Origin of the sequence: Streptomyces sp. NPDC000075 (genome assembly GCF_040301925.1) — a bacterium.
Lineage (GTDB): Bacteria > Actinomycetota > Actinomycetes > Streptomycetales > Streptomycetaceae > Streptomyces > Streptomyces polychromogenes.
The window spans coordinates 108398-151445 of sequence record NZ_JBEPFL010000021.1 but is presented as its reverse complement, the minus strand read 5'-3'; the positions used below and the strand labels follow the sequence as shown (position 1 = coordinate 151445).

Sequence of the window (43048 nt, the reverse complement as noted above, 5' to 3'; positions counted from 1 at the left end):
TCCCCGGAGGGGTCGTAGGCGGGGGTCGCGGTCTGCTCGATGTCGTCCCACGCGGTGGCCGCCTCGGCGGACCATTCCAGCTCGCCCGCGGGCCCCCCCCCCGCTGCTTCTGGCGGCCGTCTCGTTCGACCACCCCCTCTTCGCCTACCGCTACCTGCTGTTCGTGCTGCTGGCGGCCGTCCCCCTCGCCTCGTCCCATCTGGCGATACGGCAAGAGGACAGCCGCCCGTGGGACACCCGCGCCGTCGTCAGAACCCTGAGGATCCACGACGCGCCCGGTACGGGCTGATCTCCGGCGCATTCAAAGAGGCCTTCATGAACCGCCCGGACCTGGGCAAGGGCCAGGCGGCCGCCACGCTCGGCGCACTCGACGACCTGCCCGCCGACCCGGCGCTCCTGCGACAGCGCCTGGCCCACACGTCCCGCGTCTGGCGCGTCGCATGCACCCACCTCTCCGGCGGCGCCCGCCAGGCCACGGCCCGCACCACCGCGGCCCAGGAGGAGGCCCTCTCCCGCACCGGCTTCTCCCCGGCCTATCACCGCGCCATCCGTGGCGTGGACATCACCCTCGAACAGCGCTCCCCCACCAGGTGAACACCCCGACCCTCACGACCCCACGGCGGGCCCTAGCGTCGCAGCCCGCCGGGACCCCTCTCTCTTCGCGAACTGCGGCCGTCGTGCCGTGGGCTTGACCCTGACCCACGGGTCAGGGGTTAGCGTCCCGGCACCCCTCGCGCCCACGTCCAGGAGGCCTGCCGTGCCGACCACCGTCCTGCCCCGCACCGCCAGCGAAGTCCGCCTCGTCGCCCGTCCCGACGGCCTGCCGGAACCCCACCACTTCACCGTCGCCCGGACCCCGCTGCCCGAGCCGGGGCCCGACCGGGTCCTCGTGCGCAACGATCACTTCCTCGTCTTCCCCGGCCTGCGCACCCTGATCGGCGGCGAGACGGCCTGCCCCTGCCCCTGCTACAGCCCGGGGACGCCCTCTTCGGCCCCGCCGTGGGCGAGGTGCTCGCCGCCCCCACCGACGGCCCACTGCGCCCCGGCGACCGGGTGATCCACCTGGCGGGCTGGCGTGACCACGCCCTGCTGCCGGTCACCGAGGTGTCCCCGCTCGACCCGGCCCTGCCCACAGCGGTCGCACACCTCGCCCAAGGCTCCGCCGCGTACGGTGCCCTGACCCGGCTGGCCCCGGTCCGGACCGGCGACGTCGTCCTGGTCACCGGCGCGGCCGGCGCGGTCGGCACCCTGGCCGGGCAGATCGCCCGGCTCCTGGGTGCCGCGCGTGTCCTCGGCAGCACCGGTTCGCCCCACAAGGCCGTCCGGCTCGTACGGGAACTGGGCTACGACGAGGTCCTGTTGCGGGGTCCGGAACAGCCGCCCTTCGCCGACCGGCTGCGGGCCGCCGCCCCGGACGGCATCGACGTGGTCCTCGACACCGTGGGCGGCGAGCAGCTCGCGGCCGCGCTGGCGGTGGCCCGGCAGGGTGCGCGCGTGGCCGTCGTCGGCGCGCTGGCCGGTCAGATGGCCGCGGAACGGGGCGGTGGCTCCGCGCCCGTGGAGATCGACACCTTCCGGCTGGTGGTCCGGGGCCTCTCGCTACGCGGCTACGCGGGCACCGATCACCCGGGCGTGGAGGCCGAATGGCGCGAGCGGTTCGGCGGCTGGCTGCGGTCCGGCGCGATCCGTTTCCCCTACTCGACGGTCGAGGGAATCGACGGGGCCGTGCGGGCGTTGCCCGAATTGATCGCCGGACGCCACTTCGGTGCGGTGGTCGTGCGGTTGTAGCCGTACGCCACCCCCACGGGCGCGGGCGCACGGCAGCGGACCGGGACGGGGTGGGGTGGGCCGGGGTGGGGCGGATGCGCATCGGTGACGCGGCGGCAGCGGCGGGGACCACGGCCCGGGCCCTGCGCCTCTACGAACAGCGGGGCCTGCTGCCCCCGCCCGCCCGCACCGCATCCGGACAGCGGGAGTACGGCCCCGAGGACATCGCCCTGGTCCGGGTGATCAGGGAACTGCTGGCGCTGGGCCTGACCATCGGCGACCTACGCATCCGCGCAGACCGCCTCCCGCTGCTCACCCGAGACCCGGCTCCGGCCTGTGGGTCCGGGACCGGCGACGGCGGCTTCGCACACGTCGTCGACCGCCGCATCGCCGCCCTGGACGCCGAGCTGGCCAGACTCGGCCGACAGCGCGAGGAACTCGCCCGGCGAACCGGCCGCCCGCCCCGCCGACGGGCCGACTGACACCCGCTCAGCGCGCCGCCGCTCCTCTGCGAGGGCTGGTGCCGGAGGATCGTTTCGTCTGGCTCCTCCTGCCACTGGCCGATGATCGACTTCAGTCGGGGCAGCATCGCGGCGCAGTCGGTGGTCGAGAGCTCGTCCCCACCGACATCCGGGTGATCGAGGAGCGGCTCCAGAGGGGTGGAGACGTCGTTCCACGGCCGGTGGCCCCCGAAGCCCCACATCTCAGAGAGGACGAACCCCTCGGCTTGTGCGAGCCGTTCCCGGAAGCGGTTGAAGCGGACGCAGGACCAGGTGACGTCCGGGCTGCGGTTGTCACCGTCTCCTGGGAACAGCGTCAAGCCCACGTGTTCCTCCTCGCTTGGGTAGTGGACAGGATCGGCCGGAACAAGCGGCATCGGCAACTGAGACGATCGCCGGGTGGCTGGCATGTCACGGCGTCCGGACAGCGGTCCGGCAACGCATCATCAGCCGGGTCTTGGGTGCTGCGTCAGAGCGCCGAGATGGAAGCCGGTGCGCGTTCGCTGCGGCTCAGTGCGCGCAGGACGTTGGTGGCGCCGTGCCGGCGTAGGGCGATCCGGGACAGCAAGTCCACGACGGTCTCGACGGCAGGGGCCGGGAACTCCGGGGTCGGCAACCCGACGCTGTGCGCGAGGTCGTCGGAGTGGACGGTCAGCTCCAGCATCCGGCTGGCGATGAAGTCGTCGAGAGCGATCGACCACGGCCCCCAGGTGGGCCGGCGAATCGGGCGGTCCGGCGTGGTGGGCAGGATGCCGCGCAGTTCCTCGACGCACGCGGCGACTCTCGCGGCCAGTGCGGCCGGGCCGTCAGCCGCCTCTTCCTCGCCGCCGGATCGAATGCCCTGGTTGAACGGAGTGTCCAGGTCCGAGCCGATCCAGCTGACCCGCGCGTAGTACTCGTGGATCGAGATGGCGGGCTCGGTGGGTACCGGCTCTGCCAGCACCGTGGGGATGAAGAAGACCTGCCCGGCCAGGTGACCCGCCAGTCCCTGGACGCTGAGCTTCGCCAGTGCGGAGGGCTGGTGCCAGTCGGCTGCGACCTCCGGTGTGGCCAACAGCTTCGCCGCCGTGTCCGCCACACTCAGGTAAAGCTCCCTCACGTGTGTCACCTTGCTGTTCCCCTGTCGCCGTCGGTGGGTGTCTGCCCGGTCAACCTCGCGGCAGGGACGCCGCATTCCCGCCGAGCCCGAAGCGGGGCGTCGGTCTGCTCCCTCACCCGGCCCGGGCCGGGTGCGCTCGACGATCTCCACCTCACTGCCCGGACGAAATTCGGGTGCCAGGCGATGGATCCGACAGCGTCCGCACCTGGTCTTGGGATGATCGTCTTCTCTGACGGCGTGCCACAATTCCTGCTGGTGTCTGACGCAAGGAGCCGGAAGAGGATGCTGACGGAGTCGGGCGGTACGGCCCAGGACCTCGCTGTCGAGCTGGCGGGCCTGCGTGGTCTGGACTGGGCCTCCGTGTGGGAGGGCCCGCCGCAGGGCGGTTCGTCCGAGTGCGTCAGGTGGTGCGCGCGTAACGGCTGGGAGCCGCAGACGGCGGATCGCAACCTCGTCGTACACAGCGGCGCCGGAGGCAGATGGACGCTCGAGGCGAACGGGAACTGGCACCCGGTCGAGAGTCTCACCCACTGGGCGTGGCACCTGGATGCGACCGAACCGGCGGACAACCCGGAGGTCCTCGCGCACGCCGCACGAATGTGGCCGGAGTTCCTCACGGCAGCCGAAGGGGTACTGGGGCCGGCGGCCTGGAGCGGGCCCTGGGACGCGCAGGACTTCCCGGAGCCGCCGGCGCCCGGTTTCTGGCCGAGCCGGGACTATCGCCTCAAGACGCGCACCCCGTATCGCATGGCGTTCTGGGAGCCTACGGGTGATCACCCCGGCGAGCCGTGGTTCGTGCTGGTCCAGTCGGTGTCGTTCGCGGCGTGGACCTCTGACGCACCCGGCGGCTCACGCCTTCGACTCAGCGTGAACGCCCCTGAGGGGACAGGGGGGCAGCTGTGAATCGATCACCATCAGGGCGGCGGCGACTACGCTCCGGCCAGTGCCCTCCGCCGGACCGGGAGGGCGCGGTCGCCGACGGAGTGGCTCGCTGACGCCTCATCATTTCCGTCAGCGGCCTGCCGGGGGCGCACGAGGTGACGGTGCGCCCCCGGCAGGCGGGGATCAGTCGGCGCTGCCCGCGACGTGGCCGCGGCGCAGGGGGGTGCGGGCGGTGGCCATCACCGGTACCCGCGCCCACCGCCCGCGTCGGGGGCGGCGCGGCGGCGGGCCGTAGGGGGACTGCCAGGCCGGCCGGTCGGCGGCGCGGTGGCCGCCGGCGTTCCGGGGCCGTCCGGCCGGGCGGAGGTGGTGGTGGAAGGCGGGTACGACGACCCGGGGCATGGACACAGAGATGCACCGTTTCCAGTGAGAGGACCGCAGCGGAAAGGAGCACGCCGCACGGGTGCGGCGCGCGATGGATCAGCGCTCGGGGTGTCTCACTTGGTGTACAACGGCTCGTCCTTGCCGGAGGGGCTGCGGGCAGGAGCACCTTAAGGGTGCCGAGGAGGGCGGTTCCACCGGTTTTCGGCGGGCCCCCGGGCTCATGATGTCGATCTTCGCGGGTTACGATCCCGGGCACGTTGTGGGGCGGGGAACGACAGGGGGGGACATGGGCGAGGACATCGACGCCGCGAACAAGGGCGTCCGCGCGTGGGGGCAGGCGGGCGCGGCCCTGGTGCTGGTGCCGGGGCTGGCGCTGGGCCTGTGGTGGTGGGGGCAGGGTGCGGGGAATTACGACCGGCGCAAGCCGCCCACGTGCGCGGACGCCGACACCGCGAAGACGCCCGGGCACGCGTCCGGCCGGGACCTGTGCGAGGCCCTGCACCGCCCGGGACTCGACGCCCTGCTGGGCATACCGGGCCGTGAGGTGCGGACGGTGAGCGGCGGCAGCAGGTCGTTCCGGCCCGGCGGCACGGGCGAGGCGATCGTCACGCCGACCGCCAAGGTGGAGTTCGAGGGGTACACGGTGACGCTGGACGCCGGCTACGGCGGTCTGCCGGTGGGCCGCACCGCCCGGCTGATGGGAGACACCGTGCCGGGCCGCACCGTACTCGGCCACCCGGCGGCCCTCTACTCGGACCGGACCCTGCAGATCCGGTTCCGCCTCGACGGAGGCGACTCCTCCAGCGGGCCGGGCGTGCCGGCGCGGGTCCTGTCGGTGGCCACGGACGGGAAGGACCAGGGCGATTCGTTCGAACTGAGCGTCTGGCGGACCGACGGCGGCTTCCTGGACGATGCGGCGCTGCTGCGCGTCGCGGAGACGGTCCTGCCGGCCGTCCCGGGGTGGTCCCCGGCCGGCTGACGCGCCAGGGCCGGCCGGCCGGCTGACGCGCCACGGCCGGCCGGGCGGCGCCGCCGCTCTCAGCGGCCGGTGTACCGAGGCGGCCTGGGTCCTGCGCCCGATTCGGCCATCTCGGTCGTACCCCTGTTGAACCGATCCCTCCTATTGGATACTGCCGCTATCCAAATGACGATGCTTCTCCCAGGGGGACTCGTGAGGCGAACCGTCCTTCGCACACCCAGACACCTCAGCGCCGTCTGTGCCGCCGCCGTGGCGACGGTCCTGGCCACCTCTACGTCCGCGGCGGCGGAGACCGGGCCCGAGCAGGACGATTTCCTTCCCGCCATGGTCCATTCCATCCTCCACCTGGACATCGATCCGCCCGGTGCCAACGACTGGAACTGCCGTCCCGGCGCCGCCCACCCGCGTCCGGTCGTCCTGGTCCACGGGACCTACGAGAACCGCTACAACAACTGGGCGCGGCTGTCCCCCGAGTTGAAGGCCCAGGGCTACTGCGTCTACGCTCTCGATTTCGGTGACACCGACGACGCCGGGGTGGCCGTCGCTCCCACCGTCAAGGGTTACGGAGACATCAGGAAGTCCTCGAAGGAGCTGGCCGCCTTCGTGGACAAGGTGCTCGCCGCCAGCGGCTCCGGCCAGGTGGACCTGGTCGGCCACTCCCAGGGCGGGACCCTGGCCCGCTGGTATCTCAAGGCCGACGGAGGCGCGAACCCGGCCGACCCGTCGAAGAACAAGGTCAAGAAGATCGTTCAGCTCGGCGCGACGAACCACGGCACCACCATGAGCGGCATCGAGACCCTCGCCGACAAGCTCCACCTGCAGGAGCTCGGGGAGAAGACCCTCGGGGTGGCAGGCGTCCAGCAGTACGAGAAGTCCGAGTTCATCAGGGAGCTCAACGCCGACGGCGACACCGTGCCCGGGATCGACTACACCGTGATCGCCACCAAGTACGACGAGATCACCACCCCCTGGCAGAGCACGTTCATGACGGCGGGCCCCGGGGCAACGGTGCACAACGTCACCTTGCAGGAGGGCTGCTTCGTCGATCTCTCCGCCCATCTGAGCATGTCGTACAGCCCACGCGCGGTCGGACTGGTCAAACGCGCTCTGGACCCCTCCGCGCCGGCGGCTCCCTGTGTGCCGAGGCTGCCCGGCTTCTGATTCCGGCCCGCAGGCCCCGGGGACCTCCGGGACGGCGCCGAAGGCGGTCACGGCAGGGGGACCGTTCGGGACGGGCGTACGCTCGGTCCGGTCGGTGGAGGGATCTCCAGGAGTCCCTTGTCCGCGGAAGCGGCCGGGGTGTCGCCGCCGACCGGGGTGGTCGTCATCGGGCGGGCGGCGGCGCAGCGCTGTTTCTCGGCCTCCGCCATGGGTCCGGTGCGCTGGTAGATGCGGTCGGGTACGGCCCGGGAGGGGGCGTCGACGACGGTGTGGAGGCGGTAGTCGTCCTTGCCGCTGACGAACCAGCCCTCGACGCGCTCTCTGCTGGGCTGGATCTCCACCCAGCTGACCTCGCCGGGCTGGATGCGTTCCACGACGGTGCGCTGGTCGCTGCTGAACCACTGGAAGGGGCGCTGCCAGGCGATCTCGTAGGCGAGGGCGAACTGGGCGGCCATGGGGCGGTCCTTGAGGCGTTTCCTGTCCTCCGTGCGGTCTCCGGTGGTGGGCAGCCGGGCCACTTCGTCGAGGCGGATGTTCGCGGCGGCGTAGGTCTGGGAGAGGGTGTCGTGGGCGCGCTCGGTGTAGGAGAGCGTGCGGCTGTGGTCGAGGGGGTTGCGGGTGCAGTTGACGAAGGCCTCTCCGATGACCCGGGCCGTGTCGTAGTAGCGGAAGGAGCCGCGCCGGTCGGGCTGGAAGGTGCAGGCGTTGTCCCCGTTGCACGCGGCGGCGGCGTTGTGCAGCCAGGCCTCCTTCTCGTTGTCCCGGTACGCCTCGGCGGTGCCGAGGGCGTACTTGTCGATCGTCTTGTCGACGGGGAGCGGTACCTCGACGGCCCGCACCCGGGTGATCATGGGCGAGCAGGGAACCTGGGTGCGGGTGTCGGTGACCTTCGAGGTGAAGGCGAGCACCGGCTCGTTCTCGTCGGCGGTGAACTCGTAGGTCCTCGGCGTCCAGTGTCCGGTTCCCGGTTTGCCCTTCGTGCGGCCGGGGTCGGGGGCGGTCGTCATGGCCTGGACGGCTCCGCCGCTGCCGTGCACGGTGTACGGCTGTCCGTCGGCGACGTCCTGCGGGGCGCACTCCTTGGACACGGCGGGGCTGTCCTCGAAGGTGACGGTGACCTTCGAGCCGGTGCGTACGCCGCGCAGTCGCTGCCAGAGGGTGTTGTCGGCCTTGGAGAGGCCGACGCCGTTCGCGCCGTCCGTGCGGCCCGAAGCCGGTGCGGAGAAGCGCTGGTTGAGCCCGGTCCAGTGGCTGAGGCCGACGGTGGACTGCTCGCCCTTGATGGCGGGTTCGGTGAAGTCCCCGTTCAGGACGGGGACGTCGTTGCTGGCGGCGGCCGAGGAGGCCGCGGCAGCGCCGTGGGCCGTCGCGGGGGCGGCCGCGAGCAGTGGGGGGAGCAGGAGTCCGGCTGCGGCCAGGGTGCGCAGGGCGGGGCGCGGGGGTCGGGGCATGGCGGTGCACTCCTCAGCGGGCCGGGTGCCTGCCGTCGGCGGCAAGGGCGTTGTCCTCGTCGGCGGCGGTGTCGCCGCCGGGGCGCTTGCGTCCGCACAGGCCGTCGGGGACGGCGTACGTCTGGGCGACGAAGCGGCTCGCGTTGACCATGGAGGGGCTTTCCACCGCCACATCGGTGAGCTTCTTGCCCTGGTCGGTGACGAGGTTCCCGACGACCCGCCGCATCGCGGCGCTGGCGCCGAAGACGAGCATGTCGTAGGGCTTGACGGTGGTGCGGTAGGTGGTGGTCTCCGTGTTCTCGGTGGTCCAGGCGCGTGCGTAGGTCGACTTGTAGGCCGTCTCGAAGGCCTGCTTGACGCTGGTGGAGCCGGATTCCCTCGATCCGCCGGAGACGGTGTTCCTGGTGCTGTTCTCCGAGGTGGGGCCGGTGTTGAGGTAGGGGGTCTTGTGGCCGTTGGAGGATTCGTCGGCGACGTTGGCGGTGACCTCGCCGGTCGCGGTGACGGTGCCTTCGGCCGTGGCCCTTCCGGAGATCTCGCCGCCGATGTTGTCGGAGCTGCCGGTGCGCAGGGTGACGGTCCGGTCGACGGTCATCGGGTCGGTGGTGCAGTTGACGACCGCGTTGCCCAGGGAGGTGATGGCGGTGGCGTACTCGCGGGTGCGGGCCGGGTCGATGCGGAAGGTGCAGGCACCGTGCCGGGTCCCGCAGTACTCCACGATCTCCTCGATCCGCGCCTCGTGGTCGTCGGCGGTGAGTCCCCTGGCCACGGGCACGGTTCCGGGGCCGGGCCGGGCACCGGCGTCGGCGGCGGCCGGGTCGGCGGGCGGTACCGCGAGGGTGAGGGCGAGCAGGGGCAGGAGCAGGCGGGGGCGGCGAAGGGCCGGGTGTCTCATGGTGCGTTCCCCTTCCGCGGGGCTGTGGATGCCGCTTCGGATCCGAGGAGCGAGCAGACCTGGGAGGCGGGGAAGGGAGCCTGGCCCTGCTCGGCGGCGCCGCCCGGAAGGGAGGCGGGGTGGTTCCTGCACACGGTGGAGGAGGCGTCGGCGGCGTTGTCGGAGGGCTCGGGACGGAAGGAGGTGATCGTCTCGGCCATCCCCTTGATCCCGTTCTCCTCGCGCTCGCCCTTGCCGGAGAGCTTCTCCATGCAGGTGGCGGAGCCCGGTGGACACTGCGCGATCCTGTCCCCGACGGCTTTGATCCCCTTGGTTGCTCCTTCCGCGGCGGCCCGGTTCTTCTCCTGGCGTTCGGCGATCTGCCTGGCCGCCTCCGCGTTGATCTCGACGTCGCTCTTGCCCTTGGCGCCGGTGCGGTCGCACACCGAGGCGGGTACGGGGAAGGTGTCCGCCATGAAGGTGCTGTTGTTGACGGTGGACGGGCCGTCGACGACGATGCCGCCGGCCTTGAGGCCGGTGCCGGTGGTGAGGGTTCCGGCGATGCGCTGCATGGCGGCGCTGGCTCCGAAGGCGAGGGCCTCGCCGGGCCGGACGGTGGTGTTGTACGTCGTCGTCTCGGTCTGCTCGGTGACCCACGTGCGCTGGTAGGTGCGTTTGAACGCCGCTTCGAAGGCTCCCTTGACCCCGACGGAGCCGCCCACCTTTCCGCTGCCGTTGACCCCGGCTTCGGCGCCGACCGTGGCGGTGGGGCCCTGCTGCTTGTTCGGGGTGGTGAATTCCCCGCTGCCCTTCGCGGTCACGCCCGCCGTGACCTCGCCCGAGGCGGTGATCTGGCCTTCGACGGCGATCTTTCCGGTGATCTCGCCGCCGAGGTTGTCGGAGCTGCTGGTGCGCAGTGCGATCTGGCGCGTGACCGTGACCGGGTCGCGGGTGCAGTTGACCACGGCGTTGCCGAAGGATTTGACGGCGGTGTAGTAGCTCCCGGAGGCGAGGGGGTCGATGGTGAAGCGGCAGCCTCCGGGGTGGGCGGCGCAGTAGGCGCGGACCCGGTCCGCCGAAGGCAGCGGCTCGTCACCGTCGAAGGCCTTGACGGCCGGGACGGCCGGGGCTTGTGGCAAGGGCTCGGCGGCGGCCCGGGAGAGCAGACACAGGGGCAGTGCCAGGCCCAGGACGGCCCCGAGGGCGGCCGCCCCCGGCAGGCCGGGGCGGCGGGCGGGAATCCGGGTGGGGGTCACGCGTTCATCAGCTCGCAGACTCCGGGCCCGGCGAACGGGCCGCCGGGAGAGGTCAGAACGGCAGGCAGCTCGGCGGCGAACGCCGGGCAGGCCCCGCGTACCGCGCCACCGGCGTTGTCGGCGGGGGCGGGTGTGTAGGCGTCCATCTCCTGGCGGGTCTTGTCCGCGTCCTTCCGCGTCCGGTCCAGGTCCTTGCGGTCGCCTTCCCCGGATGCCATGAGGCCGCTCATGCAGTCCGTCGACGACGTGGGCGGGCATGCGCCGGCCTGCTTCCTGGCGTCCTTGATGTCGTCCTTGGCCTTGCCGACGTCGTCGTTGACGTGCTTGCGGTCGTCGTCGACGGTGGTGCGCTCGCCCGGTGACGCACCGCACGGTTTGGGTTCGCCGTTGGGGCAGGGTTCCTCGTCGTCGCCGGGCGCCGGACGGATGTGGGACGTGGATGCCGGGGCCGTGTACGCCGTGACCGCAGACGCCGTGACCGCGGACGCCGTGGGTGCCGGGCCGCAGAGGGCGGCCGCGGCGAGAACGGACGCGAAGGCGAGGAGGGGACGAGACCGACGAACGCGCGGGGACATGACCGCTCCAGGGGGATGGCGAATGGGGGGTGTGGCACCGACCGGGGTGCGCATTCAAAGTAACGACTTGTCACATTCCGTGCCATGCGCCGAGCGGGGCGCGATACCGCCTCACCTCATCGGCGCATCCTGTCCGCAGCCCGCGACGGCCGCTGGATCCACAGCCGTTCGGGGATCGGCGACACCCGGGCACCACCCGGTCGCCCGCCGTAAACCTCGACGCGCGGGACCCGTTCGATGCGTCGCGGATCACCGGCACCCCGGCCGGACGCCGCCGGCCGACCCCGGTGGACGCGGCCAACCGGCCGGGACTTCGCGACGCGCGACCCAACGCGCCGCACGCGTCCCGGGTTCACCGCGATGGCGCAGGACCGGCGCGGGCGGCCACAACCCGTACGGAGGGCGGGCGCACGGGTGGGCTCGGCGGTCTCCGCTCACGCTCCGGAATCATTCGGACAATCTGTTGGTATCCCTGACTCGGGCGCCGGTGTCTCTCCGGCAGCCCCCGGGCGCCGACACCCGCAACCCGGGCGCCCAGGCCGGCGACCCTTCCACGGCCTTCGCGCACACCGGAACCCGCTGCGCCCCGGACCCGGCGCACCAGGGCCCGTTGCCGCCCCCGCCCCCGGGCCGTCCTGCCCCCCACTCTCGTCGAGGAGACTCCATGTACCGTCCTGCGGGCCGCACCCTGGCCCCTCGTACACTCGCCACCGCCGCCGTGGCCGCCGTGGCACTGGCCGCCGTCCCGGCAGCCACTCCGCCCGCCGCCGCCAACGAGGGGAATCCGACCGTCCTCGCCTGGGGCGCCGGCCGGACAGGGCAACTCGGCAACGGCTCCACGGCCGACAGCCTCTCCCCCGCCTCGGTGACCAGCCTCTTCCGGGGCGACGTGGACAAGATGTCGGCGGGAGGCAGCTCCTCCTCCGACTCCTTCGTCCTCGCCCTGACGGACAAGACCGTCAAGGCGTGGGGGCACAACTCCTCCGGCCAGCTGGGCAACGGCGGGCGCGCCAGCCAGGCCGTACCCGCCACGGTCCCGCGCCTGAACGGCATCAAGGACATCGCCGCCGGAGGCTCACACGCCCTCGCCCTCGACGACCGGGGCCAGGTGTACTCCTGGGGCAACAACGCCTACGGCCAGCTCGGCAACAACCGTACCGGCGAAAGCCGCACCGTTCCCGACCGCGTCCAGCTCCCGCCCCGGGTATCGCAGATCTCGGCGGGCTGCGACTTCAGCCTGGCCCTCCTGGAGAACGGCACCGTCTACGCCTGGGGCCGCGGCGTCCACGGCCAGCTCGGCAACGGCAGCCGCGCGCTGAGCTCCGTACCCGTCCGGGTCAAAGGGCTGGACGACATCGTGGAGGTCGACGCCGGCTGCCACCACGCCCTCGCCAGGACCTCCGGCAACACCGTGAAGTCCTGGGGCTACAACCTCTACGGCCAGCTCGGCGATTCGAGCACCACCTCCTCCAGCGTGCCCGTGGACGTCGACTGGCTGGAGGGCGTCGTCGAGATCGACGCCGGCGCCGACCACAACTACGTCCGCACCAACGACAGCCGGGTCTGGGGCTGGGGCAGCAACCAGTACGGCCAACTCCTCGAAACGGACGAGGACTTCGCCAACGGGACCCTCCGCACCAACCGCACCGCCCCCATCGAGATCCGCCGCCTCGAAGGCGTCCAGCACATGGCGGCCGGAGCACGCCACGGCATCGCCGTCACCGCCGACAAGGTCTTCACCTGGGGCGACAACAGCGAGGGCCAGCTCGGCAACGGCACCACCACCCCCCGCTACAGCCCGGTCGACATCCTCGACCAAGGCTCCGCGATCAAGGACGTCACGGCCTCGCTCGGCGGCAACACCTCCTACGCGTACTGACGTGGACGCCGCCCCGACCGCACCCGGCATCCCCACCCCGTCGAAAGGCCCAGGCATGCCCCTCACCCGCACCAGCACCGTCACCCGCACCACCACTGTCACCCTCACCACCGCGTTCACGCTCACCGCACTCACCGCGTCCACGCTCACCGCACGCGCGGACAGCAGCGACCCCTGGGCCCGCAGCTGGGGCAACAACGCCAGCGGGCAGCTCGGCAACGGCAACGCCACCCTCCAGCTCACGCCGACGAACGTTCAGGGCATCGCCCGGCAGGACCTCCAGGAACTGGCGGCCGGCGGAGCCGAAAGCAGCGGCACCGGCACCGCCACCACGCCCGCCACCTCCTTCGCCGTCGCCCTGCTGAAGGACGGCACCGTGATGTCCTGGGGCGCCAACGGCTCGGGACAGATCGGCAACGGCACCACGAACACCCAGGTGGCCCCGGGCGCGGTCGCCGGACTCTCGGGCGTCAGCCACGTCGCCGCGGGCTCCAACCACGCCCTCGCCGTCCGCAACGGCCGCGTCCTGTCCTGGGGCAGCAACGCCAGCGGCCAGCTCGGCAACGGCGTGACGGCCGCCGACCCCGGCGGGGCGCAGAAGACCCCCGTGCCGGTGCAGAGCCTGGACAGGGTCGTCGACGTCGGAGCCGGCTGCGAGTTCAGCGTCGCCCTGCGCGACAACGGCACGGTCTGGGCCTGGGGGGCGGCCGCCGACGGGCGCCTCGGAAACGACGACGAGAGGACCAACAGCAACACCCCCAAGCAGGTGAAGGCCCTCACGGACGTCGTGGCCATCTCGGTCGGATGCGCCCACGTCCTGGCCCTGGCGGCGGACGGCACCGTCAAGTCCTGGGGGCGCAACAGCGACGGACAACTGGGCAACGACAGCACGGTGCGCAGCACGGTACCCGTCACCGTCCAGTACCTGGACTCCGTCGCGAAGGTGGCGGCGACCACGAACGGCAGCTTCGCCGTCCTCGACGACGGCAGCCTGAGAGCCTGGGGGGACAACGGCTCCGGTCAGCTCGGAGACGGATACACCGACGACCGCACCACCGCGGTTCCCATCGACGCCGTCCAGGGCGTGAAGGAGGTCGCCGGCGGCCCTGAACACACCCTCGCCGCACTCGACAACGGCTCCGTGATCGCGTGGGGTGCGAACACCAACGGCCAGCTCGGCAGCGGCAGCACCGCGGCTTCGAGCACCCCCGTCGTCGCCCTCCCCGCAGGAAGCGACATCAGCCACGTCGCGGCCTCCACGAACGGCCGCTCCAGCTACGCCTACTGACCGACGGGCACTGCGGGCGATCCCTCCCCGGCGGCTTGAGGATCCCCGCGGCGGGGGCGCCGCGAGCCACGAGGCACCGCCGCGCCGCCCCCGCTGACCCGCTCACAGCCGGGCAGGGCCCGCGCTGGGCCGAACCGGGGATCCGGGGGGCGCCGCCGTGTCGGGGCGGGTGCGCCGGGGAACCCATGGGGGGTCTTCCGCCCCTGAGGCGGTGTCCACCGGATGGAGGAACGGGAAGTGGCGAAGGCGTATCTGGTGGGCGGCGGAATCGCCTCGCTGGCGGCGGCGGCGTTCCTGATCCGCGAGGGCGGGTTCCCGGGGAGCGACATCGTGATCCTGGAGGAACAGGACCGCGAGGGCGGGAGCCTGGACGCGGCGGGATCCCCGGAGACGGGGTACACCATGCGCGGCGGCCGCATGTTCGAGATCCATTTCGACTGCACCTACGACCTGCTGTCCTCCATTCCGTCGCTGGACGACCCGGCCAAGTCGGTCACGGAGGACACGTTCGCGTTCCACGAGGACTTCGCCTGGGACGACCACGCCCGCCTCGTCGACGCCGACGGACGCCTCATCGACGCGCATTCGATGACGTTCTCCGAACGGGACCGCCTCGAACTCGTGACGTGCGTGGCCACACCTGAGCGGCTCCTGGACGGCAAGCGGATCTCGGACCTGTTCCACGAGGAGTTCTTCACCAGCAACTTCTGGGCCATGTGGTGCACCACGTTCGCGTTCGAACCCTGGCACAGCGCGATCGAGTTCCGCCGCTACCTCAACCGCTTCGTCCACCTGTTCAAGACCTTCGACACCATGTCGGGCATCTACCGCACCCGCTTCAACCAGTTCGACTCGATCGTGCGGCCCCTCCTGGCGTGGCTGACCGCTCAGGGTGTCACCCTTCAGCTCGGCACCCGCGTCACCGACCTGCACCTCGCCGACGGCGACGCGCTGACCGTCGAGGCGCTCGTGTGGGAGCGCGGCGGGACACCGGGCCGGACGGCCGTCGGCCCGGACGACCTGGTGATGGTGACCAACGGTTCCATGACCGCGAACTCCACCCTGGGCTCCACCGATACCGTCCCGGCCCTGGACACCACGTCCCCCAGCGGAGCCTGGCAGCTGTGGGAGACCCTCGCCGCCAAGCGCCCCGGACTGGGCGACCCCAAGGTGTTCGACTCCCACATCGAGGACTCCACCTGGGAGTCGTTCACCGTCACCACCAAGGACCCGCTCTTCTTCAAACTGATGGAGGAGTTCAGCGGAAGCGAGGCGGGCAAGGGCGGCCTGATCACCTTCAAGCAGTCCAGCTGGCTGCTGACCATCGTGCTCAACCACCAGCCGCATTTCCGGGACCAGCCCGAGGACACGTTCGTATGGTGGGGATACGCGCTGTTCCCCGACCGGCGGGGCGACTTCGTCGACAAGCCCATGTCCGAGTGCACCGGCCGGGAGATCCTCGACGAGGTGCTCGGGCATCTGCCGTTCGCCGAGCGACAGCGGATCCTGGACGGGTCCCTGGTGATCCCCGCGAAGATGCCCTACATCACCAGCCAGTTCCTGGTCCGCAAAGCCGGCGACCGCCCCCCGGTCGTGCCGGCGGGCTCCACCAACCTGGCCTTCATCGGCCAGTACGCCGAGGTCCCCGACGACGTGGTCTTCACCGTCGAGTACTCCGTACGCACCGCCTGGACCGCCGTCGCCCGGTTGCTGCGGCTCGACCGGCAGCCCCCGCCCGTCTACAAGGGCCGGCACGATCCGAAGATCCTCATCGAGGCACTGCAGACCCTGCACCGGCGCTGAGCGGGCCTCCGGGCGCGGAAGCGCCCGGAGGCGGGCGGCTACGTGTCCTGGGTGTGGGGGTGGAGTTCTCCGGCCTTGTCGCCGATGTGGTGGCCGAGCGCACGGTAGGCGTCGAACTGGGCGTGGTCGAACCACTGGTCGAAGGTGGCCTGGCGGGGGAAGGCCGGCTCGCGGAGGGCGTAGCTCAGCAGGTCCTCCGGCATGTCGGGCGTCAGGACGGCCTTCACGAAGATGATCGTTCCCTTCGTGTCCTTCGGGGTGCCCGGGGAGAACTCGACCTCCTCCGGGTACTCGATCGTGCCGCGCACCACGCAGGTCGCGGAGAAGCGGGCGTTCAGGGCGGCCATCGGCGTCTCGGGCGAGAGGGGTTTGCCGCTGCCGGGTACCAGGTCCAGCAGGTTGCGGCCCTGCTCCCGGTTGAACGTGATCTTCACGCCGAGGTCCTCGTAGGCGAGCGTCACCGCCTGTGCGAGGGTGGTGGCCAGGGGCGGTGTGTCCCCGGAGGCGTCGATGACGTAGACGGTCCGGCAGCGCAGGCGCAGCATCTCGACCAGGCCGAGGTTGTCGAAGTGCCCGCCGTCGGTGCACAGCAGCAGGGGCGTGGTGTCCGAGAACCAGCCCACCAGTTCCTGGAGCTGGTACCGCAGCCGCCGTACCCGGGGCAGCCGGGGCATGATCCGGTCGGGGCCGTATTTCGCCAGTTCCGCGATGTAGAGGGGGTTCGGAACCCAGGTGCCCAGCCGTACGTTGGACAGTGCGAGCAGCCGCTCCATGAACATCGTCTGGGAGCCCATCGCCGAGGCGAAGGCGGCTCCTGACACGGCGACGGCGGACTGGACGGTCAGGTCGCGCCCGATCAGCTCGGGGGCGGTCTTCTGGAGGGTGTCGGTGCGGACCCAGCCGGTGTCGGGGCCGCCGCAGTAGTCGGAGGCGAAGGTGAAGGGTACGGCCGGGCGCCCGGGCGCGGTGCGGTTGCGCAGCGAGACGGCGGCCGTCGCGGCGAAGATGACCTGGGGGAATCCGGCCACCCGCTCCGCGTAGGGGTGCAGCGGGGTCGATTCGTGGTTGTAGTCGTAGGGCAGGGCGCCGACCGAGCCGCCCTTCAGCACCGCGCGGCGGACGGCGAAGGCGCCTGCCAGCCGCTGGCGGTAGAAGGGGTGGAGGCTGAAGGTGGTCTGGTCGATCACGAGTGACAGCACGATGAGTGCGATCGGGATGCCGGCCTTCCACCAGATGCTCCACGTGCCCGCGTAGACGGCGGTCCAGGTCATGAGGGCGAGGTAGAAGAACGCGACCAGGGCCAGCACCAGCCAGCACACCGCGGCTTTGACCCAGCCGCCGCCGACCTGGACGACCAGAGAGGGGCCGCCGCCCTTGCGGAAGAGGCCGGTCCGTTCGCCGCCGGGCGTCAGCTGCTTCGCCGTCTTGTGCACGACGGTGAACCAGGTTCCGACCGCGGTCGCCGCCCCGGTGAGAGCGGCGAGCACGGACAGCCCCCTGCCGTCGCTGTAGACCACTCCCTGTTCGTGGGCCAGCCAGGCGAAGAACCAGATCACCGCCGGAAGGACGATGGAGAGCACGGCGACCACCAGGGCCAGCGCCACGATCGCCTTCACGATGCTGCGCAGCCAGGCGGGGCGGGACGCCTTGGTCCAGGCCCCGCCGAAGGCGAAGGCCACCGACACGAGGCCGGCCAGGCCGAGCAGGGCGAGGACGGGCTGCCAGGCGTTCGGGTACAGGTGGAAGGGCGGCAGGAACGTCTCCGGCGGCCCGGGGCACACCGGGAGCGCCGGGTTCCGGCAGGTCGGCACGAACACCTTCGGCCTCGGGACGAAGCGGTGGAGGTCGGTCAGCGGGAGCCGCGAGTAGAACGCGTTCAGGAACTGGCCCGCCACGGTGAAGACGAGGGCCAGCATGCCGAAGGAGACGGCCATCCCCCGCAGCACCGCCCCGGCCGCGTGCAGCCTCTCCTTGGGGGCGTCCGCGAGGTACTTCGCGTGCCGGCGGATGTGGTCCTCCTCCGGGCTGCCCGGCGCGAACGCGTCCGCAGGCCGCGCGAGGCCGGGCCGCGGCACCGAGGGGTTGCCCTGCGCGTCCACGAACCGGGCGTCGGTCAGGGCCAGTTGGAAGGCGCCTGCGGTGTACCCGCCGCCGGACACCGACACCAGGTAGTCGGCCTTGAGCAGTTCGGGGCGCAGCGCCTGCAGAGCTCCCAGGGTGACCGATGCCGACCGGATGCCGCCGCCGGAGACGCAGAAGCCGAGCTCACCGGGGTTGCGGGAGGGCGGCTGGTAGCGGCGGTTGCGCCAGCGGGCCGAGGCCGTGTCCTTCGGGTCCTCGGCCAGGGGCGGCCTCGCCGGGTCCGGAGCGGTCCACTGGGACAGGGGTTCCCAGTCGTGGGGTGCGGCGGGCGGGAGGATCACGTCCGGCAGGCCCGTCCCGTCCGCGGCGGGCTGATCGGCGTACTCCACGACCGGACGGGGGCGGTCTTCGCTCGTGCCGCGCACCAGGGCGGGGGCCAGCAGGCGGCGGGAGCAGAGGGTGGCGACGGTGAGGAGGGCTGCCGCCACCAGCGGAATGACGAGTGCCCATTTCAGCTGGGCGCATTGGCTCGCCCACTGCAGGTTGCCCTCCAGGTCACCCTCCGGGCCGCTGTGCGCGAAGGCGGCCAAGGGCGCTACGGGTCCCTTCGGGTCGGCTTTGATCCCGTCCAGGGCCTTCCAGAGGAAGACGTTCTCCACGCAGTCCGCCGCCACCGCCACGGGGGTGAGGAAGAGGGCGCGCAGGGCCCACAGGCGCGTGGCCTTCCGGTAGAGGAGCAGGTGGCCGAGTCCGAACGCACCGGCGAGGGCCGCCGCGTACCCGGGGATGAACCAGCGCCAGTCCAGCACGAGTCCGTCCTGGAAGAGCTCGGCTCCGCCTCCGGCCTTCACGAGGGCGCGGGCCCGCGCGGGGGTCCCCGCGAACTGCAGCAGGAGCTCGCCGTCTCCCGGGGGCCTGGCGCCGAACGGCGGAGCCGCCCCGTACCAGAGGACCATCGAGAGACCGGCGGCGAGCCCGGACAGGCACAGCCCCACCGCCCAGCCCGGCACCTCCCGCAGCTTCAGCTGCGCCTGCGCATTCGGCATGCACGCAGAGTAGCGGCCCGGGTACGTTTGGTGCCGTTATGGGTGGTGCGCGTGACGGAAACAGGACCCGCTCGGCCCCACTCGGGGCCGGGTCAGTAGGCGTCCGGTCCGTGCCAGTTCCGGTCGTGTGTGCGATGGGACTCGGTCAGGCCGTCGCGGAAGAACTTCTCGTAGTAGCCGTTCTCGACGTGATGGGTCTGGAGCCAGACGCCCGGGACGTGGATGGTGTCGCAGTGTGCGGGAAAGCGCCCGTGGGTCTCGTGGATGTAGGTGCAGATGTCCCGCGTGCAGGCGATGACGTCGGCGGAATAGTCACTGGCCTGGTGCAGGTAGCGACTGCCGAAGTCCCCGCGGTAGATGCGGGCGAACAAGCCCTCGTCGGCGTAGATGCCCTTCGGTCCGAACTTGCCGGCCACCACGGCGTCGACCGCGTCGCCCATGCCGGCGTAGTTGGGCGGGCACATCGCCTTGATGAGGTACTCGCCGTCGTGGCGCAGGGCGACGGGGGCCGCCCGCAGGTTCGCGTAGCGGGGCAGCGGCACGTGCCAGCGCAGGACGTCCGCCGGTCTCCACCGCGGGACGGTCCAGTCGAAGCCGAGCATGGGGCCGTAGTCGGCGCGGAACTTCGGGTCGCCCAGCATGATCGGCGGGGCGAGCGAGGCGTGGATCCAGGCTCCCAGGCCCATGGCGTCGGCGGTGAGCATGAGGTTCTGGAGCAGCAGGTCGGCCTCGATCTGCGTACGCATGGCCCAGATGGCGCCGAGCGGCAGCTTGATGTCCTCGTTCAGGAATCCCGACTTCACCCACTTGCGCACGCCGGCCGGGCGGTAGAGGTTGCGGTCGTCGACGATCAGCGGGCGTGCTCCCTCGGGCTGGGTCAGCAGGTACATCAGCCCGTTGATGTACTGCCGTGAAAGGTCCACGACGGGGAGGAGGATGGTGGTGCCGGGCAGGTTCGACAGGAAGCGGTTGGAGTCGAGGTAGGCGGGGAAGTCCCGCTTGCCGTCCGGTACGTCGAGGCGGTGGTCGAGCAGCCGTACCTTCGCCTCGGCCGCGCGGGCGCACAGGGTCTCGGGGTCGAACTCCGGCGTCGAACCGTCGGCCGGCGGGGGCGGTTTGCGCAGGAAGTAGGTGCCGGTGTCGTTGATCAGGAAGAAGTGTGTGCCCTGGGCGTTGTCGGGGCTGCCGGCGGTCCTGCCCGGCATGTTGAGGTTCGGTTTGGCCATGATGGGTTTGCCGTTGCGCGGGTCGGCGAAGGGACGGTCCGGCATGGTGAGGCCGGAGCACCCGGTCATGGCGATCAGGACGGCCTCTTCGAGTTCGGTGAGGGGGGTGCGCGGTTCGGCGGAGGCCCAGCTCATCGAACCGGCCTCGACCGAGCTGCCCCGGCTGACGCGGTGGGTGCGGCGGCGCCAGATCGACGTGAGGAGGGGCCGGTTCATCAGGGCCTCGAACCCGGCGCGGCCGCGGGAGTTCAGCGGGTCGTTCATACCTCGGTCCCTTCGGGACGCGCCCGCGGCCTGTCGTGGCCCGGACGTCCATGCCGTACCACGGCGGCGGGCGCCGTCAGTCGCGGAGGCGGGCTTCGACCGTCTCCACGAGTCCGGCGATGACGCCGTCGGGGGACGGGCTGTAGTGGGGAACGGCCCAGCGCGTGATCCTGGCGTCGATCAGGGTGGGCCGGTTGGAGGCCAGCGCCGTGCGGAAGGCCTGCTCGAATCCGTCGAGCGTCTCGACGCGGTAGCCGTCGGCCCCGCATGCCCGTGCGTACGCGGCGAAGTCGGGGTTCTGGAACTCGACGAGCCCCGTCTCCCCGTAGGTGGTGAGCTGGAAGAGTTTGATCAGCTTGAATTCCTCGTCGTCGAAGATGACCCAGATGACGGGGATCTCGTTCTCGACGGCCGTCATCAGCTCGAAGCCGGACAGCGAGTAGCACCCGTCGCCGCAGCCGACGACGACGGTCCGCTCCGGGTGCGCGAGCTTCAGGCCGATGGCCCCGTTGACGTGGCCCGCCATCGGTCCGAACGAACCGGCCTTGCGGAAGTTCTGCCCCTGCTCCAGTTCCACGTAGTAGCCGAGCCAGGCGAGGTGTGCTCCCGCGTCGGCGAGCAGGATTCCCCCGGGCGGCAGCAGCCGGCCGATCGCCTGGGCCAGCTCCCCCGGATGGATCTTCCCGGTCAGATGGACGATGTGACGGGCCTCGTAGTCGCGGCCCGCCACCTCGGCGGCGGGGACCTCGCCGGCCTTCGCGTCCAGCGCCTCGTGGAGGGCCGCCACGGCCAGGCGCGCGTCCGCGTGCAGGGGGTAGTCCGGCTTGTAGGCCTTCCGGAACTCGGCCTCGGAGATGTTCACGTGGACGAGCACCTTGTCCGCGAAGAGGTCTTCGCGGTAGTTGAACGTGGCGTGCTGGTTCAGGGAGTTGCCGATGCACAGCACGACGTCGGCCTCGCGGAAGGCCTTCCACGCGCTGGAGTGACCGCTGTCCGCGAAGACGCCCACGGACAGCGGGTGTCCCTCCGACACGATGCCCTTGCCGTCCAGCGTGGTGAGCAGGGGGATCCGGAACCTTTCGATCAGCCGCCGGACCTCCGCTCCCGCCCCACTGCGGATCGCGCCGAAGCCGACGAGGGCCACGATCCGCTTGTGCTGCGCGAGGGCCTCGGCCAGCATCACCGCGATCTCCTCGACGCGCGCCGGATCCGGGACGACCGGCGCCACGTCCAGCCGGACGTCACGGAAGTTCGTGACCTCGACGCCGTGGTGGGTGAGGTCCTCGGGGACATGGATGTGGACCGGTCCGGGCCTGCCCTCGAACGCGATGTTGACCGCCTCCTCGAGCACGTCGCACGTGTCGGCGGCGTCGGTGAGCAGGAAGGACTTCTTCGTGGTGGCCGCGAACATGGCCCGCGAGTCGGGCGTCCTGTTCAGCCCCGAGGTCTCGTTGAGCGAACCCCATCCCTGCCACGCCCTCGACGCGTATCCCGAGACGGCCAGCACCGGGTAGGAGTCGGACATCGCCACGGCCAGGCCGGAGAACAGGTTGAAGGCGCCCGGTCCGGCCGTCGCGAAGCAGAAGCCCAGTTCGTTGGTGTACATCGCGTATCCGCAGGCCATGAAGGAGGCGGCCTGCTCGTGCCGGGTGATGACCGGCCGGATCCGCCGTGAATGCTTCAGCGCCAGCATCAGGCCGGCGGCGTTCTCTCCCGCGCCGCCGAACGCGGCCCGTACCCCGAGTCCCTCCAGCCCCTTGACCAGGGCTTCGTAAACTCTCATGGCCCTTCCCTCGGCTCGTCCGTTCGCTCCCCCTCGCGCATGCTCGGATGTTCGAATTTCCTGCCGCTGGTCGGATTCCGGAATCCAGCTTGCCATCGCCCGGTGCATTCCGCCCCCGCACACGGCACGGGCCCGGCACCACCCGTCTGCGCCGTTGCGCGCGACGCCGTCGCGTCGGTGCGTCAGGGTTGCCGTGTGTAACGAAGGTGCCCGCAGGACCGGTCTCCGGTCCCGGGCAGCCGCGCGGCGCCGCCCCGGCACGGCCCCCAGCTTCGCGTCCGGCCGACGGGGTGCGCCTTGGCGAAGAGGCGCACATGGACGAGATCGGCCGGTACGAGCGGTACGTGGGCGGGCACCCGGATGTGGAACGGCTCTGTTTCGAGCGGCTTGCCCGTGACCTCATGCGGGTCCAGCTCAAGTCCAGGAAACGCGGCGGTGCCGCCGACATCGCGCGGACCTTCCACGCCAAGGGGATCCTCGGCGCGGAGAACGCGCGCCTGCGGTTCAGCGACGACCTGCCGCCGGACCTGCGGACCGGCTTCGCGAGCCCCGGCGCCGAGTATCCCGCCACCGTACGGCTCTCGAACGCGAACGGCTCCCGCCAGCCCGACCACGCCCCCGATCTACGCGGAGCGGCACTGCGCATCGCGGTCGGACCGGACGAGTCCCACGACCTGCTCATGACGAGCCATCCGGTCTCGCACGCACGCGACGCGCGCGAGTTCGTCGAATTCGCGAAGGCGATGGCGGGCGCCGACTCCACGCCGCGCAAGGCCTTCGCGCTGTTCGTCACGCTGCCGCTCGCGGTCGGCTGGTCCACCGCCGCACGCATGCGCCACAACGTGCGTGCCGGCACCCGCCACACCGTGCGCAGCCTGGCTCTGGAGACGTACTGGAGCCGCGGCGCCATCCTGTGGGGCGACGCCGGACCGGTCCGGTACCAGCTGCGCCCGGCCGGGGACGCACCGCCGGCCCCGGACCCCTCCCCCGGTGACCCCGATCATCTGCACCACGAGCTCGCGGAGCGGCTGAAGAAGGCGGACGTCGTCTTCGAGCTGTACGTGCAGCGCTACGTCGACGCCCGCCGCACACCCGTCGAGGACGGCACGGCCGAGTGGAAGGAGCAGGACACCCCGCCCGTCCGCGTGGCCACACTCACCGTCCCGTGCCAGGACATCGACTCCGCCGAGGCGCGGGCCGCGGCCGAACGGGTCGAGCAGCTCGCCTTCAACCCGTGGAACAGCACCGAGGCGTTCCGGCCCCTCGGGAACCTCAACCGCGCCCGCAAGGTCGCCTACGAGGCCAGCAGCGCCCACCGCCTGGGACAGCGGTTCGCCAACGTGCAGCCCCGGCGCAACGGCGTACTGGGCGTACCGTTGCGGGGCGCCTTCCGCGGCCTCAACCGGTTCGTCCCCTGGCACCGGCTGCCCGTCCCCCTCGGCCTGCTGAACCTCGTGGCCCTGCGGCAGCAGCTGCGGCGGTCCAACCTGATCGACACCGACCCCCACGAGGCTCCGCCCAGGACCCGGCCCGTACCGGCGGCCATCGACGAGAGCATGCGGGTCGCACGGAGCTACGACGGCACCTACAACGACCTGTCCGCGCCGACCATGGGCGCCGTCGGGGCCGCCTTCGGCCGCAACCTTCCCCCGGTCTACCGGCCGGAGCTGTTCGACGTGCCCAACCCGGTCACGGTCAGCAGGGAACTGCTGCACCGCGACGCCTTCATCCCGGCGCGTTCGCTCAACATCCTGGCCGCCGCCTGGATCCAGTTCCAGGTCCACGACTGGGTCAACCACAAGCGCTACCCGACCGGTACGACGACCGTCGAGGTACCGCTCCCGCCCGACGTCACGTGGCGGAACACACCGGGCGGGCCGACCGAGAAGGTGATGCGCTTCGCCGAGAACGAGGGGCTGCACCCGGCCGACGGCAAGGGGCCGCCCACGCTCTTCGCCAACGCGGCGTCCCACTGGTGGGACGGCTCCGAGGTGTACGGCGGCGACAGGGAGACCGGCATGTCGCTGCGCGTACCGGACGGCGGCGCCACCCTGCGGCTGGACGACGGCCACCTTCCGGTCGGGCCGAACGGCCTTCCGCTCACCGGGTTCGCGGAGAGCTGGTGGTACGGCCTCAGCGCGATGCAGACCCTCTTCGCCCGGGAACACAACGTCGTGTGCGAGGCGTTGCGGCGGGAATACCCGCGCCTGACCGAGGAGCGCGTCTACCAGACGGCGCGGCTCGTCGTGTCGGCACTCATCGCGAAGATCCACACCGTGGAGTGGACTCCAGCGATCCTCGCCACCGAAGTGATCGACATCGGGCTCAAGACCAACTGGCAGGGTCCGCCGCGGAAATGGCTCGACCAGCTGGGGCTGTGGCTCTTCGAGTCGCACTCGCTGACCGGCATCCCCAAGACCCTGCCGGACCACCATGGCGCTCCGTACTCCCTCACCGAGGACTTCGTCACCGTCTACCGCATGCACCCCCTGCTCCCCGACGACTTCGAGATCGTGGACCACCGTCTCGGCCGGCGGCTGGAGACCCTCGGGTTCAACGACCTTCAGGGCTCCGCCACGGAACCGCTGATGCGCAAGACCGGTCTGGCCAACTCGTTGTACTCGCTCGGCACGGCCCATCCCGGCGCGATCACCCTGCACAACTATCCCCGGGCTCTCCAGGCGTTCGAGCGGGACGGCGAGATCATCGACCTGTCCGTGGTCGACCTGGTGCGGACCCGGCGCCGCGGGGTTCCCCGGTACAACGACTTCCGGGCCGGCCTGCACAAGCCGCGTCTGCGGCGGTTCGAAGACCTCTCCTGCGATGCGGAGACGGTCGCCCGCCTGAAGGAGGTCTACCGCGAGGTCGATCACATCGACACCATGGTGGGACTCTTCGCCGAGAACCCGCCGCACGGCTTCGGCTTCAGCGATACGGCTTTCCGCATCTTCATCCTGATGGCGACACGGCGCCTGCAGAGCGACCGCTTCCTCACCGTCGACTTCAGGCCGGAGGTGTACACGCCCCTGGGCATGGACTGGATCGAGCGCAACGGCATGACCAGCGTGGTGCTGCGGCACTGCCCAGAACTGGCGGGCTCCCTGCCTCGGACGGCGAGCGCCTTCGCACCCTGGCGCGTGGCTCCCGCCAACGGCGCCGGGGGAGGCCGCGGGTGAGCGTCGGTCATCGGCGAGCCCGCGTCAGGGGGCGGTGACTTCCCAGGCCGCCTCGATCATCCGGAAGACCTCGTCCACCGTGGCCCCGGGATCGTCCGCCCGGCAGGCGAGCGCGTAGGCGTCGATGGCGAACCGCGCGGTCGCCTCGCAGGCCGTCGCGCTCCGGGACAGGTGGGGATCGGCGGTCATCGCCCTTGCCAGTGCCTGTCCGTGACGCAGGCTCATCGACTCCTCGTACTCCCGCAGGGCGGACGACCCCTCGATCATGCGCCGGAGGGGGGCGGCGGCCTCCGCCGTGGTCCGACTGCCCGCCGGCCTCGGGCTGGACGCCGCCGGGGTGGTGGACGAGATCGGCGAGGGCGTCGAGGGGATCGAGATCGGCGACCACGTGTTCGGCGAGGGCACCGACACCTACGCCGACTTCGCCGTCCTGTCGGCCTGGGCCCGGATACCCGACGGACTGCCCTTCGAGGAGGCGGCCGGGTACCCGTCGGTGGTGGAGACCGCTCTGCGCGTCATCCGCGAGGTCGGCGTGCGGCCCGGGCAGAGCCTGCTGGTCAGCGGTGCGTCCGGCGGCGTCGGGTCGGCGGTCCTGCAGATCGCCCGCGCGCGCGGCATCACGGTGATCGGCACGGCCGGGGCCGCGAACCAGGACTACCTGCGCGGCCTGGGCGCCCTCGCCACGACCTACCACGAGGGCTGGGCCGACCGGGTGCGGCGGCTGGGCCGGGTCGACGCCGCCCTCGACCTGGCCGGCGCGGGCGTGATCCGCGAACTCGTCGGCCTGACCGGGGACCCGCGCAAGGTCGTCTCCATCGCCGACCTCGATGCGCCACGACTGGGCGTCCGGTTCTCCGGCGTGGCCGGGAGCGTACCGGACGCGCTCGCCGAGGCCGTCGACCTCATCTCCCGGGGCATGCTCCACATCCCGGTCGAGAAGTCGTACCCGCTCACCGAGGCGGCGGCCGCGCACACCGACAGCCGTGCCGGCCAGACCCGGGGACGCCGAGTCCTGGTCGTCTGAGCCGGGCCCGACCGTCGTCGGGGGGGCAGGTTCGGGCCGTGGTTACGCGGGCCCGGTGGCGAGCTGGATGAGGTTGCCGCAGGTGTCGTCGAGGACGGCGGTGGTCACGGGGCCCATCTGGACGGGTTCCTGGGTGAAGCGGACGCCCAGCGCGCGCAGGCGCTCGTACTCGGCGTGTACGTCGTCGACGGCGAACTGGGCCAGGGGGATGCCGTCCCGGACGAGGGCGTCGCGGTAGGGCTTGACGGCCGGGTGGCCGGCGGGCTCCAGCAGGAGTTCGGTGCCGGAGGGCTCGTCGCGGGAGACGACGGTGAGCCACCGGTCGGTCTCCCCCAAGGGCACGTCGTGCTTCTTCACGAAGCCGAGGATCTCGGTGTAGAAGTGCAGGGCCTTGGCCTGGTCGTCGACGAAGACGCTGGTCAGGTGGATTCTCATGGGGTGTCCTCACAAGGTTGGGGGTCGGGGAGGGGTTTGCGACTGACCGGCTGACTGGCTGACGACACGCGTGGAGCGACAGGCCCGGCCGGAACGTCCCGTTTCACTAGCTTGTCGCATGATCCGCTTCCCATCGGAGAAGACCTGATGCGCCACTCCGTCCCGTTCGCCACGCGCGGCGGCATCGGTCGGTGGACCGTACTCCTGGCCGTCCTGCTCGCGGCCTGGTCTCCACCCGCTCCCGCCCACGGCGCCTCCTCCGGGCCGGACCGGGCCCCCATTCCGCCCACCTGGGCGAACAGGCCAAGGCCGGGCGGTACGGGGGCGGCGACGCGCAGCTCGGGACGCGGCGGACCTGGCCGACCATCGACTGGGCCTCCTCGACCGTGCTGCGGGAGTTCCAGCTGGGCTCCCTCACCCCGCACGCCGAGTTCTGGGTCCGCACGGGGGACATGCGCGTCGACAGCGACGAGTGCCGCAGCTCCAACGCAGACGATGTCGTCATCACCGACCGGCAACTGCACTACCTCGGTGAACAGTTCGAGCACGTGATGCGCCCCCGCGAGGCCGAGGCATTCGGGGTGCCGAAGCCCCGTGACGACCGGGTGGTCGTCCTCGTCGACAACATCCCCTCCGGCGGCTCCTCCCTCACCGGCTGGCAGACCACCAGCAGCTACCAGATCAAGAAGATCCCGCGACGGCTGCACCAGCTCCTCGGCACATGGGCCTCGACGGTCTTCGCGATCGTCGACCGCTACGAGCCGACGGACGATCCAGCAGCGGGCCCCGTACCGGCTCACCGTCAACAACGTGCTCCAGCCGGGCGGTGGCTGACCGCACCGTCCGCTCGGCGGCGCGGTCAGGCGGTGGTGAGCGCGGCCGCGCCGAAGGAGACGTCGAAGCGGTCGCACCAGATGGTGACGCTGCGGTAGTCGGCCAAGTTCAGGTCGGCGGGGATCTCGTAGTTCTGGTCGCCCTTGTTGCCCTTGAGCTTGCCCAGGCTGACGTGCTTGCCGTCGTCGAAGACGGACCAGCCGGCCACGCCTTCCTTCACCGGGGCGTCGCTGAGCCAGACACGCAGGTCCGGGCCGTTGCTGGTGTCGAGGCCCTCCAGCCGCAGGGTGCGGGAGCCGTCAGGGAGCCGGATCAGCTGCACGGTGCCCGTGGTGGTGTGCTCGTGGCTGATCAGTGTCCCCCGGGCCAGGGTCTGCGGGCCGGTCGGTGCTCCCGGGGGCACCGCCGAGGACGCGGGCCCGGATGCGGCGGCCTTGCCGGACGCCGTGGGGAGGGACTCGTGGACGGTCGCGTCCTGCCACAGCTTCCACGGCTGGAACCAGTACACGCCGAGGCCCAGTACCAGCGCTGCCGCGACCAGCAGCCCCGCCCACAGCCGTCCCCGTCGCTTCGTCTCCGTCACTGAACTGCCCTTCCTCGCCGGTCCGTCGCCCGTCATTCAACGCGGACGCGGCCGCCGGCACCAGCTCTGACCTGGTGACGAAAGTCTTACGGACCCCGGGGCCGGGGACCGGGGCCGGGTGGGGCACCGTTCACGGCCGGGTCGTCAGGCGCGCGAGCGCCGCGTCGTACCGTGCCCGGAGTCCCGCGTCCGCCGATACCCGCAGCAGCACGCCGAGCGCCCGTACCGCCCCGTCCTCGTAGCCGGACGACTCGGCCTCCCGGGCCGCGAGGTCGAGCTGGCCGATGCCCTCGGCCTCCTCCCCCAGCCCCAGCAGCGCCTCTCCCCTCACCATGAGCAGCAGGATCCGGGGTACGTCGGCCGTGCCCTGCCGGTCGTCGAAGGCCAGGGCCTCGGTCGCCGTGTCGAGGGCCCGGCGCCATTTCCCCGCGTCGGCCCGATGGCGGGCGAGGTGCTGCATGGCCAGTCGCTCGATGGTCCGGTCTCCGGCCCCGCGCGCCAGCTCCACCGCCCGCTCACAGCCCTCCGCGGCCTCGTCCAGATCGCCGAGCGCCGCTTGCGCCACGGCCAGGACGATCAGGGCGTTCGCCTCGGCCACCGCGTCGCCGGCCCCGGCGGCGAGCGCGGACGCGGCCCCCAGGTGCGTCAGCGCCTCCGCGATGCGCCCCTCCTCGATCAGCACCCAGCCGAGCACGTTCAGCACCCGTGCCTCGCCGTGCCGGTCGGAGTCGGCCCGTGCGGCCTCGAGCGCGGTCTCCAGGAGCGGGACCCAGCCGTCCCGCACGCGCCACACGATCAGCGGCCACAGTGTCAGGACGAGCCGCCAGGTCCTGCCGTGCAGTCCGGCGGCGTGCGCCGCGGCCACCGCCAGGGTGAGGTCGTCCCGCTCGGCCGCGTACCAGGCCACGGCGGCGGGCCGGTCGCCGAACTCCCGTACGGCGGCGGGCGGCAGGTGGTCCGCCGGCAGCGGGAAGCACTCCTCGTTGCCGGGCTCGGCCGCCGCCACGGCCGCGAGGGCCGTCGCGATGTAGTGGTCGAGCACCCGCTCCAGTGCGTGGGGCCCGGCGTCCGTGCTCCGCGCGAAGAGCCGCACGAGATCGTGCATCGCCCATCGGCCGGGCGCCGTCTCCGTGACGAGGTGCGCGACGGCCAGCCGCTCCAGGGAGTCCTCGGCCGTCGCCGGGGCCGTGTCCGCCAGGGCCGCGGCCGCGTACCGGTCGACGTGCGTACCCGGGTGGCGGCCGAGCGACGCGAACTGACCGGCGACGTGGGGTGGGAGCTGTTGCAGCGTCACGCAGCGCCGCCCGCACGCCGGTGTCCTCCACGTCCAGCAGTCCCAGCCGGCGCGTCTCGTCGGACAGTTCGGCGGCCATCTCACCCAGCGACCAGCCGGGCCGCTGCGCGAGCCGGGCGGCCGCCACCCGCAGCGCGAGGGGCAGCCCGCCGCACAGTTCGGCCAGCCGTCGCGCGGCTTCCGGTTCCGCGTGGACCCGTTCCGTGCCGAGCACCCGCGCGAGGAGCATCGTCCCGTCCTCGGGGGCGAGCACGTCCACGGCGACCGGCCGGGCGGTGTCCGTGACGATCAGCCCCGGCAGCCGGTGCCTGCTGGTGACGACGGTGACGCAGCGGCGACCACCCGGCAGGAGCGGCCTGACCTGCCCGGAGTCCCGGGCGTTGTCGAGGACCACGAGGAGCCGGCGGTCGGCGGCGTACGAGCGGAAGAGCGCGGCCGCGCCGTTCGCCGACTCCGGTATCCGGCCGTGCGGCACCCCGAGCGCCAGCAGGAACTCGCGCAGCACCTCCATGAGGGCGGGCTCGCCCGTGTCGCCGAAGCCGCGCAGGTCGGCGTAGAGGCACCCGTCGGGGAATCCGGCACGGCCCTGGTGGGCCCAGTGCAGCACGAGGGCGGTCTTGCCGACGCCGGCGGGCCCGGTGACCAGGCAGACGGGCGCCTCGTCGGCGGTGGCCCGGGAGAGAGCGGCCAGCTCCGCCGCCCGGCCGTGGAAGCCGCGCGGGGCGCGCGGCAGCAGATCGGGGGCGCCCGTGTGCGCGCCGGCGTCCGGTACGGCGGCGGGCGGCGGGACGACGTCCCTGGTGCGGGCCGCACGGGGACGGCCCAGGCTCGCGGTGTGCTCCAGCTCCCGGGCTCCGGCCGTGTCCAGGCCCAGTGCCTTCGCCAGTGCCTGCACGGTACGGCGCTGCGGCCCCCGCGAGTGTCCGCGCTCCATGTACGACAGGGCCCGCACGCTCACCCCCGAAGCGTGTGCCAGCTCCTCCTGGCTCAGCCCGGCCGTCGTGCGCAGGGCGTGCAGCAGCGTCCCGAATGCGCCGGTGTCCGGCGTACCGGTGTCCATGTCCGGATGTCCCCTGGTCGGTGCGGCCCATGCCGGCCGCCGTACCTGTCCCAGGAGAGTATGCATGACACATCTATCGCAGGTGAGCCGTCGGTGTCAGTGCGCGGCGACCGAGTACGCGGGGAGCGCGCGGTTGCCGCGCGGCTTGGCGGTGGCCTGCAGGACATCGGCCTGGCTCAGGACGAGCTTGCGCACCGGCTCGGGAAGCGCCGCCAGACGCTCCCGGGTTCCGACCAGGTCGAGGCAGGCCTCGATCTCCCAGTCGCCGTCCTGCAGCCCTTCGGTGTCGACCGGCCTGCTGTTGTCCGCCGTCCAGCCGGCCCCGGGCAGGAGCCGCAGCAGTTCCTCGCGGGAGAAGGGCGTGCGGACGTTGCCCAGGCCGTGTGATCCGGCGGCCTCGGCCTGCCCCTGGATCAGCACTGCGAGGAGGTGGGCCAGCTGGTCGCCGGCTGACGGCGTCAGATCCCACTCGGCGAAGCACAGCCGCCGCGCCCACGGACGTACGCGGGCCAGCGTGTCCCGGAGTTGCCCGAGCGAGGCGAAGTACCAGGAGCAGTGGGCGAGTACGACGCACTCGAAGGTGTTGTCCGGGAACCCGAGCGACGGGTCGAGCACGTCGGTGCCGAAGCGGAAGTCGATGCGCGGCCCGAGAGGACCCGCCGCGAGACGGGCTGCCGATTCTCCGAGCGTGACCGGCGCCCCGTAGGAAGGCTCCGCCACGTCGACGGCCACCACGCGTCCTCGTGGCCCGACCGCCTCGGCGAGGACGGCGGTCATATCGCCTTGGCCGCAGCCGAGTTCGAGGACGGTGGAGCCCGGCGCGATGTTCCAGCCGTCCACGAGCGCAGCGCGGTGGCGGGTCTGGGACAGCTGGACGTCCGGACCGTGATCGGCGGCGGCCATACCGGCGGCGAGCGAGGGGGCCATGGCGCGGAGATCGGAGTGCTTCACGAGGTCCTTGGAGGTACTCGACGGGGCGGTGGAGGCCGATGGTACGACGCGCACCGGCACCGGCGCCTCCGAGTTCCCGGGCGGTGGCGGGGGGAGTCAGCCTTACGAGCCGATGGCGGGATTTCACCCAGCGTGTTTAGCGGTGGGCGGTTTGGTAACAACAAGTAACGACAGGTAGTCAGAACCCGGCGGAAGGAAGGAACATGGCCCTCCTCACCGTGCTCATTCTCGTCGCAGTCCTCAGCCTCATCGCCCTGTTGACCCTGGCCCCCAGCGCCCCGGCCCGGCGCAACCCCTTCCCGGGCCGACGGAACCGGGGCACCCACCGCCGTGCCGGCACCCGGAGGCTGAGCAACATCCCCCGCCAGCATCGATTCCGCCACCACGCCCGCTGACGGCACGCCCTGGTCACTCTCGGTCCGACGGGGCCGGGAGCCCGTGCGGCATCCAAATCGGGTTGCCCGTACGGCCGGGTCCCGGCGATCATCCTGAGGTTTGCCCCCGATCACCGGAGACACATGACCACCGAACTGTCCAAGGCCTGGCAGCTCTTCGAATCCGGCGACGCCCAAGGGTCGATGCGGACCCTGCGGCTCGCCGCCGATGAGCTCACGTCCGGAGAAATCGCCCCGCTGGTGGCCGAGTTGGCCGAGGGCGCGGGCTTCACCGACCTCGCCGAGGCCTCGACGGACCTGGCGGCACGGCCCGCCGAGGCGGAGCGGCTGTACCGGTTCGGCTACGCCTGCGTCGAGCGCGGGCTCCCGGCCCTGGCCTCCCCGCGCTGCGCGCGGCCCTGGACCTGACCTTGGCACCGGCGACGGCGACGGCGACGGCGACGGCGCCCGAGCGCACCGGGCTCTTCCGCCGCAGGGTCAAGCGGCGGGCCGAGGCACGGCTCGCGCCCCGGCGGGTGCTCCTGGAGCTGGTGACCTCGCTGGAACAGGTCGAGCGGCACGCCGACGCATTGGCACTGCTGCGTGAGCACGACTCGCTCATGGACGACTGGCCGGACCGCTACCTGACGGTCTACAACGCGCTGATGGCCGGCCGGACCGACCTGGCCCGCCAGGTGTTCGACGGCCTTTCGGCGCCCGAGGGCGTCTGGGTGGGACCGGGCCGACGGGTCGGGCGCATGCTCGACCGTGCTGCGGCCCTGCCGCCGTCCGGCTTCCAGGACCTGCGCGGCTGGCACTACGTGCTGACCGGCGGGCTGCTCCTCACCCTCTCCCCGCACGGTTTCGACCAGGGCATGACCGGCCGCTGGGCGTACCTGCAGGACGACTTCGACTCCTGCCGGCACGGCCTGGAGCGGCTGCGGACGGTCCTGGACGCCACCGGCCGCAAGCCCGCGTCCGTCGGACTGCTGCCGGACCGCGGCAGCCGGGCCCTCGGTCTGGCGGCTGCCCGGCTGCTCGGCGTACCGGCCTCTCCCTACCGGCCGGGTACCCCGGACGTGCTGGTGGTCGCGTACGACCTGACGGCGTGCGAGCCCGGAACGGTGGCCGAGCTGGCCGAGCGGGCGCCGGGCGAGCTGCTCTTCGAGCACGCCACCTGCTGGACCGAGACGCCCGGCGCGGCGGCCGACGTCTGCACCCTGCTGGTGCAGAGCGTGACGGCTCCGTGGGAGCCCGGCCTGCGGGTCACCGAGGACGGCCGGGCGGAGCGGGCGGAGGCCGACGGCCGGTCGGCCGAGGAGCTGGCCGAGGCGATCCTGGCGGCGGATCCCGCCCCGCCGGAGGGCGACGGACAGACGCCGGAGGACCCCGACGCGGCACTGGCCGCGTTCGCCGCACGTGCGGCGGGGCTGTGGGCGGACGGCCCACGGGAGCGGATCCGCTCTTCGGGCCCGGTGCCCAGCGGCCGCTTCGCCTGACGGCAGGTTCAGGGCCCCTATCCCTGGTTCGGGCCTCGCGGGCCCCCCGGCGGCGCGGGCCCCTTCGCCGTCCGGTCCGCCCACGCCCTCGGCGCCCGGGGCACGGCCGTCGCGAGACCGGCAGGCTACGCGCGGCGCTCGCCCGAAGGGCCCCGCCGGGGCGTTGGGGTCCGGCGGGGTCCTTCGTCATGCCGTGGCGGCTGGGTCAGTCGCCGGTGTTGGTGGCCCAGACCGGCTGGTTCGCGCTGTTGTAGACGACGGCGTTGCCGTCGTCCTGGACCGACAGGTAGGCGCCCTTGTGCCAGGTGCCGGCGGCCCACACGGCGTTGCCGTTGGCGTCGTAGACGACGAAGTTGCCGTCCTCCTGGAAGACGGCCCGGTTGGCCTTGGGCCAGACGCCCGGCGCCTGCCAGGCCGCGCGGCCGTCCTTGTAGAGGACGAAGTTGCCGTCGCTCTGGACGCGCAGGACGGTCCGGCCGTTGCCGGAGGTCCACGCCTGGTTCTTGTAGAGGGTGGAGCCGCCGTAGAAGTGGGCGTCACTGCGGGCGGCGGGGGCGGCGGCCGGCGCCGGGGAGGCGTCGGCGGCCGGGACGGAGGCGAGTGCGGGCAGGAGCGCGAGGGCGAGCACGGGGAGACCGCGCCGCATGAAGTGCTTGATCATGGAACGAAGTTGTAGCCGGGCGGCGTCCGGGGCCGACAGCGAAGAAACGACGCGCTCACCCGTCCGGCCCAGTGTCTTCAGCGCCGAAACGCCACTTCATTCCCTCCCGGAACCGGGTCACCTCTGATCAAACCAGCGAAAAATCCCCTCTACGGCGCGAAACCACTCCTGGCGGGCTACCGGGGGTACGGCGCCCACGGCCGGCCGTGTCGTCGGGCTGTCAGAGGGGTGTGTCAGAGTCTGCGCATGCTGGAGATCGTGGTGGAGACGGAGAACCGGGAGCGGCACGTCCGCGTGTCCGGCGAGGAACTGGCCGGGCTGGTCCGGCGCATCGGCGGCGAAGGGGACCGGTTCCTGGTGGTCCAGCGGGCACCCGACCTGCCCGACGTCTTCGCCCAGGTCTGGCACGAGGCCGGTGGTGACTACACGTTGGAGTACCGGGACGGAGGCCCCGACCGTCACTTCCGGTCGACGGCCGACGGGCCCGGTGCCGTGGTCGCGGCACTGACCGGCTGGGCCCTCGGGGAGGCCGGCTGGGAGGCCGGTCTGGCGTGGTCGCCGCTGGACATGGGCCCCGTCTGCGAGGTGCCGCCGCTCGACCTCGACGAGAGCGACCGCGAGGAGTTGGAGGGGCGCGTTCGCGAGGTACTCGCCGGCGGTTACGCCACCCGCGCCGAACTGGCCGAAATCGCCGAGGATTACCTGGTCACCGCGGATCGCCGGCCCGTCTCGCGTGAGCAGGCCCGGGCGCTGGCCGACCGGATGTGGCTGGAGCGGGTCGCGGAGCAGGGCGCGTGGGAGGGTGAGACCGATCCGGAGCGGCTCACGCGCGCGTTCACCGCCCTGCGGGTAGCCGGAATCACCGCCCGCGAGAACTTCACCTGCTGCCGCAGCTGCGGCCAGTCCGAGATCGGCGCGGAAGGCGGGCCCGATGCCCGCGGCTTCGTCTACTTCCACACCCAGTGCACCGACTCCGCCGCGGCCGGCCACGGCCTGATGCTTCTCTACGGCGGGTTCGACGGTTCACCCGAGACCACCGCGGCCATCGGCCACGAGGTCGCGGCCGCCCTCGAAGCGGCCGGCCTGCACACCGAGTGGGACCACGACCCCGGCCGTGCCATCACCGTCACTCCTCTCGACTGGCGTCGCCGCCTGGTGGGCTAGGGGGTGTTGCGAAAGTCCCGCACGGCGCCCACGGCGCCCGGCACGCACTCTCACCGCACCGGCCGAAGCCCCGAGTACGCCCAGTACGAGGGCCTTCGCCCGGCACGCCGAGAGCACGCACCGGACACCGCGGGCACCGCACAGGACTTTCGCAACACCCCCTAGCAGCCGTGGGCACGACCGGCCGTGGTGTGTCAAGGGGGGTGGCCGCCCTCAGGTTCGGGGGGCAGGCGCAGTGATCTTGTGCCGGGGGTCCGGCAGAGTCGGTGTGAAGCAGCCGACCGGCCCCAGCGGGCCTGTGACCAGGGGGAATTTCATGTACCGCAAGCGCGTCGCCGCCGCAGTTCTGCTCGCCTCGGCGATCGTCGGGGCGGCCGTGCCCGTCGCCGCGGCCCGGCCGGTCGACCCGGTACAGCGGCAGCTGGACCTGCTCGTCGGCAGTGACGGGGTCCCGGGCGCCCTGGCGTACGACGGCAGGACGACCCGTACCGCCGGTGTCGCGGACCGGGAGTCGGGCCGGCCCATGGTCGACGAGCGGGGGCGGATCCGGCTGGCCAGCGACACCAAGGCGTTCACCGCGACAGCGGTGATGCGCCTGGTGGCGGACGGCCGGATCGGGCTCGACGACCGTGCCGAGCGCTACGTACCGCAGCTCGCCGGACGCACCATCACCATCCGGCAGTTGCTCAAGCAGACGAGCGGGCTGCCGGAGTACGCCACGCTGGTCGACTGGACGCGGCCCGGCACACCCGAGGACTACCTGGCCCTCGCCCTCAAGGAGAAGCCGGTGTTCGAGGCCGGTACCGACTGGGGTTACTCCAACACCAACTACCTGGTACTCGGCATGGTGATCGACAAGGCCTCGGGCGTCGGCTTCCGGACGTACATCGAACGAACGATCCTGCGCCCGCTGCACCTGGACGACACCTACTGGCCCGCCCCCGGCGAGCTGTCGCTGCGCGGGCCGCACGCCCGCAACTACGGCATCCACCCGGCCGCCCCCGAGGCCGGGCGGGTGGACGTGACCGATCTCCCCGGATACGAGTTCGGCGCGTCCGGCGGCCTCATCTCCACCCCGAAGGACCTCAACGCCTTCTGGGACGGGCTGTTCGGCGGCCGGCTCCTGCCCGACTGGGCGCTGCGCCGGATGACCCAGGACACCACCGCGATCGGCGGGCGCGACGTCTACCCGGCCGGCAGCCGCTACGGCTACGGCCTCGCCTCGATCCCGCTCAGCTGCGGCGGCGTGTACTGGGGCCACGGCGGCGATCTGCCCGGCAACTCGGTCGGCGGGGGCCGCGCCACGGCAGGCCGTGGGACCGTGACCGTCTACACCACGACCTGGGCGGCCGAGGGCGCGAGCCTGCGCCACCTCCAGGGGGCGGTGGACGCCGCCCTCTGCGCCAAGCACCGCTAGAGCCTGGGCCTCGGCCTCGGCCTGGACCACCCTGCGGCAAAGGCCACAGTGCCGAGGCGGTGGGCTCAGGGGACCGTCAGACCTTGCCGATGCCCAGCGTGGTCGTCATGGGGAGCAGCCCCGAGCCGATCACGGCGACCCAGAGGTCGCCGAGCAGGGCCGCGAGCCGTGTCAGCTCCTGCGAGCCCAGCGCTTCGCACGGCCCGGCGGCGAGGTCGTCCGTGTCGCGCTCGACCTTGGCGCGCAACGCGCGGCCCGCCTCGGTCGCCGTCGCGGGGCCGTGCGGTTCCAGCAGGCCGCGCCGTACGAGGCGGTCCCGCGCGGCGGCCCAGTCCGGCGCGCTCCACTGCCGGCTCTGGAAGGTCTCCTCCGGTGCCGCTCCGACCGCGGCGAACGACACGAGTGCTTCCACCGGGTCGAGTCCTGCGGCACGGAGCGCCGCGACATGGCCGTCCCCGCGATGCTCGCGCAGGATCGTCGCGGCCTGCCAGAGGACGAGGTGCGGGGCGTCCGGCCAGGCCAGGGCCGCGTTGGCGGCGGCGAGCGGGCGGCCTTCGAGGTCGGCGGCCTCGGCCGCACGGCGCGCCAGGGCCGCGGCCCGTGCGAGCTCGGGGCTGTCGACGCGGTCTCCCAGAAGGGCACGGTAGGCGCGGTCGACGGCCCGCTCGCGGGCGGCCAGGACGGCTTCGGGGGACGCTACGTCCCATGCGGCGGGGACGTAGCGTCCGACCATCTCCGGGCTGAAGCTGTAGAACACGGACGCCACCCGGTCGCGTCCGGCCGCCCCCAGCGGTGCGGCGCGCCAGGCGAAGTAGCTCGGCCACCGCTCGCCGGTCCCGAAGCCGAGTGCGGCCGCCTCCTCGAAGGACTCCGGCGCGTAGTAGAGCACGGCGTGCAGCGGCTCGAGGAGCTGCCACAGGTGCCGTACGCGGTGGGGCTCGATGACATCCGGCACGGCGTTCCGGTCCGACATGACGTCTCCTCAACAGGTCGCTCGCCGGTTCCGTGTTCGTGCTCGTCCGGGACCCGGCCCCTTCGAACTTGACGGTGACTAGATTGCGTGTGGGGGCTTCAACTTGTCAATGCCTAGATGTGGCGTAGTCTGTTCCGCGTGACGAGCAAGCGCACCTACCACCACGGCGACCTGCGCCACGCCGTCCTGTCCGCAGCCCTCGACGTCATCGCGGCCGAGGGCCCCGCCGCCCTGAGCCTGCGCGACCTCGCCCGCCGGGCCGGCGTCTCGCACGCCGCGCCGGCGCACCACTTCAAGGACCGCACCGGCCTGCTCACCGCGATCGCGACGGAGGGCTACGACCTCCTCGCCGGGGCCCTCGCGGAAACGCCGGAGCTGCGTGAACGGGGTGTGCGGTACGTCCGGTTCGCCATGACGCATCCCGCGCACTTCCAGGTGATGTTCCAGCCGGAACTGCTGCGCGAGGACGACCCGGACCTGACGGCCGCCCGGCAGCGCGCCGGTGAACAACTGCGCATGGGGGTGGCCCGGTTGCCCGACGCGGGACGGGGCGACGACGCCCGGCTGGCGGGGGTCGCCGCCTGGACCCTGGCCCACGGCTACGCCACCCTGCTGCTGAGCCGGAACCTGAACGGCCCGATCGGCGACCGGGACCCCGAGGAGGTCTTCCGAACGCTCACCGGACTGTTGTTCAGGTGACCGGGCGTCCCCGCGGCGGCGGTCCGGCGCCGTGGTGATCCACCGCACACGACCCCGCCTGGACTGCCCTCAGTGGTCCCGCGTAAACATGGATCATGCCGGAAGAATCCCCCGCCCCTGAATCCCCGCCCGAATCCCCGCTGATACGGAGCCTGCGCACAGCCGTGGCCGCCGCTCCCGGGGACATTCCCCTGCGGTTGCACCTCGCCGAGTTGCTGCTGTCCACCGGGCTGCACGACGCCGCGGTGACGGAGGCCGCGGCGGCCTTGCAGCATGCGCCCGGCGACGCGGCGGCCCGGGAGTTGATGGTGCGGGCCATGGGGATGCCGGCTCCCCCGGCTCCCCCGGCACCGATCGAGCCGGCGGATCCCGTGGCCGGCCGCGACGTGTCGTCCCGCCCCTCCGGGTTCGACTGGCGGGCGGCCGAGCAGGAGGTCGACGGCATCGTCGAACCCCGCTTCGTCGAGCCCCCGCTCGGCGTCGACGGGAGCGGCGACCCCGGGGACGCCGACGCCTGGGAGGTGTCCGCTCCCGGCGTCGTACGCCTCGCGGACGTCGGCGGCATGCAGGAGGTGAAAGACCGGCTGGAGGCCGCGTTCCTCGCTCCGATGCGCAACCCCGAACTGCGCAGGCTGTACGGAAAGAGCCTGCGCGGCGGGCTGCTCCTCTACGGTCCGCCCGGATGCGGCAAGACCTTCATCGCCCGCGCCGTCGCCGGCGAACTCGGCGCGGGCTTCCTGTCCGTGTCCGTCAACGACGTCCTCGACATGTGGATCGGCAACTCCGAACGCAACATGCACGAGGTCTTCGAGACCGCCCGCCGTCAGGCGCCCTGCGTCGTCTTCCTCGACGAACTGGACGCCCTCGGCGCCAAGCGCAGCCGTACGCAGCACAGCGGCATGCGCAACACCGTCAACCAGCTCCTCACCGAGCTGGACGGCATCGACTCCGCCGCCAACGAAGGCGTGTTCGTCCTCGCCGCCACCAATGTCCCCTGGGACGTGGACCTCGCGCTGCGGCGTCCGGGACGGCTCGACCGCACTCTGCTCGTCCTGCCGCCCGACGCCCCCGCCCGCGAGGCGATCCTCCGCTACCACCTGCGCGAACGTCCCATCGAGGCGGTCGACCTGGGACGTCTCGTCAAGGCGACGGACGGGCTCTCGGGCGCGGACCTGGCCCATGTGTGCGAGTCGGCGGCCGAGAGCGCGCTGCTCGACTCGGCGCGCACCGGCGTGATCCGCATGATCGGGACGAAGGACCTGCTCGACGCGGCGAAGTCGGTGGTCCCGTCGACCGAACCGTGGTTCGCGGCCGCGCGGAACGTGGCGATGTTCGCCAACGAGGGCGGCATGTACGACGACCTGGTGACGTACCTGAAGAAGAGGCGGAAGCTGTGAGCATGGAACCGGCGGTGGCGCGCGCCGCCGCGCTGCAGGGGGCGGGCCGGTACGAGGAGTCCAAGGCCGAGCTGGCCCCTCACCTCGCCGAGCAGCCGGACGACGAGTTCGCCTGGCAGGTGCTCGCCGTCGCCCACGAGAAGCTCGGCGAGTACGAACTCGCGGAGCGGGCGGCCGCCGAGATGCTCCGGCTCACGCCCGGACACGTCGGCGGCCTGATCCTGCTGTCCCGGGTGCTGCTCTGCCTGGGCAGACGGTCCGAGGCCCGGGCGGCGGCGGAGGAGGCCGTGCACAGGTCGCCCGGTGTGTGGACCTCGCACTACGCGCTGTCGGAGGTGCTCGTCGCCTATGCTGCGGCCCCGCCCGCCGATCACGAGCGGGCGTACGAGGCGGCCCTGGAGGCCGTGCGCCTCGCCCCGCAGGAGGCCGACACCCACATGGCCCTGTGCTTCACCGCCGTACGGACCCAGCGCCAGGACGTGGCGAAGCGGGCCCTGGTCGAATGGCTGCGCCTGGACCCGTCCAACCAGACGGCACAGGCCATGTACACCGACGCGATGGCCGACGCCCCGGCCGTGACGGCCTCCCAGGCCGCGGACATGTACTCCGAAGGGCTGGCGGGCGCGCCCCAGTCCGCGATGCTGCGCCGCGGGCTCGACCATGCCACGTACCGCCTGCTGCGCGGCACGCGCTGGCTCGCGCTCGGCTGTCTGGCGGCTGCCGGAGTGATGATCGACCTTTTCCCCACGGCCAAGCACCCGACCCTGCGGGAGCTGCCCGTACCGCTCGGCAACCGGCTCTGGGTGCTGGTGGTCATGGCCGCGATCTGGGGCTTCGGCGCGCTGTTGCGCTACCAGCGGATGCGTACCGGGGTGCGGCTCAACATCCGCTCCCTCGTACGGCGTGGCCGCTGGGCCCGGATCGTGGTGGGACAGGCGGTGTGCACCGTGCTCTGCGCACTGCTGATATCCCAGATCCCGTGGACCGACCGGAGCGTGCCCACAGTCCTCTTCTGGGCGGGCCTGGCGGTGCCGCTGTCGACCATGGTGTACGACCGCAGGAAGACCGGGTAACCGGGTGGACCGCGGCCCCGGGGCCCTTCAGGAGGGCCGGGGGCCCGCGGCGCGGCGGAGGCGGTTGGCGATCGCCAGACCCAGACCCCGCTCCTCCGGCAGGGACGCGACGATGAGATCGCATCCCCGCTGGTCGAGCTCGCGCAGGAATCCGTACAGCCCCCGCGCGTAGGCGCTCATCGAGCCGGGCACCTCCAGCACGGTGTGCGCCTTCACCGGGACGCCGGCGCCGGCCGGGGGAAGGAGGACGCCCACGCGGTGCCCGAGCTCCTGTGCGCGTTCCGCTTCGGCGACGACCTTCCCGGGCTCCACCAGGACGACGTGTGCGCGGGGCGCGTAGTGCGAGGGATGCTGGCCCGGTACCCGGACGGAGCTGGTCGCCGGGACGGCGAGCGGGTGGCCCAGGACCGCTTCGAGGTCCTCTCGCGTCACCCCGCCGGGCCGCAGCACGGCCGGGGTGTCGCCGGTGACGTCGACGATGGTCGACTCGACGCCGACCTCGCAGGGGCCTCCGTCCAGTACGAAGTCGACGGCGTCGCCGAGTTCCGCCCGGACGTCGTCCGCCGTGGTGGGGCTGACCGCGCCGAAGCGGTTGGCCGAGGGGGCCGTGACACCGCCGCCGAAGGCCGACAGCAGCGCGAGCGCGACGGGGTGGTCGGGCACGCGCACGGCCACCGTCTCCAGTCCGCCGGTCGCTTCGAGGGGCACCCGGTGCCCGCGGCGGAGCACCAGCGTCAGCGGCCCCGGCCAGAAGTGCCGGGCCAGAAGCCGGGCGGTGGCGGGCACTTCCTCAACCCAGTCGTCCAGCTGCTCCGCCCCGCCGATGTGGACGATCAGGGGGTGGGAGGGCGGGCGCCCCTTGACCTGGAAGATGCGCGCGACGGCGGCGGCGTCCTCGGCGTTGGCGCCCAGACCGTAGACGGTCTCGGTCGGCAGGGCCACCAGGCCGCCGGCACGCAGCACTCCGACAGCGGTCTCGATGTCACTCGTTCTCATCGTCACCCTCCCGATTGTCCCACCGCCGCGCGCCCCGTTCGTCGCGGGTCCGATGACGGAGCGGAGGTCGTCGGCCTCCGGAGGCGGCCGTTTCATGCAGAAGGGTGACGCGGTCACCGTGGGCGGATCCGACCGAACGTGGGGTCGGATTTCGGCCAGCATCGTCGGAGTTCGCCACGCAACCTGAGTGCATGACGACAACGACCCACCAGCCCAAGGCCATCGCTCCGCACGTTCTCCGGGAGCTCCGCGTCCACGACGACTCCGGCGCGGCCCTGCGCCCCTACGCGTACGACGCGGAAGGGGCACCCTTGCGCTGCTGCCTGCGCCGCAGCCGCTCCGACGAGCGGATCTCGCTGGTGTCGTACGCTCCGCTGCGGAGGTGGGCGGCGGAGGTGGGCGCCGAGCCGGGCGCCTATGACGAGACGGGCCCGGTCTTCATCCACACCGAGCCGTGTGAAGGGCCGGATGCGGCCTGCGGCCATCCGTTCGCCGAGACCGGGGCGCTGCGCGCGTTCCGCCGCTACAGCGGTGAAGGCCACATCACGGGTGGCGCGGTCGTGCGGTTGCCGGAGGATCCCGGCCGGGCCCGGGCGGCCGTGGACCAGGCCCTGTACGAGGCCTTCGCCTCCCCCGACGTCGCCCTCGTACACGTACGGGCGGTGGAGTACGGCTGCTTCCTCTACGAGGTGCGCAGGCCCTGACGGGAGGCTTTCAGACCTCGATGTACGCGACGACGACCAGAGCGCGGTCCAGGGCGTGGATCGCGGCCTCGCCGGTGACGTCCTCCAGTTGTTTGGCGGCGGAGTCTGTGAAGGCGATCCGGGCGCGGCGCGGGCCGTGCGGCGGGGGCTGCCGGGCGGTGTCGACGGGGGCCGGCTGTTCGCTCATCGGGGGCTCCGTGTGACGGGACTACGGGTCTCCTCCCCACCGTATCGCCGGTCCTGCCGCGCCGGGACCACTCCGGGGAACCCGGTGCGGCCGAGCGGAGCGGTGTACGCGTGGCCTACCGTCAGGCGTGCTTCCACAGCCACACCGTGTCGTTGCCGCCCGTGCTCGTGCCGCTGCCGCACCCGGCGGCCAGTGTCCTGCCGTCCGGGCTGAAGGCCAGCGCCTCGACGGAGGCGCCGGGTTCGTGG

At 72.2% G+C, this 43048-nt stretch carries 39 protein-coding genes and 3 pseudogenes (1 of these 42 only partly in view); 22 read left to right on the top strand and 20 right to left on the bottom strand.

What is annotated here, in order from left to right:
* The first annotated feature begins 315 nt into the window (after positions 1-315).
* From ABT403_RS24225 to ABT403_RS24215, 4 genes are all read left to right on the top strand, one after another.
* On the top strand, positions 316-594 hold the full coding sequence (locus tag ABT403_RS24225; protein WP_344161899.1) for a hypothetical protein: 279 nt from the start codon (positions 316-318) through the stop codon (positions 592-594).
* Positions 595-757: 163 nt separating this feature from the next.
* Positions 758-1057: a hypothetical protein gene (locus ABT403_RS39060; protein ID WP_425580225.1), complete on the top strand. Its 300-nt coding sequence runs from the start codon at positions 758-760 to the stop codon at positions 1055-1057.
* Positions 1000-1788, top strand: coding sequence for a zinc-binding dehydrogenase (locus ABT403_RS24220; protein ID WP_425580226.1), 789 nt, complete (start codon positions 1000-1002; stop codon positions 1786-1788). The genes ABT403_RS39060 and ABT403_RS24220 overlap by 58 nt, the downstream gene beginning before the upstream one ends.
* A 74-nt stretch (positions 1789-1862) precedes the next feature.
* Positions 1863-2249, top strand: coding sequence for a MerR family transcriptional regulator (locus ABT403_RS24215; protein WP_344161902.1), 387 nt, complete (start codon positions 1863-1865; stop codon positions 2247-2249).
* A gap of 487 nt (positions 2250-2736) precedes the next feature.
* Here the strand turns inward: ABT403_RS24215 and ABT403_RS24210 are convergent, their stop codons facing one another.
* Entirely contained in the window at positions 2737-3366 is a 630-nt protein-coding gene (locus tag ABT403_RS24210) for a maleylpyruvate isomerase N-terminal domain-containing protein (protein WP_344161905.1), read from the bottom strand.
* Between the two features lie 282 nt (positions 3367-3648).
* Between ABT403_RS24210 and ABT403_RS24205 the strand changes: the two genes are divergently transcribed.
* Positions 3649-4269, top strand: coding sequence for a hypothetical protein (locus tag ABT403_RS24205; protein WP_344161908.1), 621 nt, complete (start codon positions 3649-3651; stop codon positions 4267-4269).
* A 162-nt stretch (positions 4270-4431) separates the two neighbouring features.
* Here ABT403_RS24205 and ABT403_RS24200 read toward each other — a convergent pair whose 3' ends face one another.
* Entirely contained in the window at positions 4432-4656 is a 225-nt protein-coding gene (locus ABT403_RS24200; RefSeq protein ID WP_344161911.1) for a hypothetical protein, read from the bottom strand.
* Positions 4657-4918: 262 nt separating this feature from the next.
* Between ABT403_RS24200 and ABT403_RS24195 the strand changes: the two genes are divergently transcribed.
* Positions 4919-5611, top strand: coding sequence for a DUF6215 domain-containing protein (locus ABT403_RS24195; protein WP_344161914.1), 693 nt, complete (start codon positions 4919-4921; stop codon positions 5609-5611).
* A 324-nt stretch (positions 5612-5935) separates the two neighbouring features.
* Positions 5936-6772, top strand: a complete 837-nt coding sequence (locus ABT403_RS24190) for an esterase/lipase family protein (RefSeq protein ID WP_344161917.1) — start codon at positions 5936-5938, stop codon at positions 6770-6772.
* 47 nt (positions 6773-6819) lie between these two features.
* On the opposite strand, the gene ABT403_RS24185 is transcribed toward ABT403_RS24190, so the two are convergent.
* From ABT403_RS24185 to ABT403_RS24170, 4 genes are read right to left on the bottom strand one after another with little or no spacing between them, the layout of a single operon-like run.
* Positions 6820-8223: a hypothetical protein gene (locus ABT403_RS24185; protein ID WP_344161920.1), complete on the bottom strand. Its 1404-nt coding sequence runs from the start codon at positions 8221-8223 to the stop codon at positions 6820-6822.
* A 13-nt stretch (positions 8224-8236) separates the two neighbouring features.
* Positions 8237-9118: a hypothetical protein gene (locus tag ABT403_RS24180; RefSeq protein ID WP_344161923.1), complete on the bottom strand. Its 882-nt coding sequence runs from the start codon at positions 9116-9118 to the stop codon at positions 8237-8239.
* The gene (locus tag ABT403_RS24175) at positions 9115-10353 is read right to left on the bottom strand and encodes a hypothetical protein (protein ID WP_344161926.1); all 1239 of its coding nucleotides are present in this window, start codon (positions 10351-10353) and stop codon (positions 9115-9117) included. Before ABT403_RS24175 ends, ABT403_RS24180 begins: the two co-directional genes overlap by 4 nt.
* Positions 10350-10928, bottom strand: a complete 579-nt coding sequence (locus ABT403_RS24170; protein WP_344161929.1) for a hypothetical protein — start codon at positions 10926-10928, stop codon at positions 10350-10352. Before ABT403_RS24170 ends, ABT403_RS24175 begins: the two co-directional genes overlap by 4 nt.
* A gap of 664 nt (positions 10929-11592) precedes the next feature.
* Between ABT403_RS24170 and ABT403_RS24165 the strand changes: the two genes are divergently transcribed.
* The 3 genes from ABT403_RS24165 (at position 11593) to ABT403_RS24155 (ending at position 15898) form a co-directional block, all read left to right on the top strand.
* Complete coding sequence (locus ABT403_RS24165; protein ID WP_344161932.1) at positions 11593-12807, top strand: RCC1 domain-containing protein; 1215 nt, start codon at positions 11593-11595, stop codon at positions 12805-12807.
* 55 nt (positions 12808-12862) lie between these two features.
* A complete protein-coding gene (locus ABT403_RS24160; RefSeq protein WP_344161935.1) occupies positions 12863-14095 on the top strand; it encodes an RCC1 domain-containing protein in 1233 nt (410 codons plus the stop codon).
* A gap of 237 nt (positions 14096-14332) precedes the next feature.
* Complete coding sequence (locus ABT403_RS24155) at positions 14333-15898, top strand: oleate hydratase (RefSeq protein ID WP_344161938.1); 1566 nt, start codon at positions 14333-14335, stop codon at positions 15896-15898.
* A gap of 38 nt (positions 15899-15936) precedes the next feature.
* On the opposite strand, the gene ABT403_RS24150 is transcribed toward ABT403_RS24155, so the two are convergent.
* The 3 genes from ABT403_RS24150 to ABT403_RS24140 form a co-directional block, all read right to left on the bottom strand.
* Positions 15937-19026 (bottom strand): patatin-like phospholipase family protein, encoded by a 3090-nt coding sequence (locus ABT403_RS24150; protein ID WP_344161940.1) that lies wholly within the window; start codon positions 19024-19026, stop codon positions 15937-15939.
* A 92-nt stretch (positions 19027-19118) separates the two neighbouring features.
* Positions 19119-20516: a hypothetical protein gene (locus ABT403_RS24145; RefSeq protein WP_344161943.1), complete on the bottom strand. Its 1398-nt coding sequence runs from the start codon at positions 20514-20516 to the stop codon at positions 19119-19121.
* 76 nt (positions 20517-20592) lie between these two features.
* Entirely contained in the window at positions 20593-22299 is a 1707-nt protein-coding gene (locus ABT403_RS24140) for a thiamine pyrophosphate-binding protein (RefSeq protein WP_344161946.1), read from the bottom strand.
* Between the two features lie 314 nt (positions 22300-22613).
* Between ABT403_RS24140 and ABT403_RS24135 the strand changes: the two genes are divergently transcribed.
* Entirely contained in the window at positions 22614-25475 is a 2862-nt protein-coding gene (locus tag ABT403_RS24135; RefSeq protein WP_344161949.1) for a peroxidase family protein, read from the top strand.
* Positions 25476-25499: 24 nt separating this feature from the next.
* Here ABT403_RS24135 and ABT403_RS24130 read toward each other — a convergent pair.
* A pseudogene (locus ABT403_RS24130) lies at positions 25500-25772 on the bottom strand (TetR/AcrR family transcriptional regulator); the annotation flags it as partial.
* A 1-nt stretch (position 25773) separates the two neighbouring features.
* Between ABT403_RS24130 and ABT403_RS24125 the strand changes: the two are divergent.
* Positions 25774-26499 (top strand): annotated as a pseudogene (locus ABT403_RS24125) (NADP-dependent oxidoreductase); the annotation flags it as partial.
* A gap of 42 nt (positions 26500-26541) precedes the next feature.
* Here ABT403_RS24125 and ABT403_RS24120 read toward each other — a convergent pair.
* Positions 26542-26934, bottom strand: coding sequence for a VOC family protein (locus ABT403_RS24120; protein ID WP_344161955.1), 393 nt, complete (start codon positions 26932-26934; stop codon positions 26542-26544).
* A gap of 191 nt (positions 26935-27125) precedes the next feature.
* On the opposite strand from ABT403_RS24120, the gene ABT403_RS24115 reads away from it, so the two are divergent.
* A complete protein-coding gene (locus ABT403_RS24115) occupies positions 27126-27866 on the top strand; it encodes a hypothetical protein (RefSeq protein WP_344161958.1) in 741 nt (246 codons plus the stop codon).
* On the opposite strand, the gene ABT403_RS24110 is transcribed toward ABT403_RS24115, so the two are convergent.
* The 4 genes and pseudogenes from ABT403_RS24110 to ABT403_RS24095 all read right to left on the bottom strand — a co-directional run bounded on the left by ABT403_RS24110 (position 27794) and on the right by ABT403_RS24095 (position 31608).
* Complete coding sequence (locus ABT403_RS24110; RefSeq protein ID WP_344161961.1) at positions 27794-28351, bottom strand: DM13 domain-containing protein; 558 nt, start codon at positions 28349-28351, stop codon at positions 27794-27796. The genes ABT403_RS24115 and ABT403_RS24110 overlap by 73 nt on opposite strands.
* A gap of 130 nt (positions 28352-28481) precedes the next feature.
* Positions 28482-29645 (bottom strand): hypothetical protein, encoded by a 1164-nt coding sequence (locus tag ABT403_RS39055; protein WP_502966014.1) that lies wholly within the window; start codon positions 29643-29645, stop codon positions 28482-28484.
* 904 nt (positions 29646-30549) lie between these two features.
* Positions 30550-30705: pseudogene (locus tag ABT403_RS24100) on the bottom strand (helix-turn-helix domain-containing protein); the annotation flags it as partial.
* Between the two features lie 96 nt (positions 30706-30801).
* Positions 30802-31608: a class I SAM-dependent methyltransferase gene (locus tag ABT403_RS24095; protein WP_425580231.1), complete on the bottom strand. Its 807-nt coding sequence runs from the start codon at positions 31606-31608 to the stop codon at positions 30802-30804.
* Between the two features lie 251 nt (positions 31609-31859).
* Here ABT403_RS24095 and ABT403_RS24090 point away from each other — a divergent pair, with 251 nt between their 5' ends.
* The 3 genes from ABT403_RS24090 to ABT403_RS24080 all read left to right on the top strand — a co-directional run bounded on the left by ABT403_RS24090 (position 31860) and on the right by ABT403_RS24080 (position 33529).
* Positions 31860-32051 (top strand): hypothetical protein, encoded by a 192-nt coding sequence (locus ABT403_RS24090; protein WP_344161970.1) that lies wholly within the window; start codon positions 31860-31862, stop codon positions 32049-32051.
* A 123-nt stretch (positions 32052-32174) separates the two neighbouring features.
* A complete protein-coding gene (locus tag ABT403_RS24085; RefSeq protein WP_344161973.1) occupies positions 32175-32459 on the top strand; it encodes a hypothetical protein in 285 nt (94 codons plus the stop codon).
* Positions 32460-32461: 2 nt separating this feature from the next.
* Positions 32462-33529 carry a hypothetical protein gene (locus ABT403_RS24080; RefSeq protein ID WP_344161976.1) on the top strand — a complete coding sequence of 356 codons (1068 nt, stop codon included), beginning with the start codon at positions 32462-32464 and terminating at the stop codon, positions 33527-33529.
* Between the two features lie 205 nt (positions 33530-33734).
* Here the strand turns inward: ABT403_RS24080 and ABT403_RS24075 are convergent, their stop codons facing one another.
* A complete protein-coding gene (locus tag ABT403_RS24075) occupies positions 33735-34190 on the bottom strand; it encodes a hypothetical protein (RefSeq protein WP_344161979.1) in 456 nt (151 codons plus the stop codon).
* A gap of 246 nt (positions 34191-34436) precedes the next feature.
* Between ABT403_RS24075 and ABT403_RS24070 the strand changes: the two genes are divergently transcribed.
* Positions 34437-35354 (top strand): DUF6891 domain-containing protein, encoded by a 918-nt coding sequence (locus ABT403_RS24070; protein ID WP_344161982.1) that lies wholly within the window; start codon positions 34437-34439, stop codon positions 35352-35354.
* A 316-nt stretch (positions 35355-35670) separates the two neighbouring features.
* Complete coding sequence (locus ABT403_RS24065) at positions 35671-36771, top strand: serine hydrolase domain-containing protein (RefSeq protein WP_344161984.1); 1101 nt, start codon at positions 35671-35673, stop codon at positions 36769-36771.
* 76 nt (positions 36772-36847) lie between these two features.
* Here the strand turns inward: ABT403_RS24065 and ABT403_RS24060 are convergent, their stop codons facing one another.
* Positions 36848-37744 (bottom strand): SCO6745 family protein, encoded by an 897-nt coding sequence (locus ABT403_RS24060; RefSeq protein WP_344161987.1) that lies wholly within the window; start codon positions 37742-37744, stop codon positions 36848-36850.
* Positions 37745-37861: 117 nt separating this feature from the next.
* Here ABT403_RS24060 and ABT403_RS24055 point away from each other — a divergent pair, with 117 nt between their 5' ends.
* The 3 genes from ABT403_RS24055 (at position 37862) to ABT403_RS24045 (ending at position 40913) form a co-directional block, all read left to right on the top strand.
* Positions 37862-38443, top strand: coding sequence for a TetR/AcrR family transcriptional regulator (locus tag ABT403_RS24055; RefSeq protein ID WP_344161990.1), 582 nt, complete (start codon positions 37862-37864; stop codon positions 38441-38443).
* 95 nt (positions 38444-38538) lie between these two features.
* Positions 38539-39840 (top strand): ATP-binding protein, encoded by a 1302-nt coding sequence (locus tag ABT403_RS24050; protein WP_344161992.1) that lies wholly within the window; start codon positions 38539-38541, stop codon positions 39838-39840.
* 2 nt (positions 39841-39842) lie between these two features.
* Positions 39843-40913 carry a tetratricopeptide repeat protein gene (locus ABT403_RS24045; protein WP_344162350.1) on the top strand — a complete coding sequence of 357 codons (1071 nt, stop codon included), beginning with the start codon at positions 39843-39845 and terminating at the stop codon, positions 40911-40913.
* Positions 40914-40940: 27 nt separating this feature from the next.
* Here the strand turns inward: ABT403_RS24045 and ABT403_RS24040 are convergent, their stop codons facing one another.
* A complete protein-coding gene (locus ABT403_RS24040; RefSeq protein WP_344162354.1) occupies positions 40941-41909 on the bottom strand; it encodes an L-threonylcarbamoyladenylate synthase in 969 nt (322 codons plus the stop codon).
* A gap of 191 nt (positions 41910-42100) precedes the next feature.
* Here ABT403_RS24040 and ABT403_RS24035 point away from each other — a divergent pair, with 191 nt between their 5' ends.
* The gene (locus tag ABT403_RS24035) at positions 42101-42613 is read left to right on the top strand and encodes a DUF1203 domain-containing protein (protein ID WP_344161995.1); all 513 of its coding nucleotides are present in this window, start codon (positions 42101-42103) and stop codon (positions 42611-42613) included.
* A 10-nt stretch (positions 42614-42623) separates the two neighbouring features.
* Here the strand turns inward: ABT403_RS24035 and ABT403_RS24030 are convergent, their stop codons facing one another.
* Both ABT403_RS24030 and ABT403_RS24025 read right to left on the bottom strand, forming a co-directional pair.
* Positions 42624-42800 carry a hypothetical protein gene (locus tag ABT403_RS24030; RefSeq protein ID WP_344162382.1) on the bottom strand — a complete coding sequence of 59 codons (177 nt, stop codon included), beginning with the start codon at positions 42798-42800 and terminating at the stop codon, positions 42624-42626.
* A gap of 121 nt (positions 42801-42921) precedes the next feature.
* A protein-coding gene (locus ABT403_RS24025) for a WD40 repeat domain-containing serine/threonine protein kinase (RefSeq protein WP_344161998.1) crosses the window boundary here: on the bottom strand, positions 42922-43048 show its final stretch. 1838 nt of this gene lie beyond the right edge of the window; only the last 127 of its 1965 coding nucleotides appear in the window; the start codon falls outside the window, past its right edge; the stop codon is at positions 42922-42924.

Bases quoted from the DNA above. Each gene is read 5' to 3' on its own strand.
- ABT403_RS24225 (WP_344161899.1), top strand. From the start codon at position 316: ATGAACCGCCCGGACCTGGGCAAGGGCCAGGCGGCCGCCACGCTCGGC.
- ABT403_RS24215 (WP_344161902.1), top strand. From the start codon at position 1,863: ATGCGCATCGGTGACGCGGCGGCAGCGGCGGGGACCACGGCCCGGGCC.
- ABT403_RS24205 (WP_344161908.1), top strand. From the start codon at position 3,649: ATGCTGACGGAGTCGGGCGGTACGGCCCAGGACCTCGCTGTCGAGCTG.
- ABT403_RS24195 (WP_344161914.1), top strand. From the start codon at position 4,919: ATGGGCGAGGACATCGACGCCGCGAACAAGGGCGTCCGCGCGTGGGGG.
- ABT403_RS24190 (WP_344161917.1), top strand. From the start codon at position 5,936: ATGGTCCATTCCATCCTCCACCTGGACATCGATCCGCCCGGTGCCAAC.
- ABT403_RS24185 (WP_344161920.1), bottom strand. From the start codon at position 8,223: ATGCCCCGACCCCCGCGCCCCGCCCTGCGCACCCTGGCCGCAGCCGGA.
- ABT403_RS24180 (WP_344161923.1), bottom strand. From the start codon at position 9,118: ATGAGACACCCGGCCCTTCGCCGCCCCCGCCTGCTCCTGCCCCTGCTC.
- ABT403_RS24170 (WP_344161929.1), bottom strand. From the start codon at position 10,928: ATGTCCCCGCGCGTTCGTCGGTCTCGTCCCCTCCTCGCCTTCGCGTCC.
- ABT403_RS24165 (WP_344161932.1), top strand. From the start codon at position 11,593: ATGTACCGTCCTGCGGGCCGCACCCTGGCCCCTCGTACACTCGCCACC.
- ABT403_RS24160 (WP_344161935.1), top strand. From the start codon at position 12,863: ATGCCCCTCACCCGCACCAGCACCGTCACCCGCACCACCACTGTCACC.
- ABT403_RS24150 (WP_344161940.1), bottom strand. From the start codon at position 19,026: ATGCCGAATGCGCAGGCGCAGCTGAAGCTGCGGGAGGTGCCGGGCTGG.
- ABT403_RS24145 (WP_344161943.1), bottom strand. From the start codon at position 20,516: ATGAACGACCCGCTGAACTCCCGCGGCCGCGCCGGGTTCGAGGCCCTG.
- ABT403_RS24140 (WP_344161946.1), bottom strand. From the start codon at position 22,299: ATGAGAGTTTACGAAGCCCTGGTCAAGGGGCTGGAGGGACTCGGGGTA.
- ABT403_RS24135 (WP_344161949.1), top strand. From the start codon at position 22,614: ATGGACGAGATCGGCCGGTACGAGCGGTACGTGGGCGGGCACCCGGAT.
- ABT403_RS24120 (WP_344161955.1), bottom strand. From the start codon at position 26,934: ATGAGAATCCACCTGACCAGCGTCTTCGTCGACGACCAGGCCAAGGCC.
- ABT403_RS24095 (WP_425580231.1), bottom strand. From the start codon at position 31,608: ATGGCCGCCGCCGATCACGGTCCGGACGTCCAGCTGTCCCAGACCCGC.
- ABT403_RS24090 (WP_344161970.1), top strand. From the start codon at position 31,860: ATGGCCCTCCTCACCGTGCTCATTCTCGTCGCAGTCCTCAGCCTCATC.
- ABT403_RS24085 (WP_344161973.1), top strand. From the start codon at position 32,175: ATGACCACCGAACTGTCCAAGGCCTGGCAGCTCTTCGAATCCGGCGAC.
- ABT403_RS24075 (WP_344161979.1), bottom strand. From the start codon at position 34,190: ATGATCAAGCACTTCATGCGGCGCGGTCTCCCCGTGCTCGCCCTCGCG.
- ABT403_RS24070 (WP_344161982.1), top strand. From the start codon at position 34,437: ATGCTGGAGATCGTGGTGGAGACGGAGAACCGGGAGCGGCACGTCCGC.
- ABT403_RS24065 (WP_344161984.1), top strand. From the start codon at position 35,671: ATGTACCGCAAGCGCGTCGCCGCCGCAGTTCTGCTCGCCTCGGCGATC.
- ABT403_RS24060 (WP_344161987.1), bottom strand. From the start codon at position 37,744: ATGTCGGACCGGAACGCCGTGCCGGATGTCATCGAGCCCCACCGCGTA.
- ABT403_RS24055 (WP_344161990.1), top strand. From the start codon at position 37,862: ATGTGGCGTAGTCTGTTCCGCGTGACGAGCAAGCGCACCTACCACCAC.
- ABT403_RS24050 (WP_344161992.1), top strand. From the start codon at position 38,539: ATGCCGGAAGAATCCCCCGCCCCTGAATCCCCGCCCGAATCCCCGCTG.
- ABT403_RS24045 (WP_344162350.1), top strand. From the start codon at position 39,843: ATGGAACCGGCGGTGGCGCGCGCCGCCGCGCTGCAGGGGGCGGGCCGG.
- ABT403_RS24040 (WP_344162354.1), bottom strand. From the start codon at position 41,909: ATGAGAACGAGTGACATCGAGACCGCTGTCGGAGTGCTGCGTGCCGGC.
- ABT403_RS24035 (WP_344161995.1), top strand. From the start codon at position 42,101: ATGACGACAACGACCCACCAGCCCAAGGCCATCGCTCCGCACGTTCTC.
- ABT403_RS24030 (WP_344162382.1), bottom strand. From the start codon at position 42,800: ATGAGCGAACAGCCGGCCCCCGTCGACACCGCCCGGCAGCCCCCGCCG.